Genomic DNA, 57671 nt, shown 5'->3' on the forward strand with positions numbered 1-57671 from the left:
CTCCTCTCTTTACGGATGATACAGAAGAGAGAAAACACCCCCCACCCAACGCCCCCCCCCCCCCCCCCCCCCCCCCCCCCCCCCCCCCCCCCCCCCCCCCCCCCCCCCCCCCGGCGGCGACGTCCAGTGGACGGGTTAATACGGCTTCGACAGATACATGTCCTTGAAACTGCCGGTTCCCTTGACGCTGTCCTTCCCGCCCGGAGCGACCAACCTGGACTTCGTCGTGTCGTGGTTGAACTCGACGTTGACCCACCAGGTTTCACTGCAGGTGTTGTGGAAGTAGACCGTGGTCGTGGTCCATCCGTCGGCCCAGGACCAGTTGACGCAACCAGCCGAGCCCGTGTGCTTGCTCATGGGCTGCATTTCAGCGGCGGATGCCGGAACCGCTGTCGCACCAACTGCGATCAGCGCTGCGGCGCTCGCCAGTGCCGCAGTACGAAGCGTCTTTCTCAATTCAGAAACCGAACCCTCCACTAGGGCGGAGTCGTGCAAGGGACTGACTCCGCGTTAGTCGTGAGGGGTTGGGGGCTCGTCGATGAGGCGATCTATCCGTAAACGGACACGACTGGTGTGAACCCGCCGTACCGCCCGTCAGACGCCCAGGTGTGACTCATCCCCCGCCCCGTTCTTCGGTGACCGGTCAGGCCGCGACGTATGGCGGTCAATCTCGAAGAGATAGACGCGGCTTTCGATCACCGGAGCGTAGTATCGGCATACGGTCGAGGGCATGTCAAATGGAGGGGTGTCACCGTACTCGCGGCGGCGCAGGCTCAGTCGGCCGTCGGCGTGGTGCTGGTTGCCGGGCGTGTTCACCGTCGAGTCGGCCGGGGAGGCGTCGCCGGTGGTCGGCGGTTCGAGATCCAGGGGCGCGGCGGTGCGCTCACTTCTTCTTCGGTTTTGCCGACTTCGCGCTGTAGCTGAAGTTTCCCAGTCGCTGCTTGAGTTTCTGCATCTCCTGGTCGAAGAGGGCCTTTCGGGCGTGGAGGTAGGGGCGTACCTCGAAGTGGGTCTGGTTGGTCAGAGTGGAGGTTTTCTTGATGGTTCCCATGGGGGTGTCGAGCGGGGTGCCCTTTTTCGCCGCGGCCGTCATCCGGTAGAGCAGGTGGGGCAGTTGCGTCTCCTCACCCGGACGGAAGATCTTCAGGTGGCTGTCGAGCATGAAGAACTGGAGGGTCTGCTTGTCCGCGGCCTCGGTGAGCGCGGTGGCGTTCGCCGTGGTGACGTCGGTGCTGTCGGTGGGGGCCACCGCGATGATGAGGTGGACGTTCGACGAGCCCGTCCCGGTGTCGCCGCCGGCCTGGAGATCGAACTGGTAGCCGTTCGCCTGCACGGTGTGGTTCGCCGCCGTCTTCACCGGGCGTGCCATGCCGAACTCCACGGCAGAGGACTGCGCGAACTGCTCGGTCCCCCTGAAGAACTCCGCGATGGGAATGTCGGTGAAGGGGGCGAGCATCCTGATCGCCTCGCTGATACTCGGTACCAGATACCTGCCGCGCGGAGCTCCCGGCCCCGCCGTCACCTCAAGGCGGCACGCATATCCGAACGCCGCTTCCTCACCGCCCCCGCGGGGCCCGGAGCCGGGCTGTTCCCCGACGTCGGCGGGGGAGAACTCGACCTCCTTCCTGGTGAACCTGGCGAACTCCTGCTCGACGATTCCCTTGTCGTCCCCCGCGAATCCGTGCACGGAGACCTTGCCCGGATTCCGTGCGGTGGTCAGGCCCCGGCCGCCCTTCTTCTCCATCGTCACGTAACCGAAGGTCGCGTGGAGCCGGCCGCTCCGCATCTCCTGGAACCACGCCTGCGAGGTGAGGTTCTCGCTGACGAATTGGTTCAGCGCCTCCAGCTGTATGGCGTCCACCTGCCCGAGGCACTGGTCGAATTCTCCTCTTATCCCGTGCAGATGCTGGAAGACCGTCTCCACTGCCTGATAGTGGTTCTGGCCCTCCTCGACGCTTCCGCCGATCACCACCCGGTCCCCGTCGACGTGCACCAGGGCCACGGGGTGGCTGTAACCGGGGGAGAGGGCCTTGAGCATGCCCTTGTTCTCGCGGGTGAGGTCGTCGAGTGACATCTTCAGGACGCGGAAGTTCTCGGCGAGAGCCGTGAGCTGGGCCACCGACTCGGCCGATTGCTGGGCCCGCACCAGGGACCTGTCCCAGATGTCCGGGAACTGCGTTTCGGGCTGGTCGAACACCTGGGATTTCCCGTGCTCCAGAGTTTCGAGGAGGCACGCGGTGAACCACCACTTCACGTTCTCGTCGAGGTCCGTGGCATTCTCGTATATGAACTGTTGCAGAGATGCCAGGTCGGCGTTCGCCTGGATCTGCCCGAAGCAATGAGAAACGCAGGCGGTCTTCTGCTCGTTCGACAGCGACATGTGATCCCCTCGTCAGTAAACGGCGCGTCGATTTTCTCCTTCGAGCCGCCGGGCAGGAGATGTCGGACAGGCAGGTGTCGGTGCATCCCGAGCTACCCGTTGAGGCACCGCGTCCGGCACCTCCCCGCCACGGGCCCTCTCGTCCAGGGTCGCCCGCATGGGTGAGCCCGGTTTTCTGAGTGCTGTTCGGGAGTCGTACGACACGGTTGCCGACGCGTACGCCGAACGCGTGCCGTCCCCGGCCGAGTTGGACCCGTTGTCGCGCGCGATGCTGGGAGTCTTCGCGGAGTTGGTGCGGGGGGACAAGGCCGTCGGGGATCTGGGGTGCGGGCCCGGACGCGTGACGGCGTACCTCGCCGGGCTCGGAGTGTCCGCCTTCGGCGTCGATCTGTCGCCCAAGATGATCGCGCCGGCCCGGCAGGCGTACCCGGAACTGCGGTTCACCGTCGGCTCGATGACCGCGCTGGAGGCGGGGGACGGCGAGCTGGGCGGCATCCTCACCTGGTACGCCACCCACCACACGCCCCCGCAATGGCTGCCCGCGCTGTTCGCCGAGTTCCACCGCGCGCTCGCCCCCGGCGGCCACCTCCTCTGGGGAGATTACGTCGGCGACGAGCGGCTGCGGCCGACCCAGGGCTACGGCCGCCCGGTCTCCTACGAGTCCCACCTCCTGCCCCTGGACCGCGTGGCCGGGCTGCTGGAGGAGGCCGGACTCGTCGTCGCCGCGCGGCTGGAGCAGGAGCCCGGCGGGCGGGCGAACAGGCCGCACGCCTGCCTGCTGGCCCGCAAGCCCCCCGCCGCCCCGCCCGGCACCGACGGCCACGACGCCGACGACCACGGCGCCGAGGGCCACGACGCCGACGGCCACGACGCCGACGGCAACGGCGCCGACGGCCACGACGCCGAGGACCGCCGCGGTCACCGCCCCCAAAACGGCGACCGGTAACCGCGGCGGCCCCATCTCAGCGGGGCGGGCCGGCGAGCGGGACCTCGGCCCACACCGTCTTGCCCACGACGCGTTCGCGCACGCCCCACGTCCGGGCCAGCGCGTCCACGACCACCAGGCCCCGGCCGTGCTCGTCCCCCGGCGCGGCCCGCAGGACGCGCAGCGGCCGGTCGCCCCGCGTATCGCTCACCTCGATGCGCAGCGTGTCCTCCTTGGGCAGCAGCGTCAGCCGCAGTTCGAAGTCCCGGCCGGGCACCCGGCCGTGGATGACGGCGTTGGTCGCCAGCTCCGAGGCGAGGAGCTGCGCGGTGGTGTTCAGCACGCCGTCGTAGGGATAACCCCAGTTGTCGAGCGCGGTGCCGGTGAGCCGTCGGGCCAGTCGCGCCCCGCGCGGGGTGGCGCTCAGCCGCTGGATCAACTCTTTCAGGGGGGTGGAGATTTCCAGATTCACATCACCGAGCGTGGCCGGTTCTCCCTACTCTGACCAGGAGAGGCCCGGCGACTCTGCGTAGTCGTACGGGCACGTGTCGGCGCGTGTACGGGATGAACGGAGGACGGAGTGGTAGACGAAAAAGAGCGGCGGCCGGACACTCCTGCGCAGGAGAACGGATCGGCCGGTGTCTTCACCGCGCTGGGCAGGCAGCTGAAGTTGCTGAGGGAGCGGGCAGGGCTCAGTCAGACGGAGTTCGGGAACCGGGTCGGCTACGGCCCCGACCACATCTCGGCCATGGAGCGGGGCGTACGCACCCCCAGGCCGGAGTTCCTGGTCAAGGCCGACGCCATCCTCAACGCCCACGGGATGCTGACCACGGTCATCCCCGACGTGGAGGATGCCATGCGCAGGGCGCGGACCCGGCACCCGGACTGGTATCGAGGCCAGGCCGAGATGGAGAGGGAGGCGGTGGAGCTGCACTTCTACGCCACCCACGCCGTACCAGGTCTCTTGCAGACCGAGGCTCACGCGCGGGCCCTGTTTGCCAAGCGACGGCCGTTCTTCAGCGAGGAAACCATCGAGAAGCGGGTGGCCGACCGACTCTCGCGTCAGCAGGTCTTCGAACGCTGGCCCGCGCCCGTGGTCAGCTACGTCCTCGAAGAGGCGATCCTCGACCGTCCGATCGGCGGGCCACGAGTCCACGCCGATCAACTGCGGCGCCTCCTGATCATCGGCGACAGGCAGAACGTCGAGATCCAGGTGATGCCGACCGGCATGGAGGAACACCCCGGCGTAGACGGTGCGTTCAACCTTCTAGTACCGAAGGGGCACGAGCAGGTGGCGTACCTGGAAGTGCAGGGTCACCCACAACTGATCATTCACCGAGACGACGTCCGGAAGATCGCCGACCGCTATGGGATCATGCGCGCGATGGCACTGACTCCCAAGGAATCCCGCACCCTGATCGCGGAGAAACTGGAGAAGCTATGAGCACCGAGAGCCTGGCCTGGTTCAAGTCCAGCTACAGCGGCGCCGAGGGCGGCGAGTGCGTCGAACTCTCCTACGCCTGGCGCAAGTCGAGCTACAGCAGTGGCGCGGGCGGCGAGTGCGTCGAGGTCGCCGAGCACCCCACCGCCATCCACGTCCGGGACTCCAAGCGCCCCACCGCCCCCCACCTCACCGTCACCCCCTCCGCCTGGGCAGCCTTCCTGGGCGCGGAGAAAGCGGAGTAGCCATGAGCACCACCGGCGGACCTGTCTGGTTCAAGTCGAGCTACAGCGGCGGCGAGGGCGGCGAATGCGTCGAACTCGCCTACAACTGGCGCAAGTCGAGCTACAGCAGCGGTGAGGGCGGCGAGTGCGTCGAGGTCGCCGAACACCCCACCGCCATCCACATCCGCGACTCCAAATCTCCCGCCGCTCACCTCACTGTCACCCCCGCAACCTGGGCATCCTTCCTGACAGTTGCCCGCGTACCGGCGAGGTGAGGCAATGACGGGTCGGCGAGGGGAGGGGACCGGTAGCGTACGGGGCGTCGTGCCCGCAACCAAATGCCGGGGAACCGTCCGGGACCGGATCGGTAACGCCCGCTCGTAGCCTGCCGTTCCACCCTCGCCGACTTCGTCATCCGAGCAGAGGTATGAAAGAAGACAACGACGTCAGCCGGATCTTCCTGCTGAACCCGGAAGCGCGTCTCCTGCGGGAGGCGCAGCGGGCCGGTGTTCAAGTGCGGTCGGCCTGGGCCGACACGCACGACGAGTCCGCGCTGCGGCCCCTCCTGAAGGAGGCCGCGGCGGCCGGGCTGTTCGTCAACCCCGCGCGCGCCCTGCGGCTGCTGGCGGACCAGGACGCCGTACAGCGGCTGGTCCGGGACAACCGGCTGTCGCCGGACGCCGGCGTGCTCTCCGGCGCGCCCCGGCTGACCGTGGAGACGCTGAGCGTGCACGGCATGCACCAGACCGTGGGAATCACGGCCCGGATGCCGTACGGCCTGCTCTCCCCGGCGCCGCTCACGGAGGACACCGCGGCGGAGGTACGGGCCGTGGTGACCGCCCTGCTCGACCTGACCGGGTACCAGTACGGGCCCGCGCACACCGGGGTCACACTGACCCGGCAGGGGCCGGTGATCACCGGCTGCCGGGCGGGGCTCGGGGACGATCCGATCCCCGAACTCCTCAGGGTCGCCGGGGGGTTCGACCTCGCCGCCGGAGCCGTCCGGGTACTGGCCGGAAAGCTCGTGGAGGCGGTACGGCCGGAACGATTCGCCGCGGCGGCGGAATCCAGCCGCCCGCCCGGCGGACGGCAGCCGCTGCCGGATGTCCGGTTCGTGCCGGTGCACGGCGGCTGCCTGCCCGGATACCTCGTGGTGCAGGCCGACTCCCCGGCGCGCGCCGCCCAGCGGGTGACCTCGCTGGGCGAGCTGGTCGCGGGCGGGGCGGGCTGATTCCAGCCGCGGGGACCGGATCGGTATCGAACCGGTAGAAGCGCGCCCCACTGTTGATACGTCGCCGGAAGAAGGACGACGACGCCAGCGACGTCAACAGGAGGCGGAGCAAAGGATGCTGAAGTTCTCGATCCTCGGGGCACTACAGGTCCGTACCGTGTCCGGCCCGGCGGAGATCAGCGGCGACCTCCAGCGCACCCTCGTACAGACGCTGCTGGTCAGCGAGGGGCAGCCGGTCTCCGGGGAGAGCCTGGTCGAAGAGATGTGGGGCGAGGCCGTACCCGACAACCAGGCCAACGCCCTCCAAGCGCACGTGAGCAGGCTCAGGCGCAAGCTGAAAGCCCTGGAACCAGGTCGTCCGGTATCCCGAGTGACGATTCATCCCTCCGGATACCGGCTGACCGTGGAGGAGGGAGAGGTGGACGCCGCCGAGTTCGTACGGACCGTACGGGAGGCGGAAACGGCGTCCGCGTACGACGCGGAGGGCACCGCCAGGATGCTCGGCCGGGCGCTCGCGCTGTGGCGGGGTCCGGTGTTCGGCGGGTTCCCCGGCGGACCCCTGTGCCAGCTCGCCGGGGCCCGGTACGAGGAGTACCGGATGCGGGCCATGGAGCTGCGTTTCGACGCGGAACTGCGGCTCGGAGGGCATGCGGCGGTCCTCGCGGAGCTGGCCGAGGCGCACACCCACCACCCGCTGCGCGAGCGGTTCTGCGAGCAGCTGATGATCGCCCTCTACTGCTCGGGCCGGCAGGCGGACGCGCTCGACGTGTTCCGCCGGATGCGCCACCAGCTGGACGAGGAACTCGGCATCCAGCCCTCGCCCGCGCTGCGCCGCGTTGAGAGCGCTATCTTGCGGCATGACCCCGCCCTCATGAGGGATGCGCGTTCGACCCTCCTCCAGATCGCCTGAGGTGGTTAGCCTGTTCGCCAGGGCCGAGAAAGACCCCAGGTAGCCGGAATCGCCTCCTCCGTGTTGCCCGTTCGGGTACAACCTAGGGTGGTCCCGAACAACTCGGGCCGGGCGGCGCGGCGGGGCGGAGGGGACGGGTTCGTGGAATCGGCGGCATCCGGTCGTCCTGTCGTGCGCTTCAACATCCTCGGCTCGCTCGAAGGCTGGTGCGGGCAGCGCCGGTTGAGGCTCGGCAGTCCGACCCAGGAACGGGTGCTGGTCACCCTGCTGCTCGAACCCGGCCGCATGGTGCCGATGTCCCGGCTGATCGCCGCGGCCTGGGACGACGAGCCGCCGCAGACGGCAAGTCATCAGATCCGCAAGTGTGTTGCCGCCCTGCGCACCCACATCCCGGACGGCGCGGCCCTGATCGTCACCGATGGCGCCGGGTACCGCGCCATGCTCGATGAAAACCAGCTCGACCTCTACGAGTTCACCGAGCGGTCCCGACAGGCCCGGCAGGCGGTGGCGGCCGGCCGGCCCGAGGACGCCGTCGGGCATCTGCGCTCCTGCCTGGAGCTGTGGCGGGGCCCGGTGATGGCGGGCTCGGGCGGCTCCGTGATCAGCGCGGCCTCCGCGGCGCTCGAAGAACGCCACATGGCGGTCGCCGAGCAGTACTTCGAACTCCAGCTTGAGCTGGGCCAGTCCGGCGAACTGATCGGCCCGCTGCGCGAGCTGGTCACCGCCCACCCGCTGCGGGAGACCCTGCGCGGGCGGCTGATGCTGGCCCTGTACCGGGCCGGACGGCAGGCCGAGGCGCTGGAGGAGTTCGGGCGGGTGCGCGACCTGCTGGTGGAGGAGCTGGGCATCGATCCCGGCGCCGAACTCACCCGGCTCTACGAGGCGATCCTGCGCGACAGCCCCGAAGTCGCCGCCCGCGTACCGCAGTCGGTGTCCGACCGCGCCGCCCTGCTGGTCCCCGCGCCCTACACCACCCAGAACTCCGGCACCGAGCCCGCGCCCTGCACCCTGCCCTACGACCTGCCGGACTTCACCGGGCGGGAGGAGGAACTGGCCCGGCTGGTCACCGTGGGCTGCGCCCCGGCCACCGGCGGCACCCGGATCGTCGGCGTGGACGGCATGGGCGGCAGCGGCAAGACCGCGCTCGCCGTGCACGCCGCCCACCTGCTGGCCCCCGAGTATCCCGACGGCCAGCTCTTCGTGGACCTGCGCGGCTTCAGCCCCGGCGAGAAGGCCCAGGAACCGGGCGCGGTCCTGCACTCCTTACTCCACACCCTGGGCATACCGGACGATCGGATACCGGACGATCTGGAGCGCCGTACCACCTTCTGGCGAACCGTTTCCGCCCAGCGGAAGCTGCTTCTCCTGCTGGACAACGCCGCCGACGCCGCACAGGTGCGGCCGCTGCTGCCGGCCTCCGAGGACTGCCTGGCCATCGTCACCAGCCGGGTGCGGATGCTCGACCTCGACGGCTCCGAGTGGCTGTCGCTGGGCCTGCTGTCGGCCGGCGACAGCGCCACCCTGCTCACCCGGATGCTGGGCGCCGACCGCACCGCCGCCGAGCCGCGGGCCGTGGACCGGCTGGCCCGGCTGTGCGGGGGGCTGCCGCTCGCCCTGCGGATCACCACCGCCCGGCTGCGCAACCGGCCCCGCTGGACCGTGCAGTACCTGGTCGACCGGCTCGCCGACGAGACCCGGCGGCTGCGCGAGCTGAGCGCCGGGGAACGCAGCGTGGAGGCCACGCTCAGACTGTCGTACCAGGCGATGGACGAGGACCAGCGCGGCGCCTTCCGGCTGCTCGGGCTGCACCCCGGCAGCGCCATCGACGTGCCCTCCGCCGCCGCCCTGCTCGGCACCGACGGCCACGACGCCGAGGACCTGCTGGAGTGCCTGCTCGACGCGCACCTGCTGGAGCAGCACGAGGCGGGGCTGTACGGCTTCCACGACCTGGTGCGCACGTACGCGCTCAGCGTGCGCGAGGTGGAGGACGACGAGGAGTCCGCCGTCGAGCGCCTGGTCGCGTACTACATCCAGAGCACCGACCGGGCCTGCGAGACCCTGTTCCCCGGCCGCAACCGCTACAGCGACGCGCCGGGCACGGGCGAGCCGGCCCTGCCCCGGCTGGACGACGGCGAGCAGGCGCTGCGCTGGTTCGACCGGGAGTACGAGGCGCTGCTCGCGGTGGTCGCCCAGGCCGGCACCCAGGGCCTGCACCGCCCGGCCGCGCTGCTCGCCCGCAACCTCCTCTTCTACCTGGACCTGCGGGGCCGGTACGAGGAGTTCCGGGTCGTCGGCCGGATCGGGGTGGCCGCCTGCCGCCAGCTGGAGGACCCCGGACTGCTCGGCATCAGCCTGTGCAACCTGGCCGTGGCGCACTGGTGGCTCGGCGACTTCCAGGACGGCATCACCACCGCCCAGGAGGGCCTGGAGCTGTCCCGCGGCAGCGATCCGCGCTCCGAGGCGATGTGCCTGGACGTGCTCGGGCTGCTGCACGGCTCCCTCGGCAACTTCGAGGAGGCCCGCGCCTATCTGGACGAGGGCATCGCGCTGCACCGCAAACTGGGGGTGGCGCGGATGGAGGCGGAGGCGCTGGTCAACCTCGCCACCGTGCAGATCTGGACCGGGCACCACGCCGAGGGCGCGCGCAACGCGGCCCGTGCCACCGAGCTGAACCGCCGCCTGGGCGAGCGCAGCAACGAGATCCACTCGCTGACCTTCCTCGCCCTCGCCCACCTCGGCAGCGGCGAGGACGAACGGGCCCGCGCCTGCCTCGCCCAGGCCCTGGAGCTGTGCGACGAGTCCCGCCAGCCCGCCAATGTCGCGGTGGTCCTCGCCCACTGGGCGCGGGTCTGCCAGCGGCTCGGCGATGTGCGCTCGGCCGCGGAGCACGCCGAGCGGGCGCTCGACCTGGTCTCCGCGGAGGGCACGGCGCTGCGGCAGGCGACGGTGTCCAACGTGGTCGGCCTGGTCCATCTGCGCAGCGGGGCCCCCGAGCGGGCCATGGAACTGCACGGCCAGGCCCATGAACTGGCCTCCCGGCACGGCTACCGGATCGAGATCGCGCACGCCCTGCACGGGATGGCGCAGGCCGCGCGGGCCCTGGACGACGAGAAGACGGCCGAGCGGCACCACGCCCAGGCGCGGGCGCTGTACGACGCGATGGGGGTCACGGAGCCGGGGCGGCGGCTGTAGGGCAGGCGTCCGGCGCCGCCCGGCCGGTGGGCTCGTCGTACCGGCGTACGGGATCGTCGTACCGGCCGGTGTGTCCGTCGTACCGGCCACTGTGCTCGTCGTACCTGCCGGTGGGCTCGTCGTACTGGCGTACACGGCGACGGCACCGGTGGGTGTGGTACCCGGCCGGTGCCGTCGTTGTTCGTGGGGGGATGCTCGCGTCGGTGAGGGAAGCGGTGGCGGGCCGGACGGTCAGGAGTGGACGAGACCCGGACCGCGGTCGTCGGCCAGAATCGAGCCGGAGTGGCTGCTGGTGCCATGCACGACAGCCTGGTGCAGCCCGGTGGCGGGCAGCGCCGCGGCGGCACCCAGAGCGAGGACCCCCGCGCCGGCCAGCGCCGCCAGAACCGTCTTCGTACGCAGTGCGATGGAACGCATGTGCAACCCCTTGTGAGAGACGGACCGTGTTCCGGTCGCCGGGCTCTCCCCGACGCCACGACCGATGTTTGGGGCAAGCGGTCCCCAAGCTGTCCCCGCCTGGTACCCGGTCCGGGGAGGCCGTCGGTAGTACCGCTCGGCCGCGCAGCTCAGGATGGGTGTCGGGCGGGTGTCAGCCGGGCCGGACGACTTCCAGGAAGGCCTGGGCGACATGGGCGACACCCTCGCCCAGCGTGTCGTCGGGCTCGCGGACGGCCCGGAAAGCGAGCGTGAACCCCGCGTCCGCGAGCAGCCGGATCATGTCCTCGGGCCGCCGGCGCCGGAAGTCCAGGGAGACCGGGTGGCCCCAGGGGTTCTCCAGCCGGCGCGGCTCCTCGCCGGTCTGGAAGGCCAGCAGCAGCCGCCCGCCGGGCGCCAGGACGCGGTACAGCTCGGCGAACAGGTCCGGGAGCCGCTCGTCGGGGGTGTGGATGGAGGAGTACCAGGAGACGGCACCGGCGAGGGCGCCGTCGGGCAGCGGGAGGTCCAGCATGGAGCCCTGCTCGAAGCGCAGACCGGGATGGTCGCGGCGGGCCACGGCGAGCATGGCGGCGGAGAGGTCCAGTCCGAAGACGTCCAGGCCCAGGGCGGCGAGGTGCCCGGTGACGGCGCCGGGACCGCAGCCGAGGTCCGCGACGGCGGCTTCGGGCCCCACCCGCTCCGCGAAGGCGGCGAGGAGGGCGCGCTCCAGCGGCTTGTCGGCGAGGGGATCCGCGAAGTGGGCGGCGTAGTCCTCGGCGACGGTGTCGTAGAAGGCGCGGGTGGCGGTGAGGAAGTCCGGGGAGTCCTGGGGGCGGTCCTGGGTTTCGGTCATGACGGGGAACGTAGTGGGCCATGAACGCATCGCGCACAGCGGAGGAATTCGTTCCGTATGCGCGGCCGGCATGGCGCGGCACGGTGGCGCGGCGGGGCCTCGGGAAAGGCAGGAGCCCCGTCGCCGAAGACGGCGCGGGGCTCCTTGGGTACTGCTCTCAGGTTCTGCGATCAGGCAGTGATCAGACGGGGGTGACGTTCTCCGCCTGCGGGCCCTTCGGACCCTGCGTCACGTCGAAGGACACCTGCTGGTTCTCCTCGAGGGAGCGGAAGCCGGTGGCGTTGATCGCGGAGTAGTGAACGAAGACGTCGGGGCCGCCGCCCTCCTGGGCGATGAAGCCAAAGCCCTTTTCGGCGTTGAACCACTTAACGGTTCCGGTAGCCATAAGCCCTCCTTGGGCTCAAAAGGGTTTGCCCTGCTCCAGAACCTGCAAGTGCGAAAACGTGCTGCACCACTGCATTCGTCTGAAAACGACGAGAGCCCGCGGTCACATGCTCCGCAGGCTCTGTACTGCAAGGGAAACCAAACTGCAACTTGCGGCGAGCCTAGCATGCAGGCAGCCGAAAGCAATAGAGGGCAAGATCACTTCACCCGGATGTTTGAAAGCCGGTAACCCGTTTGACGGTGGGGCCGGTCCGAGCACCGTACCAGCCGAGGGCTAGAGTCCCGCGATGTGGACATTTCTCGCACCCGGCCGCGCGTCGGCCACATCCAGTTCCTGAACTGCCTGCCCCTCTACTGGGGGCTCGCGAGAACCGGCACCCTCCTCGACTTCCAGCTGACCAAGGACACGCCGGAGAAGCTCAGCGAGCGGCTGATCAAGGGGGAGCTCGACGTCGCCCCGGTCACCCTGGTCGAGTACCTGAAGAACTCGGACGACCTGGTCGCCTTCCCGGACATCGCCGTGGGCTGCGACGGCCCCGTGATGTCCTGCGTGATCGTCTCCCAGGTCCCGCTGGAGCGGCTGGACGGCGCGAAGGTCGCCCTCGGCTCGACCTCCCGCACCTCCGTCCGGCTCGCCCAGCTCCTGCTGTCCGAGCGGTTCGGGGTCCAGCCGGAGTACTACACCTGCCCGCCCGACCTCGGCCTGATGATGCGGGAGGCCGACGCCGCCGTACTGATCGGGGACGCGGCCCTGCGCGCCAACCTGCACGACGGCCCGCGCTACGGCCTCGACGTGCACGACCTGGGCACGCTGTGGAAGGAGTGGACGGGTCTGCCGTTCGTCTTCGCGGTGTGGGCGGCCCGGAAGGACTACCTGGAGCGCGAGCCGCTCATCACCCGCCAGGTGCACCAGGCGTTCCTGGACTCCAAGAAGATCTCCCTGGAGGAGGTCGACAAGGTCGCCGAACAGGCCGCCCACTGGGAGGCGTTCGACGCGGAGACCCTCGCCAAGTACTTCACCACCCTGGACTTCAGCTTCGGCGAGCCGCAGCTGCACGCCGTCGCCGAGTTCGCCCGCCGGATCGGCCCCACGACGGGCTTCCCGGCCGACGTGAAGGTGGAACTGCTCCAGCCGTAATCACTACGCTTGCGGTGGTCTACGGGGGAGAGGTGGGACCGTGCAGCCGCTCGCGGGGGACGAGGAGTGACCGCGCTGCTCGCGCTCGGCGCCCTGCTGTGGGGCGCGCTCAGCGGCGCGCTGCTGCCCCGCGCCGCCCACCGTCTCGCCGTACCGGACGGCGAACCCCGGCGCGTCCGGTGCGAGGGCGGGCATGCGGTGCGGGGGTGGGTGGGGCGGACGCCGTGCGGGCAGTGTGCCGGGGGAGCAGGTCCGGGGCTTCCCTTCGTCACCGCCCTGGTCTGCGCCGCCCTCGCCGCCGCGACCGGCCCCCGGCCCGAGCTGGCGGTCTGGTCGCTGCTCGCCCCGGTGGGCGTGCTGCTGGGGGTGATCGACCTCCGGGTGCGGCGGCTGCCCGACGTGCTCACCCTGCCGCTCGCCGCCGCGGCCCTCGCGCTGCTGGGCATCGCCGCGCTCCTCCCCGGCCACGCCGGGCACTGGCCCACCGCGCTGTACGGGGCGCTCGCCCTCGGGGCGGCGTACACCGTGCTGCACCTGGTCAACCCGGCCGGAATGGGCTTCGGGGACGCGAAGCTCGCCCTGTCGGCGGGGGCCGCGCTCGGGTGGTACGGCTGGCCCGCGGTGCTGCTCGGCACCTTCACCGCGGTCCTGTCCGGCGCCCTGTACGGCGGCGCGCTCGTCGCCGTACGCGGGGCCTCCCGGAAGACGGGCGTCGCGTTCGGTCCCTTCCTGCTGGCCGGAACCCTCGCCGGGGTGCTGATCGGCGCGTATACGGCGCTGTCGTAGGCTGGCCCAGTCCGTCCATCCCCTTATGAAAGGGACGCCCCGGTGACCGAGAAGGCCGACCTCCAGTCCGTCCTCGACCGTGCCGCCGCCGGTGGGCGGATCACCCCGGAAGAGGCCGTCGCCCTCTACCGCGACGCCCCGCTGCACGCCCTGGGCGCCGCCGCCGACGCCGTACGCCGCCGTAAGTACGCCGGTATCGAGCACATCGCGACGTACATCATCGAGCGCAACATCAACTACACGAACGTGTGTGTCACGGCCTGCAAGTTCTGCGCCTTCTACGCGGCACCCAAGGACACCGCCAAGGGCTGGACCCGCGACCTCGACGACATCCTGCGCCGCTGCGCGGAGACCGTCGAGCTGGGCGGCACCCAGATCATGTTCCAGGGCGGCCACCACCCGGACTACGGCGTCGAGTACTACGAGAAGCACTTCAAGGCCATCAAGGACGCCTTCCCGCAGCTCGTGATCCACTCGCTGGGCGCGTCCGAGGTCGAGCACATGGCCCGGATCAGCGGGGTGTCGGTCGAGGAGGCCATCACCCGGATCCACGCGGCCGGTCTCGACTCCTTCGCCGGCGCCGGCGCGGAGCTGCTGCCCGAGCGGCCGCGCAAGGCCATCGCCCCGCTCAAGGAGAGCGGCGAGCGCTGGCTGGAGATCATGGAGACCGCGCACAACCTGGGCGTGGAGTCCACCTCCACCATGCTGATGGGCACCGGCGAGACCAACGCCGAGCGCATCGAGCACCTGCGGATGATCCGCGACGTACAGGACCGCACGGGCGGCTTCCGCGCGTTCATCCCGTACACGTACCAGCCCGAGAACAACCACCTCAAGGGCCGTACGCAGGCGACGATCTTCGAATACCTGCGGATGATCGCCATCGCCCGGCTGTTCCTCGACAACGTGCGGCACATCCAGGGCTCCTGGCTCACCACGGGCAAGGAGGTCGGCCAGCTGTCCCTGCACTACGGCGCGGACGACCTCGGCTCGATCATGCTGGAGGAGAACGTCGTCTCCTCGGCCGGGGCGAAGCACCGCTCCAACCGCCTCGAGATCATCGACCTCATCCGCAAGGCGGGGCGGGTGCCGGCGCAGCGCGCGACGACGTACGAGCACCTGGTCGTGCACGAGGACCCGGCGAACGACCCCGTGGACGACCGGGTGGTCTCGCACATCTCCTCCACGGCGATCGAGGGCGGCACCGCGCACCCCGAGCTGAAGCTGCTCTCCGCCAACTGAGCGCGCCGTGCTGACGATCCACGCCGACTCCAGGGGGCACGCGCTCGCCGTCGAGGGCGAACGGGTCGTGGGCATCGGGGAGTTGGGGCCGCTGGCCGACGACTATCCGCGGGCGCGGGTGCGGCGGTGGCCCGGCATCCTCACGCCCGGATTCGTCAACCTCCACGGCCCCGAGCTGCTGGAGGAGGCGTACCACCCGGACCCGCGGGAGGCCGGGGAGCTGGGCACCGAGCCGCTGACCGGCGACGCGCTCGCCCGTCTCGCGCTGGACGACGTCCGGTGGGGCGGGAGCGCGCGGCGGGGGGTGCAGCGGATGCTGGCGCACGGGACGGTGGCGGTGGCGGGCACGCTGCGGCGGCCGGCGGCGGTGGACGCGGTACGGCGCACCGGGCTCGACGTGCTGCCCCGGTCCGGGGCCGTCGGAGGGGTGCCGTCCCTGGACCCGCCGGCGTGCGGGGTTCCTCCGGAGGTCCGGCCGCGTCGGGAGCGGGGTTCCGTGGCGTCTTTCGCGGTGTTCGATGTCGCGGACGAGGGGGAGTTGATGGAGCGGGGGGCGTCGACGTGCGTGGCGACGGTGATTCGGGGCCGGCTGCTGTATCGCCGCCGGTAGCTGCGCAGCTTGGGCCGTCGTACATCTGCGGGTCCGCCGTGGCCGGTCGCGCAGTTCCCCGCGCCCCTCACGGGGCGCAACAGCGCCGTCGTAGCTGCGGGCAGTCGTGGCCGGTCGCGCAGTTCCCCGCGCCCCTTGCGGGGCACCGCACGCCCCACCCGGAGCCGTCCGCCGGGACCTTGCTGCGACAATGATGACGTGACCCGCGCATCCCTGGACAAGCAGCCGCACGAAGTCGCCTCGATGTTCGACAACGTGGCGGAACGGTACGACCTGACCAACGACGTGCTGTCCCTGGGGCAGGACCGCCGCTGGCGCAAGGAAGTCGCGCAGGCCGTCGACGCCCGCCCCGCGCAGAAGGTCCTGGACCTCGCCGCCGGCACCGCCACCTCCTCCCTCCCCTTCGCCCGCACCGGCGCCTACGTCGTGCCCTGCGACTTCTCGCTCGGCATGCTCCAGGTCGGCAAGAAGCGCCACACCTGGCTGCCGTTCACCGCGGGCGACGCGACGAAGCTGCCGTTCAAGGGCGACACCTTCGACGCCGTGACCATCTCCTTCGGCCTGCGCAACGTGCAGGACTTCGACGCCGCGCTGCGCGAGATGCACCGCGTCACCAAGCCCGGCGGCCGCGTCGTCATCTGCGAGTTCTCGCACCCGACCTGGGCGCCCTTCCGGACCGTCTACACCGAGTACCTGATGCGCGCCCTGCCCCCGGTCGCCCGCGCGGTCTCCTCGAACCCGGACGCGTACGTCTACCTCGCCGAGTCCATCCGCGCCTGGCCGAACCAGCCCGGTCTCGCCGGACGCCTCCGCGAGGCCGGCTGGTCCAGGGTCGCCTGGCGCAACCTCACCGGCGGTGTCGTCGCCCTGCACCGCGGCTTCAAGGACTGAGCCCCGGCGGGGGACTCACCGGCCGATCATCTCGAACGCGTCCCCCGCCTCCCGCAGTTCCCGCCGGAGCCCGCCCGCCGGTGGCCGCGGGGCGCGTGGTTCGCGCACGCCTCCGCCGCCCTCGCCGTCCGCGAAGTCGAACCACACGTAGACCACCGAGTCCGCCGGCACCTCCGCTCCGGGCGGTGGGTACTGGCGTACGACGTAGTCCACGACCGCCCGGTGGAAGTCCGGGCGGTCCGGCGCGGTCAGGAACAGCCCCCGGATCCGTGCGGTCTCGCGCGCGTCCACGGCCATCAGACCGACCAGCCGCGGCACACGCACATCGGGTGTTTTGGGTGTTGTGTGCACAGATGTCACCCCCAGCGGTACTGGAAGGGTAACCCCGGCGCCCTCCGGCCGGAAGGATTCGGTGTCGTACTGTGACAGATGGCTACGCTGCGTCACCAAGGCGGGAGTCGAGCTCCAGGCGGAAGCAGAGCGACTCCTCGTCCAGGTGCGGGCGCCGGTAGGTCTCCGCGGACCGCATGCCGAGCCGCCGGGCCACCGAGACGGAACGCTCGTTGCCCGGCCGTACGATCGCCACCACCTCCGGCACCCCCGCCGCCCGCACCCGCCGCAGGGCCTCGCGCGCGGCGGCGAGGACGTACCCCTTGCCCCAGTGCGCCCGGCCGAGCCGCCAGCCGATCTCCACCTCGCCCACCGGGCCCCAGTCGCGCGGCCAGGGCTGGGCGCCGGTGAACCCGAGGACCTCGCCGGACTCGTCCAGGACGGTCCACAGGCAGAAGCCGAGTTCCGCGTCGTGCCGCCGCTGGCGCGCGGTGAGTTCCTCGTACACCGACAGCGCGGCGGGCCCGCCGGGGAAGAACTCCATCACCTCGGGATCGGCGAAGAGGCGGTGCCAGCCGACCGCGTCCTCGTGGGTGGGGACGCGCAGCCGGATCGCGGGCAGAGGTCGGTTCACAGGACAGCCCTTCAGCCGGGTGATCTATTCCGCTGAATAGACTGCCCATGTCCAGTGCCGGTCGGCACGCAGATTTCGAACTTGGGGAGATCCCGCCGTGACCGAGCCCCTCTCCGACCACTCCGCCGATGTGATCGTCGTGGGCGCGGGCCCAGCCGGCTCCGCGACCGCGTACCACCTGGCCAAGGCCGGTCTCGACGTACTGCTCCTGGAGAAGACGGAGTTCCCGCGCGAGAAGGTGTGCGGCGACGGCCTCACCCCCCGCGCGGTCAAGCAGCTCGTCGCGATGGGCATCGACATCTCCGAGGAGGCCGGCTGGCTGCGCAACAAGGGCCTGCGGATCATCGGCGGTGGCTCCCGGCTCCAGCTCGACTGGCCGGACCTCGCGGCCTACCCGAACTACGGACTCGTGCGCAAACGCGACGACTTCGACGAGATCCTGGCCCGCAACGCGCAGAAGGCCGGTGCGCGGCTGTACGAACGCTGCAACGTCTCCGGGCCGATCGTGGACGAGCGCACCGGCCGCATCACCGGCGTGACGGCCAAGGTCGGCGAGGAGAAGCGCGAGGTCGGCTATCACGCGCCGCTCGTCGTCGCGGCCGACGGCAACTCCACGCGGCTGTCCCTGGCGATGGGCCTGCACCGTCGCGAGGACCGTCCGATGGGCGTCGCGGTGCGCACGTACTTCACCTCGCCGCGCCATGACGACGACTACCTGGAGTCCTGGCTGGAGTTGTGGGACCGGCGCGGCGCGCAGGAGCGGCTGCTGCCCGGCTACGGCTGGATCTTCGGCATGGGCGACGGCACGTCCAACGTCGGTCTCGGTGTCCTCAACACCTCCGCCGCCTTCAAGGAGCTGGACTGGCGGGAGATCCTCAAGGCCTGGTGCGCGTCCATGCCAAAGGACTGGGGCTACACCCCCGAGAACATGACCGGGCCGATCCGCGGCGCCGCGCTGCCGATGGCCTTCAACCGCCAGCCGCACTACACCAAGGGCCTGCTGCTGGTCGGCGACGCCGGCGGCCTGGTGAACCCCTTCAACGGCGAGGGCATCGCCTACGCCATGGAGTCCGGCCAGATCGCCGCCGACGTCATCGTCCAGGCGCACGCGCGGGCGACGCCGGCGCAGCGGGAGACCGCCCTCCAGCGCTACCCGCGCGTCCTCAAGGACACCTACGGCGGCTACTACACCCTCGGCCGCGCCTTCGTGAAGCTCATCGGCAACCCCAAGGTCATGCAGATCGCCGCCCAGCGCGGCCTGACCCACCCGGTCCTGATGAAGTTCACCCTCAAACTCCTGGCCAACCTGACCGACCCGACCGGCGGCGACGCGATGGACCGCATCATCAACGGCCTGACGAAGGTGACCCCGAAGGCGTGATCAGGCGCTGAACGCGGCCTCTTTGGCGGACCGGCGGGCGTACACCTCGTCGCGGCGGTCCGCCATCTGCCGCAGGGCGTCCTTTTTCTCCCGCTTGGTCAAGCGGTCGAGATAGATGTACCCGTTGGTGTGATCCGTCTCGTGTGCGAGGCAGCGCGCGAAGTAGCCCGTGCCCTCCACCGTGAGCGGGTGCCCGTCCCGGTCCCGGCCGCGTACGACCGCCCGGTCGGGCCGCGGCAGCGCCATCACCGCGCCCGGCACCGACAGGCAGCCCTCGCCCTCGTCCAGCAGCCGCCGCCCCTTGGAGGGCGTGTCCAGCACCGGGTTGACGATGTGTCCGACATGCCGGTTTCCGTCGTCGTCGGGGCAGTCGTACACGAAAAGGCGCAGATCGACCCCGACCTGGTTCGCCGCGAGCCCGGCACCCTCGGCGACGTACATCGTGCGGAACATGTCGTCGATGAGCGCGGCGAGGTCGGGCCCGAACTCCGTGACATCCCGGCACGGCTTGTGCAGCACCGCCTCGCCGACCTCGGTCACCCGGCGCACCGCGCCGCGCCCGGCCTCGGGGGCGTATCGGGGGAACTCGGCGACAGGGGCGCCCTGTACGAACACGCGTGGCATCGCGTCTTCTCCTTCACTCGTGGACGAAACCGCCGTCCGGCGGTCCGCCCCGAGCATGCCAGGAGACGCCGCAGGGCCGCTGCCCCCGAGCGGCTGCGGCCCTGCGTGAGGCGCGGAACGCGCCCCAAGTATGCGAAACGGTACGGGATGCCTCAGAGTACGCGCACGGCGCCCGTCGGTTCGTCGTACGACAGCGGGTGCTCCGAGACGCCGGAGGACGGGTTCTGCGCGCCGACGAACATGCCGTCGCCCACGTACACCGCGACGTGGTACGCGCTGCCCGCGCTGCCCCAGTACAGGATGTCGCCCGGCTGGAGGTCGCTCAGCGAGACCTGGGTGCCGGCGGTCGACTGGTCCTGGGAGACGCGCGGCAGGCTCACGCCGACCTGCTTGAAGGCGGTCTGCACCAGGCCCGAGCAGTCGTACGCGGAGGGGCCGGTGGCGCCGGAGACGTACGCCTTGCCCAGCTGCGACTTGACGAAGCTGACGACGGCGGCGGCGGAGCCGGTGGCCGTGGAGGAGCCAGTGCTGGTGCCGGTGCTCGCGGAGGTGGAACCGGAGGTGTCGTCGGCGGTGAGGGCGATCCGGGTGGTGCCGCGCGAGGCGCGGGCGGCGGCCTCCTTGCGGGCGGTCTCCTCGGCCTTCTTCTTGGCCTCGGCCGCCTTCTGCTTGGCCTCGGCGAGGTCCGCCTTGGCCTGCTTCGCGGCCTTCGCGGCGGCCGCGTCACGCTCGGCCTGGAGCTGGTAATTGGCCGCGGCCTGCTGGGTGGCGTCCGCGGACTGGGCGGCCTGGGTGGCCAGGTCGGCCGTCAGGGTGGGCAGTTCGAGAGTCTGCGTCACCGGCTCGGCGGCGCTGGCCGAACCGGCGGCCCCGGCGACGGCCAGGGTGCTGAGGACGCCACCGGCAACTCCGGTCCGCATCGCGAGGGACGACGCGCTGCGGCGGGGCTTCCGGTGGCTGCGTATGTGAGCGGTGTGGGACATGGGAACAACCGGTATCAGGGGCTCCTCCGTATCTTCAAGAAACGTGTGCTGCGCCACAGTTGCTCAATCGAGACCTCAAACGCCGGGCGTGTCGCCCTTTATTGACGCCGTAACGGACATTGCGGACGCCCGTGATCAAGGGCTTGATCACGGTCTTTGATCATTACGTCCGAATTGCCCCGCGCTTACCACCGGTTGATGTGGATGGCCAAGCCCGGTTCCTGAGAGGCGCCTGTGGCTGTGACGGAGGTCACGGAACGGTCGCCGGGAGACCGGCGTCCCGCGCGGGCGGAGCTCGTGAACGCGTGCACGCGCATCCACTCCCGTCCACACCGCGCCCCCCGTCTCCCTCCGAGGTGTGAACGCGGTCCTCTATCAAGATCGGGCGCCTAGCGCCAATTTGCATGCAGGCGAACTCTCTTGATATTGAGACGCCCCTCTTGGCCTGCGATGACGGGCGAAATTGTCACTTCTAGTGATCAACTGAACGCTTCATGTATGAAGATCAGCCATCATCCGACTTCATGATCCTTCGTCAGGTGGTGGAGATCACAAAGCTTGTGGAATACCCCGTGTCGCAGATCACAGATCGGCGGGCATAAGATGCGGAGCAGTTGGGCTTGTGACCTGCTTCACATGTTCTCGATCTTCATCGGCCCAGCGAACCGCCAGCAGTCAGTGCCGACTGAGAGGAGCGAGGAGCGGTGAACGCGTATGCGCCCATCCTCGTACTGGGAGCCCTCGGGGCAGGCTTTGCGATCTTCTCCGTGGTCATGGCCACGCTGATCGGTCCGAAGCGGTACAACCGCGCCAAACTCGAAGCCTACGAGTGCGGCATCGAGCCGACCCCCACGCCGGCCGGCGGCGGGCGCTTCCCCATCAAGTACTACCTGACGGCGATGTTGTTCATCGTCTTCGACATCGAGATCGTCTTCCTCTACCCCTGGGCCGTCACCTTCGACGCCCTGGGGCTTTTCGGGCTCGTGGAGATGCTCCTCTTCGTGCTCACCGTCTTCGTCGCGTACGCGTACGTATGGCGGCGCGGCGGCCTGGAATGGGACTGAGGGGCCAATACAGACATGGGACTCGAAGAAAAGCTGCCGAGCGGCTTCCTGCTGACCACCGTGGAACAGGCCGCGGGCTGGGTGCGCAAGGCATCCGTCTTCCCGGCCACCTTCGGCCTGGCCTGCTGCGCCATCGAGATGATGACCACCGGAGCCGGGCGCTACGACCTCGCGCGCTTCGGCATGGAGGTCTTCCGCGGCTCACCGCGGCAGGCGGACCTGATGATCGTGGCCGGCCGGGTCAGCCAGAAGATGGCGCCGGTCCTGCGGCAGGTCTACGACCAGATGCCCAACCCCAAGTGGGTGATCTCCATGGGCGTCTGCGCCTCCTCGGGCGGCATGTTCAACAACTACGCGATCGTCCAGGGCGTCGACCACATCGTCCCGGTCGACATCTATCTGCCCGGCTGCCCGCCCCGCCCCGAGATGCTGATGGACGCGATCCTCAAGCTCCACCAGAAGATCCAGTCCGGCAAGCTCGGCGTGAACGCCGAGGAAGCGGCCCGCGAGGCGGAAGAGGCGGCGCTCAAGGCCCTGCCCACCATCGAGATGAAGGGGCTGCTGCGGTGAGCGACGCGAACGGCACCCACGGCGACGGGGCGAACGGGGTGAACCCCGAGAAGGACCTCTCCGCCTCCAACCTCCCCGGCCAGCGCGGCCAGGGCGGCGAGGAGATCCGCGTCCAGCGCGGCATGTTCGGCGCGAACAACGGCGGCGACACCTCCGGCTACGGGGGCCTGGTCCGCTCGGTCCGGCTGCCCGGACCCGCGAGCCGGCCCTACGGCGGCTGGTTCGACGAGGTCGCGGACGAGCTGGAGGGCGCCCTGGAGGAACAGGGGCTGCTGCCGGACAACGCGATCGAGAAGACGGTCGTCGACCGCGGCGAACTCACCTTCCACATCGAGCGCGAGCACCTGCCGCGCGTCGCCCGCACCCTGCGCGACGACCCCGCCCTGCGCTTCGAGCTGTGCACCGGCGTGAGCGGGGTGCACTACCCCGGCGACAAGGGCCGCGAGCTGCACGCCGTCTACCACCTGCGCTCGATCACCCACAACCGGCTGATCCGGCTGGAGGTCAGCGCCCCCGACGCCGACCCGCGTATCCCGTCCCTGGTGTCCGTCTATCCCACCAACGACTGGCACGAACGCGAGGCGTACGACTTCTTCGGGATCGTCTTCGACGGCCACCCGGCCCTGACCCGGATCATGATGCCGGACGACTGGCAGGGCCACCCGCAGCGCAAGGACTACCCGCTCGGCGGCATCCCCGTCGAGTACAAGGGCGCCCAGATCCCGGCTCCGGACCAGCGGAGGTCGTACTCGTGAGCACTGAGTCAGCATCGGCCCACCCGTCTCCCGGCCACCACCCCTCATCGGGTCCCTTCGGGACGCAGAGTTCTTCGCGGGAAACCACCGAGGGCACCGTCTACACGGTCACCGGTGGCGACTGGGACGAGGTCGTCCAGTCCGCGGCCCGCTCCGACGACGAGCGCATCGTCGTCAACATGGGTCCCCAGCACCCCTCCACCCACGGGGTGCTCCGGCTGATCCTGGAGATCGACGGCGAGACGGTCACCGAGGCCCGCTGCGGCATCGGCTACCTGCACACCGGCATCGAGAAGAACCTCGAATTCCGCACGTGGACGCAGGGCACCACCTTCGTCACGCGCATGGACTACCTGACGTCCTTCTTCAACGAGACCGCCTACTGTCTCGCCGTCGAGAAACTCCTCGGCATCGAGGACGACATCACCGACCGCGCCAAGGTCATCCGGGTGCTCCTGATGGAGCTGAACCGGCTCTCCTCCCACCTGGTGTGCATCGCCACCGGCGGCATGGAGCTGGGCGCGACCACGATCATGATCTACGGCTTCCGTGATCGTGAAATGATTCTCGACCTCTACGAGCTGATCACCGGCCTGCGGATGAACCACGCGTACATCCGCCCCGGCGGACTCGCCCAGGACCTGCCGCCCGGCGCGGTCGACCAGATCCGCGAGTTCGTCAAGAAGATGCGCCGCAACCTTCCGGAGTACGACAAGCTCGCCACCGGGAACCCCATCTTCAAGGCCCGCATGGGCGACATCGGCTACCTCGACCTGGCCGGCTGCATGGCCCTCGGCGCCACCGGGCCCATCCTGCGCGCCACCGGCCTGCCGCACGACCTGCGCAAGGCCCAGCCGTACTGCGGCTACGAGACGTACGACTTCGAGGTCCCGACCGCCGACAGCTGCGACGCCTACGGCCGCTTCCTGATCCGCCTGGAGGAGATGCGCCAGTCGCTCGGGATCATCGAGCAGTGCCTGGACCGGCTGGCGCCCGGCCCCGTCATGGTCGCCGACAAGAAGATCGCCTGGCCCGCCCAGCTCGCCCTCGGCCCGGACGGACTCGGCAACTCCCTCGACCACATCAAGAAGATCATGGGCACCTCCATGGAGGCCCTGATCCACCACTTCAAGCTGGTCACCGAGGGCTTCCGGGTCCCGCCGGGCCAGGCGTACGCGGCCGTCGAGTCCCCCAAGGGCGAACTCGGCGTGCACGCCGTGTCCGACGGCGGCACCCGCCCCTACCGGGTCCACTTCCGCGACCCGTCCTTCACCAATCTTCAGGCCATGGCGGCGATGTGCGAGGGCGGCCAGGTCGCCGACGTGATCGTCGCCGTCGCGTCCATCGACCCCGTGATGGGAGGCGTCGACCGGTGACCACCTCTTCTTCGGAGCGCGGCGTCAGCCTGGGCATGCCCGAACCGCCCGCGCCCGCCTACCCGGACGACGTACGGGAGCGCCTGGCGGCCGACGCGCGCGAGATCGTCGCCCGCTACCCGGACTCCCGCTCCGCCCTGCTGCCGCTGCTCCACCTCGTGCAGTCCGAGGAGGGCCATGTCACGCGCACCGGAATGCGGTTCTGCGCGGAGACGCTGGGCCTGACCACGGCCGAGGTCACCGCGGTGGCCACCTTCTACACCATGTACCGGCGCCGCCCCTCCGGCGACTACCAGGTCGGGGTGTGCACCAACACGCTGTGCGCGGTGATGGGCGGCGACGCGATCTTCGAATCCCTCCAGGAACACCTGGGCGTGGGCAACGGGGAGACCACCGAGGACGGCAAGGTCACCCTGGAGCACATCGAGTGCAACGCGGCCTGCGACTTCGCGCCGGTCGTGATGGTCAACTGGGAGTTCTTCGACAACCAGACGCCCACCAGCGCCCGGAACCTGGTGGACGACCTGCGCGCCGGACGGGCCGTACAGCCCACCCGCGGGGCGCGGCTGTGCACCTTCAAGGAGACCGCCCGCATCCTGGCCGGCTTCCCGGACGAGCGGCCCGGAGCCGTCGAGGAGGGCGGCAGCGCCGGACCCGCCTCGCTGGTCGGACTGCGCCTGGCCAAGGGCGAGTCGGAGCCCGCGCGCGTGGTCCATCCACGGGACGGCGGTCCGCACGACGAGGCGGGGAGCGCGGTGCACGATCCGTCGCCGGCCGAACACCTCAGTTCCCATGACGCGCCGCACCAGACGTCGGCCTCCGACCCCGCCCACCCGGCAGGGCCCGCCGCCGAGGAGGGGGAGTGATGAGCGTGGCAGCCGAACTCAAGGACTCCAGCCCGGAGAAGCTGCTCGCACCGGTGCTGTCGGCCTTCTGGGACGAGGACCGCTCCTGGTCCCTGGACGTCTACCGGCGGCACGAGGGGTACGAGGGGCTGCGCAAGGCGCTCGCCATGTCGCCCGACGACCTGATCGCCTACGTCAAGGAATCCGGACTGCGCGGCCGCGGCGGCGCCGGCTTCCCGACCGGCATGAAGTGGCAGTTCATCCCGCAGGGCGACGGCAAACCGCACTATCTCGTCGTCAACGCCGACGAGTCGGAGCCGGGCACCTGCAAGGACATCCCGCTCCTGTACGCGAACCCGCACAGCCTCATCGAGGGGATCGTGATCGCGTGCTACGCCATCCGGTCGTCGCATGCCTTCATCTACCTCCGGGGTGAAGTGGTCCCGGTCCTGCGCCGCTTGCACGAAGCCGTGCGCGAGGCCTACGCGGCCGGCTACCTCGGCGAGGACATCCTCGGCAGCGGCCTGAACCTCGAACTCACCGTGCACGCCGGCGCCGGCGCGTACATCTGCGGCGAGGAGACCGCGCTGCTCGACTCGCTCGAAGGCCGCCGCGGCCAGCCGCGGCTGCGTCCCCCCTTCCCCGCCGTCGAGGGGCTCTACGCCTGCCCCACCGTGGTGAACAACGTCGAGTCCATCGCCTCGGTTCCCGCGATCCTGAAGAACGGGAAAGAGTGGTTCAGGGCGATGGGCAGCGAGAAGTCGCCGGGCTTCACGCTCTACTCGCTCAGCGGCCATGTCGCGAGCCCCGGCCAGTACGAGGCCCCGCTCGGCATCACCCTGCGCCAGCTCCTGGAGATGAGCGGCGGGATGCGGCCGGGACACCGGCTGAAGTTCTGGACGCCGGGCGGCTCCTCCACGCCGATGTTCACCGCCGAACACCTGGACGTGCCGCTCGACTACGAGGGCGTCGGCGCCGCCGGCTCCATGCTCGGCACCAAGGCCCTCCAGTGCTTCGACGAGACCACCTGCGTGGTCCGCGCGGTCACCCGCTGGACCGAGTTCTACGCCCACGAGTCCTGCGGCAAGTGCACGCCCTGCCGCGAAGGAACGTACTGGCTGGTGCAGTTGCTGCGGGACATCGAGGCGGGCAAGGGAGCCAGGTCCGACCTGGACAAGCTCGCGGACATCGCCGACAACATCAACGGCAAGTCCTTCTGCGCCCTCGGCGACGGCGCGGCCTCCCCGATCTTCTCCTCGCTGAAGTACTTCCGCGAGGAGTACGAGCAGCACATCACGGGCCGGGGCTGCCCCTTCGACCCGGCCAAGTCGACGGCCTGGGCGGACCGCCCGGAGGTGAACGCATGACCGTGACCACCAACGCTCCCGCGGGTGGCGGAGAGGCGGCCCTCCCGCCGGAAGACCTCGTCACGCTGACGATCGACGGCATCGAGATCAGCGTGCCCAAGGGCACCCTGGTGATCCGCGCCGCCGAACAGCTCGGCATCGAGATCCCCCGCTTCTGCGACCACCCGCTGCTGGACCCGGCCGGCGCCTGCCGGCAGTGCATCGTGGAGGTGGAGGGCCAGCGCAAGCCGATGGCCTCCTGCACCATCACCTGCACCGACGGCATGGTGGTGCGCACCCAGCTGACCTCCCCGGTCGCCGAGAAGGCCCAGCACGGAGTGATGGAGCTGCTGCTCATCAACCACCCGCTGGACTGCCCGGTCTGCGACAAGGGCGGCGAGTGCCCGCTCCAGAACCAGGCCATGTCGCACGGCAACGCCGAGTCCCGCTTCGAGGGCCGCAAGCGCACCTACGAGAAGCCGGTCCCGATCTCCACCCAGGTGCTCCTGGACCGCGAACGCTGCGTGCTGTGCGCCCGCTGCACCCGCTTCTCCAACCAGATCGCGGGCGACCCGATGATCGAGCTGATCGAGCGGGGCGCGCTCCAGCAGGTCGGCACCGGCGAGGGCGACCCCTTCGAGTCGTACTTCTCCGGGAACACCATCCAGATCTGCCCCGTGGGAGCGCTCACCTCGGCGGCGTACCGCTTCCGCTCCCGCCCCTTCGACCTGGTCTCCTCGCCCTCGGTGTGCGAGCACTGCGCGGGCGGCTGCGCCACCCGCACCGACCACCGGCGCGGCAAGGTCATGCGGCGGCTCGCGGGCAACGACCCCGAGGTCAACGAGGAGTGGATCTGCGACAAGGGGCGCTTCGGCTTCCGCTACGCCCAGCTCAGGGACCGCCTCGACACGCCGCTGGTGCGGGGCGCCGGGGGCGTCCTGGAGCCCGCGTCCTGGCCGGAGGCGCTGGAGGCCGCCGCGCGCGGTCTGACCGCCGCCCGCTCCCGTGCCGCCGTGCTGACCGGCGGCCGGCTGACCGTGGAGGACGCCTACGCGTACAGCAAGTTCGCGCGGGTCGCCCTCGACACCAACGACATCGATTTCCGCGCACGGGTGCACAGCGCCGAGGAGGCGGCCTTCCTCGCCGCCAGGGTGGCCGGCCGCGGCCGGGACCTGGACGGTACGGGGGTCACGTACTCCCTGCTGGAGAAGGCACCCGCCGTCCTGCTCGTCGGGTTCGAGTCGGAGGAGGAGGCGCCCGGCGTCTTCCTGCGGCTGCGCAAGGCCTGGCGCAAGCACAAGCAGCTGGTGTTCTCGCTGGCCACGCACGCGACCCGCGGCCTTCAGAAGGCGGGCGGCACCCTGCTGCCGGCCGCGCCCGGCACCGAGACCGAGTGGCTGGACGCGCTCGCGAGCGGCGTCGGCCTGGAGGCGCCCGGCACCCGCGCCGCCGAGGCGCTGCGCGGCGAGGGCGCCGTCATCGTCGTAGGGGAGCGGCTGGCCTCGGTCGCCGGCGGGTTCACCGCCGCCGTACGGGCCGCCGCCGCGACCGGTGCCCGGCTGGTGTGGATCCCGCGCCGGGCCGGGGAGCGCGGCGCCCTGGAGGTCGGCGCGCTGCCCGCGCTGCTGCCGGGCGGCCGTCCCGCGACCGACCCGCGCGCCCGCGACGAGGTGGCCGCCGCCTGGGGCCTGTCCGAACTGCCGCTGGGCTACGGCCGCGACACCGAGCGGATCGTCGAGGCCGCCGCGACCGGCGCGCTGGCGGCCCTGGTGGTCGCGGGCGTCGAGGTCGCCGACCTGCCCGACCCGGCCCGCGCCCGCGAGGCGCTGGACCAGGTCGGCTTCCTGGTCTCGCTGGAGCTGCGGCCCAGCGAGGTCACCGAGCGCGCCGACGTGGTGCTGCCGGTCGCCGCGGTCGCCGAGAAGGCCGGTTCCTTCCTCGACTGGGAGGGCAGGGTCCGCTCCTTCGAGGCCGCGCTCAAGCCGGACCAGATGACGCGCCGCCTCGCCCCGACCGACGCGCGGGTGCTGCACATGCTGGCCGACGCCATGGACGTCCACCTGGGGCTGCCGGATGTGCGCACCATCCGCGCGGAGATCGACCGGCTCGGCTCCTGGGACGGCCCGTACGCCAGCGAGCCGCGGGAACCGGCGGGCGCCGTGCCCCGCCCGGCCGCCGGGGAGGCCGTGCTCGCGGGCCACCGGCTGCTGCTCGACCAGGGCCTCCTCCAGGAGGGCGACGAGGCGCTGGCCGGCACCCGGCACGCCGCCCGCGCCCGCCTGTCGGCCGCCACGGCCGCCGAGGCCGGCGTCGGTGACGGCGATCGCCTCGCCGTCACCGGGCCCGCCGGGACCGTCGAACTCCCGCTCCAGATCAGCGAGATGCCGGACCGGGTGGTCTGGCTCCCGCTGAACTCCGCCGGCGGCGGCGTCGCCTCCGACACCGGGGCACAGCCCGGCAACCTCGTCCGCATCGGCCCGGCGGCCCCCGCCGCGACGGCCCCCAAGGAGGTGGAGGCATGAGCCCGTACCTCGCCGCTGAAGACCTCTCGATGTTCGGCCGCGACCCCTGGTGGCTGGTCGTCCTCAAGGCCGTCTTCTGCTTCGCCTTCCTGATGGTGACCGTGCTGTTCTCCATCGTCTGGGAGCGCAAGGTCGTCGCCTGGATGCAGCTGCGCATCGGGCCCAACCGGCACGGCCCCTGGGGCATGCTCCAGTCGCTCGCCGACGGCGTGAAACTGATGCTCAAGGAGGACCTGATCGTCCGCCGCGCGGACAAGGTGGTCTACGTCCTCGCGCCGATCGTGGCGGCCATCCCGGCCTTCATGGCGATCGCGGTGATCCCGTTCGGCCCCGCCGACCACGAGATCTCCATCTTCGGCACCCGTACGACGATGCAGCTCACCGACCTGCCGATCGCGATGCTCTACATCCTCGCGGTCGCCTCGGTCGGCATCTACGGCATCGTCCTGGCCGGCTGGAGCTCCGGCTCCACGTACCCGCTGCTCGGCGGTCTGCGCTCCTGCGCGCAGATGATCTCCTACGAGATCGCCATGGGCGCCGCGTTCGCCTCGGTGTTCCTCTACTCGGGCTCCATGTCGACGTCGACCATCGTGGCCCAGCAGCACGACCGCTGGTACATCCTGCTGCTGCCGGTCTCCTTCCTCCTGTACATCGTCACCATGGTCGGCGAGACCAACCGTGCCCCCTTCGACATGCCGGAGTCCGAGGGCGACCTGGTGGGCGGCTTCAACACCGAGTACTCGTCCATCAAGTTCGCGATGTTCATGCTCGCCGAGTACGTGAACATGGTGACGGTCTCCGCCGTCTCCACCACCCTCTTCCTCGGCGGCTGGCGCGCCCCCTGGCCGATCAGCACCTTCTGGGAGGGCGCGAACCACGGCTGGTGGCCGCTGCTCTGGTTCGTCGTCAAGGTGCAGCTGCTGCTGTTCTTCTTCATCTGGCTGCGCGGCACCCTGCCCCGCGTCCGCTACGACCAGCTGATGAAGCTCGGCTGGAAGGTCCTGATCCCGGTCTCGGTGACCTGGCTGATGCTGGTCGCGTCCGTGCGGGCGCTGCGCAACGAGCACTACGACTTCGCGGACATCGCCCTCTACGTGGGCGGCGGGGTGCTCGCCCTGCTGCTGATCTCCTTCGTCGTCGACATCTTCCGCGAGAAGGCCCAGACGGCCGAGCGGACCGCCGCCGGCCAGGGCGGGTTCGACCCGATGGCGGGCGGGTTCCCGGTGCCGCCGCTGCCCGGACAGGAGCTGCCGCCGGTGCCCAGGCGCCGCCCGCGCCGGGAGCGGGAGCTGATTGTCAGTGGTGGGGCGGACACTGTGAGTGACGGATCGTCCGGGCGTGCTTCGGACGGAACTTCGGATGGAAAGGAGGCGTCCGATGGCTGAGGAGCCCAAGGAGATCAAGCCCGGTTTCCAGAACCCCGTGGCCGGCTTCGGCGTGACCTTCAGGGCCATGTTCAAGAAGCGGCTGACCGAGCAGTACCCGGAGCAGAAGAAGACCACCGCTCCCCGCTTCCACGGACGGCACCAGCTCAACCGCCATCCGGACGGCCTGGAGAAGTGCGTCGGCTGCGAGCTGTGCGCCTGGGCCTGCCCCGCCGACGCCATCTATGTGGAGGGCGCCGACAACACCGACGAGGAACGCTACTCGCCGGGCGAGCGCTACGGCCGCGTCTACCAGATCAACTACGCCCGCTGCATCCTGTGCGGGCTGTGCATCGAGGCGTGCCCGACGCGCGCGCTGACGATGACCAACGAGTTCGAACTGGCCGACTCCAGCCGCGCGAACCTCATCTACACCAAGGAACAGCTGCTGGCCGGCCTCGACGAGGGCATGGTCGACACCCCGCACTCCATCTTCCCGGGCACCACCGAGGAGGACTACTACCGGGGCCTGGTCACCCAGGCCGCGCCCGGCACGGTCCGCCAGGTCGCCGTCTCCAAGGGGGAGACCGCCGCGGAAGAGGGCTCCGGGGCCGGGACGGAAGCGGACCAGGAGGTGGACGCATGAGCGCGCAGCTCGCCGCCTATACGACCTCCACCGGTGAGGCGTTCCAGTTCTGGGTGCTCGGCACCGTCGCGGTGCTCGGCGCCCTGTGCACCGTCTTCATGAAGAAGGCCGTGCACAGCGCGCTCAGCCTCGCCGGGACCATGATCGTCCTGGCGGTGTTCTACCTCGCCAACGGCGCCTACTTCCTGGGCGTCGTGCAGATCGTCGTCTACACGGGCGCGATCATGATGCTGTTCCTGTTCGTGGTGATGCTCGTCGGCGTCACCGCCGCGGACTCGCTGAAGGAGACGATCAAGGGGCAGCGCCGGCTGGCCCTGCTGTGCGGGGCCGGCTTCGGCGTGCTGCTGCTCGCCGGGATCGCCAACGCCTCCCTGAAGGACTTCGCCGGCACCGGCCAGGCGAACGCCAACGGCAATGTGGAGGGCCTGGCCGCCCTCATCTTCACCAAGTACGTCTTCGCCTTCGAGATCACCGGCGCCCTGCTGATCACGGCCGCCGTCGGCGCCATGGTGCTCACCCACCGCGAGCGCACCGAGCGCGCCAAGACCCAGCGGGAGCTGGCCGAACAGCGCGTCCGCGAGGGCAAGTACGTGCCGCCGCTGCCCGCGCCGGGTGTCTACGCCCGGCACAACGCGGTGGACATCGCGGGCCTGCTCCCCGACGGCACCCCCTCCGAGCTGACCGTCAGCAAGACGCTGCGCGAACGCGGCCAGATCCGGGACGTGTCCACGGAGGCCATCAACGATCTGCGGGCGCTGGAACAGCGTTCCGCGGACCGCCTGGAGCGGACGCCGATCGAACCGGAGACGTTCAAGCGGCCCGAGGAGGCGTCGAAGTGAACCCGGTCAACTACCTGTATCTGGCAGCCCTGTTGTTCACGATCGGCGCCACCGGCGTACTGATCCGGCGCAACGCCATCGTGGTCTTCATGTGCGTCGAGCTGATGCTGAACGCCTGCAACCTCGCGTTCGTCACCTTCTCCCGGCTGCACGGCAACCTGGACGGCCAGGTCATCGCCTTCTTCACGATGGTCGTCGCCGCCGCGGAGGTCGTGGTCGGCCTCGCGATCATCGTGTCGCTGTTCCGTGCCCGCCACTCGGCCTCGGTCGACGACGCCAGCCTGATGAAGCTGTAAGGGGTCGGGAGAATCGTGGAGAAACTGATCGCGCTGCTGATCGCGGCGCCCCTGCTCGGAGCGGCCGTCCTCCTGACCGGCGGCCGGCGCCTGGACCGCGTCGGCCACTGGATCGGCACCCTGCTGTCGACCGCGTCCTTCGCCGTCGGCCTGGTCCTCTTCGCCGACCTGCTCGGCAAGAACGCCGAACACCGCACCCTGATGCAGCACTTGTGGACCTGGGTCCCGGTCGAGGGCTTCCGGGCGGACGTCACCTTCCGCCTCGACCAGCTGTCGATGACCTTCGTCCTGCTGATCACCGGCGTCGGCTCGCTGATCCATCTGTACTCGGTCGGGTACATGGCGCACGACGAACGGCGCCGCCGCTTCTTCGGCTATCTGAACCTGTTCCTCGCGGCGATGCTGCTGCTCGTCCTCGCCGACAACTACCTGCTGCTGTACGTCGGCTGGGAGGGCGTGGGCCTCGCCTCCTACCTGCTGATCGGCTTCTGGCAGCACAAGCCCAGCGCCGCCACGGCCGCCAAGAAGGCGTTCCTGGTCAACCGCGTCGGCGACATGGGCCTGTCGATCGCGATCATGCTGATGTTCACCACCTTCGGCACCTTCGCCTTCGGCCCGGTCTTCGGCCATGCCGACGGCGCCTCCCAGGGCAAGCTCACCGCGATCGGGCTGATGCTGCTGCTCGCCGCGTGCGGCAAGTCCGCCCAGGTGCCGCTCCAGTCCTGGCTCGGGGACGCGATGGAGGGCCCGACCCCGGTGTCGGCCCTGATCCACGCGGCGACCATGGTGACCGCGGGCGTCTATCTGATCGTCCGCTCGGCGGCCGTCTTCAACGCGGCGCCGGACGCCCAGCTCGCCGTCACCGTGGTGGGCGCGGTCACCCTGCTGTTCGGTGCGATCGTCGGTTGCGCCAAGGACGACATCAAGAAGGCGCTGGCCGGTTCGACCATGTCGCAGATCGGCTACATGGTGCTGGCCGCGGGCCTCGGCCCCATCGGCTACGTCTTCGCGATCATGCACCTGGTGACCCACGGCTTCTTCAAGGCCGGACTGTTCCTCGGCGCCGGCTCCGTGATGCACGGCATGAACGACGAGGTCGACATGCGCAAGTACGGCGGCCTGCGCAAGTACATGCCGGTCACCTTCGTCACCTTCGGCCTCGGCTACCTCGCCATCATCGGCTTTCCGGGCCTGTCCGGCTTCTTCTCCAAGGACAAGATCATCGAGGCGGCCTTCGCCAAGGGCGGCACCGAGGGCTGGATCCTCGGCGGCGCGGCCCTGGTGGGCGCGGCCATCACCGCGTTCTACATGACGCGCGTGATGCTGATGACGTTCTTCGGCGAGGAGCGCTGGCGCGACCGGGCGACCCGGTCGCCCGAGGCCCCGAGCGCCGAGCCCGCCGCCGAGCACCGCGGCGAACACGCCGAGCCGCATCCGCACGAATCCCCGAAGGTCATGACGATCCCGATGATCGTGCTGGCCGTCGGCTCGGTCTTCGGCGGCGTCTTCTTCAGCGTCGGCGACCGCTTCCTGAAGTGGCTGGAGCCGGTCACCGGACACAGCGAGGGTCACTCCCCGGTCAGCGCCGGGGAGGTCACCATCGCCACCATGGTCTGCCTGGTGATCGGCGTGGGCATCGCCTGGGTGCAGTACGGCCGCAAGCCCGTCCCGGCACTCGCCCCGCGCGGCTCCCTGCTCACCCGCGCGGCCCGCCGCGACCTCCTCCAGGACGACTTCAACCACGTGGTCCTGGTGCGCGGCGGCGAACACCTCACGCGCTCCCTGGTCTACGTCGACCACAGCCTGGTCGACGGGGTCGTCAACGGCGCGGCGGCCGGCTTCGGCGGCCTGTCCGGGCGGCTGCGCCGGCTCCAGAACGGCTTCGCCCGCTCCTACGCGGTCTCGATGTTCGGCGGCGCGGCCCTCCTGGTCGCCGCGACCCTGCTGATGAGGGCGGTCTGATACCGATGTCCTTTCCCCTGCTGACAGCGACGGCGGCGCTCCCCGCCGTGGGAGCCGTCGCCACGGCCGCCGTACCGGCCGCCCGGCGGGCCGCCGCCAAGTGGCTGGCCCTGCTCGTCTCGCTCGGCACGCTCGCGCTGGCGATCACCGTCCTGGTCCGCTTCGATCCGGGCGGCGCCCGCTACCAGCTCACCGAATCCCACTCCTGGATCCGCGACTTCGGGGTGCGGTACGAACTGGGGGTCGACGGCATCGGGGTGGCGCTGATCGCGCTGACCGCCGTACTGATCCCGTTCGTCATCCTGGCCGGCTGGCACGACGCCGACCCGCTGGAGACCGGCAGCCGCCGCTGGCGCCCCACCCAGGGCTTCTTCGCGCTGATCCTGGCGGTCGAGGCGATGGTCCTCATCTCCTTCGAGGCCACCGACGTCTTCCTGTTCTACATCTTCTTCGAAGCCATGCTGATCCCGATGTACTTCCTCATCGGCGGCTTCGGGGACCGCGCCCACGCCCAGGGCGAGGAGGCGGCGGCCACCCAGCGCTCGTACGCGGCGGTGAAGTTCCTCCTCTACAACCTGGTCGGCGGACTGATCATGCTGGCCGCGGTGATCGGCCTCTACGTGGTCGCCGGGAACTTCTCCCTCCAGCAGATCGCCGAGGCGCGCGCCAGCGGCTCGCTGCACATGGCGACGAGCACCGAACGCTGGCTGTTCCTCGGCTTCTTCTTCGCCTTCGCGGTGAAGGCGCCGCTGTGGCCGCTGCACACCTGGCTGCCCAACGCCATGCAGGAGTCCACCGCCCCGGTCGCCGTCCTCATCACGGCGGTGGTCGACAAGGTGGGCACCTTCGCGATGCTCCGCTTCTGCCTCGGGCTGTTCCCGGACGCCAGCAGGTGGGCGACGCCGGTGATCCTGGTGCTGGCACTGATCAGCATCGTCTACGGGGCGCTGCTCGCGGTCGGCCAGCGGGACATCAAGCGCCTGGTGGCGTACGCCTCGATCTCCCACTTCGGCTTCATCATCATGGGCATCTTCGCGATGACCAGCCAGGGCCAGTCCGGCGCCACCCTCTACATGGTCAACCACGGCATCTCCACGGCCGCGTTGATGCTGGTCGCCGGATTCCTGATCTCCCGCCGCGGCTCGCGGCTCATCGCCGACTACGGCGGGGTGCAGAAGGTCGCCCCGGTGCTCGCCGGCACCTTCCTGATCGGCGGCCTGGCCACCCTGTCGCTGCCCGGCCTCGCGCCGTTCGTGAGCGAATTCCTCGTCCTGGTGGGCACGTTCACGCGCTACCCGGTGATCGGGATCATCGCCACCTTCGGCATCGTGCTCGCCGCGCTCTACACGCTGGTGCTCTACCAGCGCACCATGACGGGCCCGGTGAAGCCCGAGGTCTCGGCCATGCCCGACCTGCGGGTGCGTGAGGTCCTGGTGGTCGCCCCGCTGATCGTGCTGCTGATCTTCCTGGGCGTCTATCCGAAGCCCGTGACGGACATCGTCAATCCGGCGGTCAGGCACACCATGTCCGACGTCCAGAAGAAGGACCCCAAGCCCGAGGTGGAGGCGGTCAAGTGAGCACCCCAGCCGTCCACAGCCTGTGGACAAACGCGGCCGACCGCATCCCCCAGATCGGCGCGCCGAAGATCGAATACGGGCAATTGTCGCCCACGCTGATCATCCTCGGCGCCGCGCTGGTCGGGGTCCTGGTGGAGGCGTTCGTCCCGCGCAGGTCCCGCTATTACGCGCAGGTGTTCGTGTCGGTCGTCGCCCTGTGCGCCGCGTTCGCCGCGGTCATCGGGCTCGCCGCCGACGGGTACGGCACCACGAAGGCGCACATCGCCGCCATGGGCGCCATCGCGGTCGACGGCCCCTCGCTGTTCCTCCAGGGCACCATCCTGCTGGCCGGTCTGGTGGGCCTGTTCACCTTCGCCGAGCGGCGGCTCGACCCGGCGGCACACGGCAACCGGGTGGACTCCTTCGCCGCGCAGGCCGCCGCCGTGCCGGGCAGCGACACCGAGAAGGCCGCGGTCAGGGCCGGGTTCACCACCACCGAGGTCTTCCCGCTGCTGCTGTTCGCGGTCTCCGGCATGCTGGTCTTCACCTCGGCGAACGACCTGCTGACGCTGTTCGTCGCCCTGGAGGTCTTCTCCCTGCCGCTGTACCTGCTGTGCGCGCTGGCCCGCCGCAAGCGGCTGATGTCGCAGGAGGCCGCGGTCAAGTACTTCCTGCTGGGCGCGTTCGCCTCCGCGTTCACCCTGTTCGGCATCGCGCTGCTGTACGGCTACGCGGGCTCGGTGTCGTACGCCCGCATCGCCCAGGTCGTGGACGGCTCGGTCACCGATGTGAACCCGGCGCTGGCCAACACCATGGGCAATGACGCGCTGCTGCTCATCGGGGCCGCCCTGCTGGTGATGGGCCTGCTGTTCAAGGTGGGCGCGGTGCCCTTCCACATGTGGACGCCCGACGTCTACCAGGGCGCGCCCACCCCGGTGACCGGCTTCATGGCGGCGGCGACGAAGGTGGCCGCGTTCGGCGCGCTGCTGCGGCTGCTGTACGTGGTGCTGCCGGGGATGCGCTGGGACTGGCGGCCGGTGATGTGGGCGGTGGCGATCATCACCATGCTGGGCGGCGCGATCGTGGCGATCACCCAGACCGACATCAAGCGGCTGCTGGCGTACTCGTCCATCGCGCACGCCGGGTTCATCCTCGCGGGTGTCATCGCGACCTCGAAGAACGGCGTGTCGTCGGTCCTGTTCTATCTGGCCGGCTACTCGTTCGTGACGATCGGCGCCTTCGCGGTGGTCACGCTGGTGCGGGACGCGGGCGGCGAGGCGACCCACCTGTCCAAGTGGGCCGGGCTCGGCCGGCGCTCCCCGCTGGTGGCGGCGGTCTTCGCGGTGTTCCTGCTGGCCTTCGCCGGTATCCCGCTGACCTCCGGCTTCGCGGGAAAGTTCGCCGTCTTCAAGGCGGCGGCGGCCGGGGGCGCGGTCCCGCTGGTGGTCATCGGTGTGATCTCCTCGGCGATCGCCGCGTTCTTCTACATCCGCGTGATCGTGCTGATGTTCTTCAGCGAGCCCAAGCCGGAGGGGCCGACGGTGGCGGTGCCGTCACCGCTGACGACGCTGGCGATCGGGCTCGGCGTGGCGGTGACGCTGGTGCTGGGTGTGGCGCCGCAGTACTTCCTGAACCTGGCGAGTCAGGCGAGCGTGTTCGTGCGCTGAGTCCGCCCAGCGCGCCGAGTGTGCTGAGTGCGCGTGTTGCTCATGGCGAGGCCCCGGTTCCGTCCGCGGAACCGGGGCCTGCGCGCTGCCGCGGGGTCAGCCCGGCGCGCCCGGATAGGGGCACTTCACGTCGGGGTTCCACTCGTAGAACAGGCCGCTGGGGTTCTTCTTGTAGAGCCAGGCGTGCAGGGAGTAGTGGGTCGGGATGGTCGAGTTGTGGTGCGCGGTGACCGGGCCCTCGAACTTCCGGCCGAACATCGTGGGCCGCGCGGTGTTCTTGCCGGCCTTCACGATCCACTCCACCCCGGTGAGCCTGCGCCCGCCCTTGCCGTCGTCCTCGTAGAGCAGGGCGGCGGGCCTGGCCGGGTCGAGAGAGCCGTAGAGCTTGGGGTTGATGTAGTGGTAGCCCATGGCGCCCATGCCGTCGTTCATGTCCATGGTGCAGGGGTTGGGCCGGTAACCGGCGGCCACGGCGAGCTGGACGGACCGGTACTTCGCGGTGGCCGACACCGTCGGCGCGAGCTGCTTCCAGACGGAGGGATCGACGGGCCCCCGGTCGGCCCGTGCGGGCGCGGTGGCGAGGCCGAGGGCGACGGCGGAGGCCACGAGGGCGAGGGCGGGTCGGGTCAGATGAGCGGGCATCGTGCGGGGCTCCTTGCTCCTGGGGGAGGAGACGGGGGTCGCATCGAGCAGGATGTGCCGGGGGCCGGCTCGGGGGCCATCGGAAGCGGCTGTTCGGGTGACGAACGGCCCACTTTATTCGCACTGATGTTCCCAGTCTGTGGATAACTCCGGGGCTGTCGGTGCGGACCCCTATCGTTGAGGCAGTGGTGGGCGGAGGGCGCACGACGGCACACGGGGGACCGACGGGGGACAGGACGATGGATTTGACGGGCGGGATCAGCGAGATGCCAGTGGTGACCGAGGGACCCGGCGCGGACGCGAGCGAGGCGCTGACCACGCTGCACCGGGTCTTCGGGTACAACGCCTTCCGGGGCGAACAGGAAGCGATCATCGAGCATGTGGTGGCGGGCGGCGACGCCCTGGTCCTCATGCCCACCGGCGGCGGCAAGTCGCTGTGCTACCAGATCCCGGCCCTGGTCAGACCCGGCACCGGCGTGGTCGTCTCGCCGCTGATCGCGCTCATGCAGGACCAGGTGGACGCCCTGCGCGCGCTCGGTGTGCGGGCCGGCTTCGTCAACTCCACGCAGGACTTCGACGAGCGGCGGACGGTCGAGGCCGAGTTCCTGGCCGGCGAGCTGGACCTGCTGTATCTGGCGCCGGAGCGGCTGCGCCTGGACAGCACCCTGGACCTGCTCTCGCGCGGCAAGATCTCCGTCTTCGCGATCGACGAGGCGCACTGCGTCGCCCAGTGGGGCCATGACTTCCGCCCCGACTACCTCGCGCTGAGCCTGCTCGGCGAGCGCTGGCCGGACGTCCCGCGCATCGCCCTGACGGCCACCGCGACGCGGGCCACCCACCAGGAGATCACCCAGCGGCTGAACCTGCCTGAGGCCCGGCACTTCGTCGCCAGCTTCGACCGGCCGAACATCCAGTACCGGATCGTGCCCAAGGCCGACCCGCGCAAGCAGCTGCTCGCCTTCCTGCGCGAGGAGCATCCCGGCGACGCGGGCATCGTGTACTGCCTCTCGCGCAACTCGGTGGAGCGGACCGCGGAGTTCCTTCGTGCCAACGGCATCGAGGCGGTGCCGTACCACGCGGGCCTGGACGCGGGCACCCGCGCGGCGCACCAGTCCCGGTTCCTGCGCGAGGACGGCCTGGTCGTGGTGGCGACCATCGCCTTCGGCATGGGCATCGACAAGCCCGATGTGCGCTTCGTGGCCCACCTGGACCTGCCCAAGTCCATCGAGGGCTACTACCAGGAGACCGGCCGCGCGGGCCGCGACGGACTGCCCTCCACCGCCTGGATGGCATACGGCCTGAACGACGTGGTGCAGCAGCGCAAGCTGATCCAGTCCGGCGAGGGCGACGAGGCGTTCCGCCGCCGGGCCGCCGCCCATCTGGACGCGATGCTCGCGCTGTGCGAGACCGCCGGGTGCCGGCGCGGCCAGCTGCTCGCCTACTTCGGCCAGGAGCCCGGCGCCGCGGGCTGCGGCAACTGCGACACCTGCCTGACCCCGCCGGAGACCTGGGACGGCACGGTCGCCGCGCAGAAGGTGCTGTCCACCGTGGTGCGGTTGCAGCGCGAGCGCGGACAGAAGTTCGGCGCCCTCCAGATCGTGGACATCCTGCTCGGCAAGCGCACCGCCAAGGTGATCCAGTTCGACCACGACCAGTTGTCCGTGTTCGGCATCGGCCAGGACCTCTCCGAGGGGGAGTGGCGCGGCGCCATCCGGCAACTGCTGGCACAGGGCCTGCTCGCGGTCGAGGGGGAGTACGGCACGCTGGTGCTCACCGAGGCGAGCGGCACCGTGCTGCGGGGCGAGCGGGAGGTGCCGCTGCGCAAGGAGCCGAAGCGGGCGGCCGTCTCCCGGTCGGGTTCCGGTTCCGGTTCCGGCCGGGGCGGCAGCAAGGCCAAGGCGGCCGTGGCCGAGCTGCCGGAGGAGCTCCAGCCCGCCTTCGAGGCGCTGCGCGCCTGGCGCACCGGGCAGGCCAAGGAGCAGGGCGTGCCGCCGTACATCATCTTCAACGACGCCACCCTGCGCGCCATCGTCTCCCGTATGCCGGGTTCGCTGCGGGAGCTGGCCGGCATCAGTGGGGTCGGCGAGAAGAAGCTGGCGACGTACGGCGAGGAGGTGCTCGCCGTGCTGGCCTCCCTGGACGGATCCGGCCAGGTCCGGACCGCCGCCGAGCCACCCGCGCCGGGCGAGGCCCCGGAGGACGACTGGCCGGGCCCGGAGGACGAACCGGAGCCGGACGACTGGATATAGCCGCACCGGCGGACCGCCGTCGCCCCGGCGGATCGCCGTCGCCCCAGCAGGCCGCCGTCGCCCGGCAGGCCGTCGCCCGGCAGGCCGCCGTCGCCTTGGCAGGCCGCCGTCGTCCCGGCAGGCCGTCGCTCCGGTAGGCCGCCGTCGCCCGGCAGGCCGTCGTTGCTCCGGCAGGCCGTCGTCGCCCTGGCAGGCCGCCGTCGCTCCGGCGGACCGCCGTCGGCCCGGCGTTCCGCCGGTTCAGGACAGCGCCCGCAGCCCCGGTGCGAAGGTGATCAGCAGCGGGAGGAGCGGCACCAGCGCGGCGACCGTCGTGGTCAGGGCGCGCTGGCGGCGCAGCAGTCGCGGGGGCGGTTCCAGCAGGCGGTCCACCCGCTCGCCCAGCAGGCGGCGGCTGGAGGCGCAGGACAGGACGCCCCGGTGCTGGTTCAGCTCGATCAGCGCGAGGGCGGTGGTCAGATGGCCGCAGCGGCGGGAGGCGGCGTCGTCCGCGGCCAGCTCCACCAGACGGTGCGTCTGGTCGCGGAAGTGGGCGAACAGCGGCACCCGCGGGACGCCGGTGGCGAGCGCGGCCGACAGGTGCAGCAGCCAGTCGTGGTGGGCGCGCGCGTGGCCCCGCTCATGGGTGAGGACGGCGTCCAGCTGGTGGCCGGTCAGCCGGTGCAGCGCACCGGTGGTGACCACCAGTTGCGGGGGATGGCCCGGCATCCACCAGGCGTCCGGGTACTCGTCCTCCAGCACCAGCATCGGGCCCCGCGCCATCGGCAGTCCGGCGGGCAGATCGGGGGCGCGTTCGCGCAGCTGGGCGCGGGCCTGGCCGCGGCTGCGGCGGGCCTCGACCAGTTCCCGGCCGAGCATCGCGGTGGTCCAGGCGGCCCCGCTGGCGAGCAGGACGGTGAGGGCGGCGGCCCACACCGGCGCGGCGGAGAGATCGTAGGCGGCGGTGACGGCGGGCGGCGCGGGGGCGAACACATGGTCGCGCACGGTGTGGAAGACCGCCGCGGTGCCCAGCGTCAGCGCGGCCAGACAGCACAGCAGGACGGTGGCGACCAGGCACTGCCACACCCAGAGGGCGACCACGGGTTCCCGTTCGGGCCAGTCGGCGCGGGTCAGCGCGCGCGGTGCCGGGCCGGCCGCGGTCAGGGCGACGACGCTGAGCAGGAGCAGGCAGACGGTCATGCCGGGGCTCCGGTTCCTGATCGGAGAGGGGTTCGCGGAGGGGCGGTGCGCAAGGGGGCGGCGCGCTGGGGCGGCCGCCGTGGGTGGTGCGTGCTGCCGCCAGTATGACGAAGAGGGGCGCCGCGAGTCAGGTGTCGGGGCCGAACCGTCCGCTCCCGGCCCGCCGCGCGGCGCCCGCCGGATCAGGCCGAGGGCACGATCCGGCCGGTCACCTCGCCGAGGCCCACGCGGGTTCCGTCCGGGCCGGGCGCCCACGCGGTCAGGGTCACCACGTCGCCGTCCTCCAGGAAGGCGCGCTTGCCGCCGGGGAGTTCGAGGGGGTCGCGGCCGTTCCAGGTCAGCTCCAGCAGGGAGCCGCGCTGGTGCTGCTCGGGCCCGCTCACGGTGCCGGAGCCGTACAGATCGCCGGTGCGCAGGCTGGCGCCGTTGACGGTCATCTGGGCGAGCTGCTGGGCGGCGGTCCAGTACATGGCGGAGAAGGGCGGCTCGGCGATCACCTCGCCGTTGAGGACGACCGAGATGCGCAGGTCGTAGCCGCCGGGCTCGATGCCGGGGGCGGCGTCGTCCAGGTAGGGCAGCAGCGGGTGGGTGCGCTCGGGCGGGGCCACCCGCGCGTGCTCCAGGGCGTCCAGCGGGGTGATCCAGGCCGATACGGAGGTCGAGAAGGACTTGCCGAGGAACGGTCCGAGGGGGACGTACTCCCAGGCCTGGATGTCGCGCGCGGACCAGTCGTTGAGCAGGCACAGCCCGAAGACGTGCTTACGGTAGTCGCCGAGTGCGACCGGGGTCCCCTGCTCGCTGGGCACGCCGACGACGAAGCCGACCTCGGCCTCGATGTCCAGCCTGATCGAGGGCCCGAACACGGGCGCCGGGTCGGCGGGGCCCTTGCGCTGCCCGGAGGGCCGTACGACATCCGTGCCCGAGACCACCACGGTGCCGGAGCGGCCGTGGTACCCGATCGGCAGGTGCTTCCAGTTCGGGGTGAGGGAGTCCTCGGCGTCCGGGCGGAAGACCTTGCCGACGTTGCGGGCGTGGTGCTCGGAGGCGTAGAAGTCGACGTAGTCCGCGACCTCGAAGGGCAGGTGCAGGTTCACCTCGGACAGCGGGTGGAACAGGGGCGCGAGCGTCTCGCGGTACGCCGGGTCGGTGACCCACGAGGTGAGCGCGGCGCGCACCTCGCTCCACGCGGCACGCCCGGCCGCCAGCAGCGGGTTGAGGGTGGGGCGGGCGAGCAGCGCGTGGTGCGGCGAGCCGAGGGCCGCGGCCGCGGCGCCCGCGTCGAGGACCTGGTCCCCGAGCCGGACACCGACCCTGCGCTCCCGGCTGCCGGAGGGCGAGAACACGCCATAGGGGAGGTTGTGCGGGCCGAAGGGGTCGCCCTCGGGGACGTCGAAGGGGGGCATCGGGGTACTGCCTCGCTCTCATCCAGGCCATGCATGGCGATGCGTTGCACGTGATCGAGCCACACGTTACGGCCGGGACACCGGTCTTGGGCAGTGGCTGGGGGGTTGCCCCCGTAGTGCCTCAAGAGTTCGCAATGTCCGAAAGACCCTTGTCGGATGCGGTAGTTCCGGCTTAGCGTCCTCCGGGGGAGACGGACGGGGTGGATCCGTTCCCCCGGAGGACACGTGGGGGGACCCGTGGCCGAAGACACCGCCGGTGTGCCCGTGCAGGTCGACCGCGGGGTGCCGGGACTGATCGTCAAGTTCGGCGCCTACCCGCTGCACCACGGCGGGGTGGGCGCGATCCGCAGCCTGGGCCGGCTCGGCGTGCCCATGTACGCGATCACCGAGGACCCGTACACACCGGCGGCCGCCTCCCGCTATCTGCGCCGGGCGTTCGTCTGGCCGACGACCGGCGCGGAGGACCCCGGTCGTCTGGTCGAGGGGCTGCTGCGCATCGGCCGCCGGATCGGCCGGCCCGCCGTGCTGATCCCGACCGACGAGGAGGCGGCCGTCCTGATCGCCGAGCACCGCGACGCGCTGGCCGGATCCTTTCTCTGCCCGCGGGTGGACCCCGCGCTGCCCCGCCGGGTGGCCAGCAAGCAGGGGCTGCACGAACTGTGCACGGCGCACGGGCACGGGCTCGCCTCCCCGGCGGCGGCCTTCCCGAGGTCGTACGAGGAGGTCGTGGCCTTCGCCGACACCGCGAGCTTCCCGGTGGTGGCGAAGAACCGGGAGGCGTTCCTGCGGCGCAGCCGGCCCGCGGTGGGCGGCACCACACGGATCGCCACCCGCGCGGGCCTGCTCGCCCTGGCCCGCGGGTGGGGGCCGGATCCGGGGGTGATCCTCCAGGAGTACCTGCCGCGCGAGCAGGCCGAGGACTGGATCGTGCACGCCTGCTTCGACCGGCACGCGAACCCGCTCGCGCTGTTCACCGGGGTGAAGGTGCGTTCCTGGCCGCCGCACGCGGGCATGACCGCGCACGCGTACGTGGTCGACAACCCGGAACTCGCGGGCCTGGCGGCGCGGTTCGCGCGGCGGATCGGGTTCAGCGGGGTGGCCGACCTGGACGTGCGCTTCGACCGGCGCGACGGGCGGTACAAACTGCTGGACTTCAATCCGCGGATGGGCGCGCAGTTCCGGCTGTTCGAGAGCGCGGCGGGCGTGGACGTCGTACGGGCGCTGCACCTCGACCTGACCGGGCGGCCCGTGCCCGAGGGGGAGCAGCGGGCCGGGCGGCGCTATGTGGTGGAGAACATCGACCTGCCGGCCCTGCTCGCCTACCGCCGTGGCGGCTATACGACCCCGCACGCGCCGGCGCGGGCGAGCGGGACGGAGCTGGCGTGGTTCGCGGGCGACGATCCGCTGCCGTTCCTCACGATGCTCGCCCGGTTCGCGCGTCCGGGCGCGCGGCATCTGCGTCAGCTGTGGCGGGTCCACCGCCGCGGCGGCACCACGGAGTAGGCCACCGAAGTGGCGGTGGCCCCGAAGGAACGCGTCCTGGGGAGGGACTTCGTGATCCGACCGGTTGCAGTCATCGGGGCGGGGCCATTCGGCCTGTCCACCGCCGCCCATCTGCGGGCGCGCGGCCTGCCCGTACGGGTCTTCGGCGACCCCATGGTCAGCTGGCGCGCCCATATGCCCGCGGGCATGCTCCTGAAATCGACCCCCGCTGCCTCCAGCCTGGACTGCCCGCAGCCCGGCCACACCCTCGCCGACTACTGCGACGCGGCCGGGATCCGCCGGCTCGCCGCTGACGAGGACGTCATCCCGGTCGGGACCTTCGTCGGGTACGGCGAGTGGTTCCAGCGGCGGCTCGTGCCGGATCTCGAACGGGTGCGGGTGGTCTCCGTCGAGCCGGCCGGGCGGGAGGCGGGCGGGGGGTTCGAACTCAAGCTGGACTCGGGGGAGTCGTTCGCCGCGCGGGCGGTGGTCGTGGCCACCGGGCTGTCCGGGCTGGCCCATCTCCCGGCGGAGCTGCGGACGGCGGCCGGTGCGGGGCCGGAAAGCTGCGTCTCGCACAGCTCCCAGCACCACGACCTCGGGCGCTTTCGCGGCAAGGAGCTGATCGTGGTCGGCGCCGGGCAGTCCGCGCTGGAGACGGCCGTGCTGGCGGCGGAGGCCGGGGCGCGGGTGCGGGTGGTGGCGCGGGGGCGCGGGCGGGTCGCCTTCGGGGCGCCGCCCTGGGAGCAGCCGAGGCTGCGTCCCGAGTCGCCGTTCGGGCGGGCCTGGTCGCTGTGGGCGTTCAGCTACTGCCCGCACCCCTACCGCTTCCTGCCCGAGGCCACCCGGCACTTCCTGGTGCGCCGGGTGCTCGGGCCGCTCGGCGCGTGGTGGCTGCGGGAACGGTTCGAGGGCGCGGTGCGGGTATCGGACGTCGAACGGGTGCTGGGCGCGGCGGCGCAGGACGGGGGCCCGGTGCTGACGGTGCGCACGCACGGCGGCCGCGTGGATCACCTGACCGCCGACCATGTCATCGCGGCGACCGGCTACCGGGTGGACGTCTCCGCGATGGACTTCCTCGGCCCCACCCTGCGCACCCGCCTCGCGACGAGCCGCGGCGCCCCGCGCCTCGGCACCGGCTACGTCTCCTCGGTTCCCGGCCTCTACTTCACCGGCCTCCCGGCCGCCTCCTCCTACGGCCCGGTGATGCGCTTCGTGTGCGGCACGGAATTCGCCTCCCCGAGACTGGCGGGGCATGTGGCGCGGGAACACGGGTGAGTGGTGGGGGGCGGTCGCGGAGAGCGGGAGCGGCGGCTGGTCCCACCCCCACCTCGCCTCCCCGCACCCCCACTTGAAGTCGGCAAAGCTGCAAGTCCGGGGAATGACACGGGAGTCGGGGGATGACGCGGGGCTCGGTGGAGGGGATCGGTCCGTATTCTCTGATCATGGTTGCCTCCCCCGCGTACGCACTGATCGCCACCGACCTGGACGGGACGCTGCTGCGCGGCGACGACACCGTCTCCGAGCGCTCGCTGGCCGTGCTCGCGCGGGCGGCGCGGGCCGGGGCCCGGCACCTGGTGGTCACCGGCCGCCCGGCCCCCAGAGTGCGCCCCCTGCTGACCGCCCTCGGCGCCACCGGGCTCGCGGTGTGCGGGCAGGGCGCGCAGCTGTACGACGCCGCGTCCGGCCGCATGCTGTGGTCGGTCCGGCTGGACCGGGAGCTGGCCGAGACCGCGCTCGGCAAGATCGAGGCCGAGACGGGCCCGGTGTTCGCCGCCGTCGACCAGGACGGCACCGACGGGCTCACCCTGATCGAACCCGGATACCGGATGCCCCACCCGACCCTGCCCGCGGTCCGGGTGGCCCGGCGCGACGACCTGTGGCGGGCGCCGATCAGCAAGGTCCTGCTGCGCCACGCCACCTTGTCCGACGACGAGTTGGCGGCGGTGGCCCGCTCGGTCGTGGGCTCGCTGGCCACGGTCACCATGTCGGGGCCCGGCACCGTGGAGCTCCAGCCGTGCGGGGTGACCAAGGCCACCGGGCTCGCGCTGGCCGCCGAGCGGCTCGGGGTCCCCGCGGAAGGCGCCGTGGCCTTCGGCGACATGCCCAACGACATCCCGATGTTCCGCTGGGCGGCGCACGGCGTCGCGATGGCGAACGCCCACCCCGAGCTGAAGGCGGTCGCCGACGAGGTCACGGCGTCGAACGAGGACGACGGCATCGCCGTCGTCCTCGAAAGGCTGTTCCCGGCCGGGTGACCGGGAGCAGCGGTGGTGCCACGGCCCTCAGGGGCCCGGCGACGGTCAGTAGGCGCCGTTGACGTTGTCGATCGAGCCGTAGCGCGCGGCCGCGTAGTTGCAGGCGGCGGTGATGTTGGCGACCGGGTCGTAGATGTTGAACGACGTCCCGGCCACGTGGTACGCGTTGAAGGTCGGGTCGATCACCTGGAGCAGACCCTTGGACGGTATGCCCTTGGCCGCGTTGGAGTCCCACAGGTTGATGGCGTTCGGGTTGCCCGAGGACTCGCGCATGACATTGCGGTAGATGCCGTTGTAGGAGCCCGGAATGCCCTTCTGGGCCATGATCGCGAGGGACTCGCGGATCCAGCCGTCGAGGTTGTTCGGGTACCCGGCGGGCGTGGTGGCGGCCGACGTCGTGCCGGTGGTGGCGGACGCCGTGGCGGCGCCCACCAGGGGCATGGCGAGCACGGCCGCGCCGGTGCCGGCGACGGCGATCAGGCGGACGAGACGGTTGGCACGGGTGCGGCGCGGCTGAACGGCAGCAGACATGGGGACGTTCCTCTCCTACGCCTGCGAGGTGAGCTGTCGGGTTCGGGCGGGGAGGTGCCCGGCCGTGCCTGGTGAGAGGCGTGGCTTGACCCCAAGCCGTCCCGGTGCGAACACGCGGTGCGGCGCGCTGTGTCACGCGCTGCGCCATGTGAGTCGTCCGGTCCGGCGACTTACCTGGGTCCCCCGCTCCTGCCGTACGAATGAGTTCGTCGATGGGTGTACGGGCGGCGGCAGGATTCGGCGTCCGCCCGATGGCTCGGGAAGGTATGCGAGAGCGCATGCCGGGAACAAGCGCGGAATTGTTATATCGAGGCATTTGACCTTGATCAGCAGCCTATGGGGTACTTGATCCTTTGCGAATGCCAACGCTCAACTCGCTTGCGCGACAAGGCGTGCGGAGGTGTCGGCGGGCCGCCCGCGGGAACGCGGTCGGGTGACCCAATTCACGAAATGGCAAACTGTGGAAAATCGGGCATGGGGGATTCGTCCCCCGGCGGGGTGGAGTCGGTGCTCCGCCCCTCTCGGGATCGCGAAGAAGTTCCCGAAGGTCCCGATTACCTGTTAAATCGATAAATGTCCGTTGTGATGATTCGACCGGGGGTATGCCAGTCATGACCCGATACGTCCCGGACTGGACGGGTGGGCGCAGGGTGGGCGCTCTCGGTGATCGAAACCGGACCGGATACGCTGACTTGAGTGATGGCAGCGACCTATCGACAAACCGCGTAATCGCCAGCAGACACCAGCAGACAGGAGACCCCTCGTGACCGTCGTCGGGCCGTTCGGGCTGAGCGTGCGGGACCAGGCTCTCGAAGCCGATGTCCAGGCCGGATTGGCGGCTGTCGAGGAGGGCCTGCTAGAGGCCACCAAGAGCGAGGTCCCCTTCATCACGGGGGCCGCGCAGCACCTCGTACGGGCCGGTGGGAAGCGCTTCCGACCACTGCTCGTGATGCTCGCGGCGCAGTTCGGCGACCCCTACGCGCCCGGCGTGGTGCCCTCCGCCGTGGTCGTGGAGCTGACCCACCTGGCCACGCTCTACCACGACGACGTCATGGACGAGGCGGCCGTGCGCCGGGGCGTGGACAGCGCCAACACCCGCTGGGGCAACTCCGTCGCGGTCCTCACCGGCGACTTCCTCTTCGCCCGTGCCTCCCAGATCCTCGCCGACCTCGGCCCCGAGGCGGTCCGGGTCCAGGCCCTCGCGTTCGAACGGCTGGTCACCGGCCAGATCCTGGAGACCGCCGGACCCGCCGACGGCCGCGACCCGGTCGAGCACTACCTCGACGTGCTCGGCGGCAAGACCGGCTCGCTGGTCGCGGTGGCCTGCCGGTTCGGCGCGATGATGTCCGGCGCCGACGAGACGGTCGTGGACGTGCTCACCCAGTACGGCGAGCGGCTCGGCGTGGCCTTCCAGCTCGCCGACGACGTCCTGGACGTCGCCTCCGACTCCCACGAGTCCGGCAAGACCCCCGGCACCGACCTGCGCGAGGGCATCCCGACCCTGCCCGTGCTGCGGCTGCGCGAGCGGGCCGCCCGGCTCGGCCTGCCCGAGGACCTCGCCCTGTGCGAGCTGCTGGACTCCGACCTCAGCGACGACGCCCGGCACGCCGAGGCACTGGCCGCGCTGCGCGCCCACCCGGCCCTGGAGCAGGCCCGCCGGGACACCGTGCGGTACGCGGAGGAGGCGCGCGCCGCGCTCGCCCCGCTGCGGGAGTGCGACGCCAAGGTGGCGCTGACGGAGCTGTGCGACGCGGTGGTGCACCGGGCGGGCTGACCGTCCGCTCCGAGCCGTCCGGCGAGTGACCGTCCGCTTCGGCTCGTCCGGTGTGCGTCGGTCGGCGAGTGACCGTCGGCTTCGGCTTGTCCGGTGTGCGTGGGCCGGGGAGTGACCGTCGGCTTCGGCTTGTCCGGTGTGCGTGGGCCGGGGAGTGACCGTCGGCTTCGGCTCGTCCGGTGTGCGTCGGTCGGCGAGGGATTGCCCGCTTCGGCCCGTCCGGTGTCCGTCGGCCGACCACCCGTTCGGCGTCCGCCGGGTGGCCGTACCCCGGACGCCTGCCGCATCCTGCCCTGGGGGACCGTGTTCGAGCCCCTAGGGGTGCCCCCTACGTGTCATACCGCAGTCGTACGCCGAGTTGGCCCCGAGGGCTGACGATTCCGCAGCGCGGATTTGGTCGTATGGACACCACGGACATCACCACTCCTCACCGATTCGGGTGAGAATGGCGGCTCGGGTGGACCAGCGTGAGGGCAGCCGCCGCCGACGACGGAGGTAAGGCACACATGGCACCGTACGAATCCGACGACGCAGTGAGCGCCGCGCGGGACGAGGAGACGCGCTCGGGCCGCCGCAGGGCCGCGCGGTACGCCGTCCCGGTCGCGGTGGTCGGCGTGGCCGCGGCCACCATCGGACTGGTCCCGGCGCTCGCCGACTCCGGCGACCCGGACCTGCCCAGGGTCACCGCGCAGCAGCTCATCAACAAGATCGCCAAGTCGGACGTGCAGCAGCTGTCCGGCACCGTGAAGATCAGCACCGACCTGGGCCTGCCCGACCTGGGCGGCCTGGAGAGCGGCCTCGCCTCCGGCCTGGCCCAGGGTTCCGGCTCCGCCGCCGACCCGAGCGCCCGGCTGACCGAACTGCTCTCCGGCACCCACACTCTGCGCGTCGCGGCCGACGGCCCGGACCGGCAGAAGCTCTCGCTCGTGGAGCAGGGCGCCGAGTACAGCGTCATCCACGACGGCAAGGACGTCTGGGGCTACGACAGCAAGAGCGACCAGGTCACCCACGGCACCGCGCCCGCCGCCGGCAAGGACCGGACCGAGCCCCCGGCCACCCCCAAGGACTTCGCCGACCAGGCGCTGAAGGCGGTGGACGACACCACCTCGGTGACCGTCGACGGCACCGCGCGGGTCGCCGGGCGCGACGCCTACAAGCTCCAGATCAAGCCCCGCCAGTCCGGCACCACGGTCGGCGCGATCAACATCGCCGTGGACGCGAAGACCGGCATGCCGCTGAAGTTCACCCTGACCCCCAGGAGCGGCGGCGCCGCCGTGCTCGACGCGGGCTTCACCCAGGTCTCCTTCGCCCGGCCCGCCGCCTCCACGTTCGCCTTCACGCCGCCGAAGGGCGCGAAGGTCACGGAGCGGACGGACGGCGCGGGCAAGGGGGCCGGGAAGACGGGTCCCGGCAAGGGTCTGGAGGGCGTGGACGGCGCCAAGGGTCTCGAAGGGAAGGGCGGCGCGTCCGGCGGCAAGGTGATCGGCAAGGGCTGGACCTCCATCGCCACCTTCGACACCGGCGCCAAGGGCGGCCTGCCCACCGATGCCAAGGGCGGCGACCTCGGCGGCTTCCTCGGCTCGCTGGGCGACAAGGTCTCCGGAAAGTTCGGCAAGGGCATGGTGTTCTCCACCCGCCTGGTCAACGTCCTGATGACCGACGACGGCAAGGTCTACGCCGGCGCGGTCACCAAGGACGCGCTGGTGAAGGCGGCAGACGCGGCGAAGTAACCGCCCCTTCGCCGCCGCCGGCACCCGAGCCCGCCCGACGCCGTCCGCCTCGCCCACCGGCGGCCGGCATCGGCGCGTTCAGCGGGCTGCCCGTACCGAGATGCGCAGGCCACCCCCGTCCACCCGCTGGACGAACAGCGCGCCGCCGGTCAGCGTCGCGATGGGAGCCATCGTGCCGCCGGGCAGGGCCTGCGGTGCGCCGCCGGCCACCTTCAGCCGGACGGCGGGCTCGCCGGAGACCTCGGCCGTTTCGTCGATGGTGTCCTCGTCGGTGATGCCGTAGGCGGTGCCGTCGTCGGCGACGGAGACGATCTCGACGGCGCGGCGGGAGCCGTCACCGGCCAGGCACCGCCCGGTGCCCGTCCGCACGTCGAAGACGACCGGACCGAAGGCCACGTAGCCGCCGTCCGGGGAAACGATCACGGGTCCGGGCGAGGGGTCGTCGTCCCTGTCGCACGCCGTGCTGGCCAGCGGCCGACCGCTCTCCAGGTCGTGTGCGGACCAGATGCGGTCCTCCGAGTCGTCGCTGTCGCCGGCCTGCCGCCAGTAGGCGATGAACATGCCGTCGCGCACCCCGGCCACCGTGCCGGTCCCGCCGCCGTCGACGCCCTTGGGTGCGATGTCCTTGCCGCTCCAGCCGCCGGGCACGCTCAGCCCGCCCGGCCGCGCGCTCACGACGGGGCCCTTCGCGGTGACGCCCACCACCGTGTCGTTCACGCAGTCACGGCAGTCGGGAAACGCCTTGCTCATGTCGTCGTACCGCTTGACGGCCCCGGTCGCCGGGTCGACGGCCACACTGCGCTCGCCGGCCGATTCCCATGTGACCAGCAGCCCGGCCCCGCCGTCCGCGACCTGGACCCAGCCCGACCGCAGTGCGTCGTCGGGGACGGTGACCCGGTGCAGCGGCCGGACCGAACCGCCCGAGGCGTCCGCCGGGTAGACGCCGATCTGGGTGATCTCCTTGCTCCTGGCGAGGGCGTCACCGGGCTGGTCGCCGACCGCCCAGGCGGCGAAGTAGGTACGGCCGCCCTCCCGGACCGCGGTCAGCCGGGGCGTGGGCATGGCCCAGGTCGCGTCGGGGTCGTGCACCGGCGGGGTCCGGTACGGCGCGCTCGTCCAGCGCACCCTGCCCGTCGCCCCGTCCCGCGCCTGGACCGCGTACCCGTCGCCGGAACGGATGATGTAGGCCACCGTCCTGCCGTCCGTCGCCACCGGATCGGCATCGGCGGCGGTGTCTTTCGGGAGCCAGCCGATCTCCTGGTCCCAGCCCTTGGCGCCGTCATAGGCGGCGGGCACGGCGAGCTTCGCGGGCGCGCCGCTCACGCTCCCCCCGGAGCCCTGCCCGCCCCCCGCCCCGCCGCTGCCCCCGCAACCGGTGAGCAACGCCGCGACGAGGACCGCCGCGACGAGGGCCGTGTGCTTGGTGCGCATGTGGGTGTTCCTCTTCCTGCGGTGCGGCGTCATCGCGAGGGGCCGGACGGCTTGGGCGGTTGCTGTGGCAGACGGGCGGCGCCGGCGGGCCCCTGACCCGGCACGATGCCTTTGGTCCCCTGCGCGGTGGCACCGGTGGTGCCCCGGCCACGCGAGGTGAGAGCCGCCGCCTTGGCGATGGGGGACTGGGGGACGGTCGACTGCGTGGTTCGAGCCGCCTGGGCGTTCGTGGCGGCCGTCGCCTGCTGCGGTGACGACGAACCAGGAGAGGAGCTTGGCACCAGGACGGTGCCTTCGGGGCCCTGCACCGTGGACCGCGCCCGCTCCGCGGCTCCCGGCCCGGTGGCCGGGACGGGAGAAGTGGTCGAAGCCTGTACGAGGGAGTCCGCCGCGTGCTCCCAGGAGTACGACTTCAGGATCTCTCGCAGCCGGGCCGCGTCCTCGGTGCGCTGCGGGAGTTCATTCTTGAGACGCCGGATCTCCGTGGTCCATGCCTTGACTCGCTCGGCTGGAGCGGCGGGCTCGGGGACGATGCAGGCAGTTCCTATCTCCGGGGGAACCCGGTTCGCATCGCCCAGGAAACGGGCGGCTCCGCTGTCCTCGTTGACGAGTACCGGGACACCGTGGCCCAGTGCCTCCGTGGCGACGAGGCCGAAGCCCTCGTGCTTGGACGGCATGATGAGGGCATCGGCCTGCCGGATGTCGTTCCTGAGCGCGTCGGGCTCGGTGGAGAAGGGCAATACGGTCGCGTTATCGCCGCTGAGATCGCTGAGGATCTCCTGCCGAGCTGCGACCTCGGAATCCGGAACGCCGCGAACCGTGAAGTGCACATCGATACCGCGACTGTTCAGCGCCCGGACGGCTCTGGCCGCGTCCTGGAACCCCTTGAGGTCATCGTCTGCTCGTCCCAGGCCCAGAAGACGGAGGGGACCCTCCTGCCGCTGTGCGCGTTGGACGAGGGGCTCGATCTTCGTACCGGGTAAGAGTTCATGCGTACTCGGGACCCGCTGGTTCGTCGCGGCCAGCCTCTTGGCCTCTTCCGTCAGCAGCGGTCCCACGCCCACCACGACATCGGCACGGGCCATCACCACACGCTCGATGGTGGAGTCCCGGTCCGCCTTCTCCATCGCCTTCGCTGAATTGTCAGGATATTTGAAGTGAGGCAGCCGTTCAGGGCTGGTGTGCAAGAAGTGGACCATCCGCGCGTTCGTGTACCAGTTGTCGCGGATGGCGGCCGCGGCCGGCCCCGAAAAACGTGAATGGCCGATGATCAGATCGAAGGGCTGTTCCTTCGGGTCAGGCAGGTCGAACCGCGTCGGATGCATTTCGGCGCACTGCCGCTCCAGCCAATCGCGCCCTTCGACCTCTCCGTCGGGGACACCCACGGTGCGGAGTCTGACCCCTTCGTGGCCGTCCTGCACCGGTGTGACCGTCAGGAGGGTGACATCGTGTCCGCGGGCGGCGAGGGCCATGCTGATCTGTTCGTTGAAGACGGGCACACCGCCCTTCCCCATGCCGCTGTCATCGCACAGCACAAGGACTCTCTGGCGTCGTTCTTCTGGCACGTGTCGTCCCTCACAGTCCCACGTGAGCGCCGAGCTCAAGCTGGAACTGGCTGATGAAGTAGCTCAGGTCATAGGCGCTGTAGCGGATGAGGCCCGTGTGCATCCCAGGGCGGAGGCGGGCCGCCAACTCGTCGAGCACCTCGGCGAAGACGACTGCCCGGGTCGCCGACAGGACCACCTCCATCGTGCCCAGGTGACGCTTGGGCGGGTCCCTGCGCTCGGTGACCGCCCACGGTGCGGGCCCCTTGGAGAATGCCTGAGCCCACGCGTCGGCTTCCTGATCGAAGCTCTTCGGCAGTCGGCGCCTGTCACCCTTGGTTCCCCGCCAGGCCATATGGTGTGCCGGGTCGATCCCGTCGAGATGCTCGCGCCAGGCAGGTGCCGGACGGTCCTGGAGGAGGGCGAGAACGTCGGCGGCGGCGACGCAGGCCTCCAGCGTCACGGTGAAGTCGTCGCTTGCCTTCAGCTCCTCGGGAGTCGGAACCGCTTCGGCCGCCCGCCATGCCGCTGCCCGCAGCTTCTCCAATCGGCCGGGCAGATCCGGCACATCACTCACCGGCCGGGAGTCGGAAGCGATCCACGGTTCGGTCCCCGGAGTGTGCGGGCTGGCCGTGGCCGCTCCCAGCGGAGCACGCAAGGCGGCGGCGGCTTCGTGGATGAGCGCGCTCAGCCGTGCGGCCTCGGGGCCGATGGTCACCGCAGGACGTCCGGGCGCCAGCCGGAAAGCCAGTTCCTTGAGCGCGAATGCGGTCTCCAGGTGTCGGCTGGCGGTGGTCATGATGCAGGCACCGGGCCGGAGTCGATCGCCATCCAGATAGCCGGGGTCGTCGTTCAGCCGGGCCATCCAGTCCTGGCGGGCCTCCTGGAAGCCGAGAGGCCGGTCCTGGCCGTCCGGTGTGCGACGGGTGATCAGGTGACGTGCGGGATCGGAGAGTTCTCGGCCGTGTGGCTCAGCCGTCTCCCCTGCCAGCAGACAGTTCTCCAGCTCCTGCCACGCGGCGCACCGCTCCGCTGGCCAGCCGTACCTCGAATCCTGATCTTCCCAGCGCCAGTCCGGGTTCTCCTGCGACCACAACATGCGAGCCGCAGCCGAGTACAACTGCTCGTAGATGACGCTCGCCTGTGACTGATGGATTGTCATATTCCTCTCCTGGGGCTGTACCGGCAGTGTCGTGATCATTTCCTGCCGTGTCACATGCTTACTTCTGCCGGCACGTGAGTCCATCAAGTGAGCTGCCGGCCCGGCAGGCGACGGACAGCAGCGTTTCTTCCCGGCCGTGTGCGGTGACGAGTTGCAGTCCTACGGGGACCTGGTCGGAACCGATTCCCGCGGGCAGACTGAGCGCCGGGTGCCCGCTGAGATTGAACGCCCAGGTCAGCGCGGTCGAATAGCGGGCTCCAGGGCCGTCGTGACCGTGTGCGGGGTGGGGTGTCGTGGGGGTGAGCAGCACATCGGTCCGGGCGAAGAGTGCGGCGAGCCGCCGGTTGTTCACCCCACGGACGCCCTCCGCCTCGCCGGCATCGCCGCCGCCGCGGAGGGCGAGCCACGCGGGGCCCGGATCCGCGAGACGGACCGGCGGCCCTGCCGGCAGGAGTCGTACGGCTCCCACCTCGGCGAGCCGCAGGGCGGCGGCGTGGGCGAGCGCGACGGGCTCGGGGTCCGGGTCGGCGAAGCCGAGGTCGGGCGACCAGACGGCGGTGGGCGGGCGGTCCGTCCCCGGCTCAAGGGCGCGTCCCGTCATCACCCGCCAGTACGCCGCCACGTCCGACGCACACCGGGCCAGGACGCCGGATGCCGCGAGCCCCGTGCGGTCGGTGGAGGGGAGCAGGCCGTTGGTCACCTTCAGCCCGGCCACTCCGCACCACGCCGCCGGGATCCGCACCGACCCCGCCCCGTCGGTGCCGGTCGCCAGCGGCACCAGCCCGGCGGCCACGGCGACGGCGGAACCCGCCGAGGAACCGCCGGGCGTACGGTCGTACCGCCAGGGGTTGACCGTACGGCCGTACCGTCCAAGTCCCCATGTCTGCCAGGGGGTTCCAGGCCCCGGCACGGCGGTGGCCCCCACCGGGACGCACCCGGCGGCGATCAGCGGCGCAGCCCCGCGCAGCCCGTGCCGTCCCTTCACCCCGATCGGCACCCCGGCCAGCGGCGGCCGTTCCCCCGCCGCGATCCGCTCGTCCACCTCCCGCGCGCCGCGCAGCGCCGCCTCCGCCCACACCTCCGCGAAGGCGCACAGCACCGGGTCGGCGCGCTCGATCCGCGCCAGGGCCGCCCCGGCCATGCCGACGGCGGTCGTCGTGCCGGAGCGAACGGCCGCCGCGATCTCTTGCGCGGTGCCGGCGAGGCCGGTCCCGGACGCCGGGAGGCCGGGAGCACAGGCGTCCTCCGGCCGCGTGCGGTAGCTGCGTGCGGTCATGCGTCTCCTCCCTCCGCTCCCCGCTGTCCGGGACTTCGGGGCCGGGCGGGCCGGCTCAGCCGTCGTACGCTTCCACCGGCGGCACCGCCTTCGCCCGGTGGCTGCTCTCCTTGCACCCCGCGAACGGGCCTGTGGGGGACCGGAGTTCGGCGAGTGTGGGTCCCAGGTGGTCGCGGTGCCAGAGGGCGGGGCCCGTGGCGCCCGCGGCCGGGTCGGTGTACTCCTGCCAGGCGAGCCACAGGGCGTGGAGCCGGGCCACGGCCTCCAGATGTTCCCACCAGCGGGCACACCACGGCTGCTGGGAGGTGACCTCACGCCCGTAGACGGGGAGGAGCAGGTCGGAGACCCACAGGGCCAGGTTGCGCAGTTCCTCGGCGTACGCGGCGCCGTCGAGGTACAGGATGAAGTCGGGCGTCGCGGGCTGTTCCTGTGCGGTGCTCATCTGACGGCTTTCTCTGCGGCGCGGGCGGTGATGGCCTTCACCTCGGCCTGGGCCGCGGCCTGGATCCGGTCGGCTCCCGGTTCGGCGTACCAGGGGCGCAGCCTGATGAGGGCCGGTTTGATGCCGGTGGCCAGGAGGAGAGCGGTGCCCTTGGGCAGGGCGCGGATGCGGTCGGCGGGCAGGATGCGCTCCAGGCGGTAGGAGGTGGAGCGGGAGCGGCCGTCCCTGCTCTTGGAGTAGCTGACCGTCGAGACATCGTGTTCGCCGACCAGCCGGGAGACCTTCTCCACGAAGTCGGCGTCGTCGAGGCCGGCGCCCAGCAGCTTGATGGTGGCCGCACCCCACAGGGCATCCATTCCGGCCTCGCCCCAGACGCGTACGCCCTGCCGGTAACTCTGAAGCAGAGTCACGATGTTGATGCCGCGTGAGCCCAGGTGGGAGTAGAGATCGGGCAGGTCGGAGATACGGCAGACGTTGGCGGCCTCGTCCAGGACCGCTGTCATGGGCGGGTCGAGGCGGCCACCGAGCCGCTCGGCGGCGACCACCCCCGCGCGCAGCACGGAGTCCGCGGCCGCCGCGATGACGCCCGCGGCCGAGCCGCCGCCGTCCTTGGAGAGCAGATACAGGGTGTCCTTGGACAGCGCGTGCTGTTCCGGCCGGAACTGCGGTGTCCGCGGGTCGGGCGTGACCCAGGCGGCGATGGCCGGATCGAGGAGGCAGGCCACACACTGGCGGGCCGTCTCGTATATGCCGTCCCGAGTCTCTACGGCGCCCTGGACGGTGCCCTGCAACTGGTCGGCGAGAGCGGGCATGGCCGCGTCGCGCAGCAGGTCGACGGGGGTGCGATCGGCCGGGTCGGCGAGCCACGCCAGCACCTCGCCGATCCCGCGCTCGCCACGGCTGGCGGCGTGGAAGAGGGCGGTGAGCGTGTTCTGCGCCGCCGAGATCCAGAAGTCCCGCTTCGAGGCGTCGTCGTTGACCGCGCCCACGAAGTGGCCGGCGAGGCGCCGGGCGCCCTCGATGGTGGCGGCGTCGGCGAGCATGTCCCACCACATCACGCGGGGGGCGTGTGCGATGCCCTGCGGGTCGAACACCCAGACGCGGCCCGCCTTTTCGCGTTCGGCGCGGGTGACACTGTAGACGTCCGCCTTGTTGGAGGTCAGCAGCACACTGCCCTGGGCACG

At 71.1% G+C, this 57671-nt stretch carries 52 protein-coding genes, 1 pseudogene and 1 riboswitch (1 of these 54 running past the window's edge); of the genes and pseudogenes, 33 read left to right on the top strand and 20 right to left on the bottom strand.

Annotated elements, in window-relative coordinates:
• Positions 1-135 precede the first annotated feature (135 nt).
• Both AC069R_RS27820 and AC069R_RS27825 read right to left on the bottom strand, forming a co-directional pair.
• On the bottom strand, positions 136-495 hold the full coding sequence (locus AC069R_RS27820; RefSeq protein WP_478769534.1) for a hypothetical protein: 360 nt from the start codon (positions 493-495) through the stop codon (positions 136-138).
• 388 nt (positions 496-883) lie between these two features.
• On the bottom strand, positions 884-2380 hold the full coding sequence (locus tag AC069R_RS27825) for a hypothetical protein (RefSeq protein WP_478769535.1): 1497 nt from the start codon (positions 2378-2380) through the stop codon (positions 884-886).
• A gap of 157 nt (positions 2381-2537) precedes the next feature.
• Between AC069R_RS27825 and AC069R_RS27830 the strand changes: the two are divergent.
• Positions 2538-3173 (top strand): annotated as a pseudogene (locus tag AC069R_RS27830) (class I SAM-dependent methyltransferase); the annotation flags it as partial.
• Between the two features lie 169 nt (positions 3174-3342).
• Here the strand turns inward: AC069R_RS27830 and AC069R_RS27835 are convergent.
• Complete coding sequence (locus AC069R_RS27835) at positions 3343-3777, bottom strand: ATP-binding protein (RefSeq protein ID WP_478769536.1); 435 nt, start codon at positions 3775-3777, stop codon at positions 3343-3345.
• A gap of 108 nt (positions 3778-3885) precedes the next feature.
• Between AC069R_RS27835 and AC069R_RS27840 the strand changes: the two genes are divergently transcribed.
• The 6 genes from AC069R_RS27840 to AC069R_RS27865 all read left to right on the top strand — a co-directional run bounded on the left by AC069R_RS27840 (position 3886) and on the right by AC069R_RS27865 (position 10303).
• Positions 3886-4749 carry a helix-turn-helix domain-containing protein gene (locus tag AC069R_RS27840; protein ID WP_478769537.1) on the top strand — a complete coding sequence of 288 codons (864 nt, stop codon included), beginning with the start codon at positions 3886-3888 and terminating at the stop codon, positions 4747-4749.
• Positions 4746-4991, top strand: a complete 246-nt coding sequence (locus tag AC069R_RS27845) for a DUF397 domain-containing protein (protein WP_478769538.1) — start codon at positions 4746-4748, stop codon at positions 4989-4991. The genes AC069R_RS27840 and AC069R_RS27845 overlap by 4 nt, the downstream gene beginning before the upstream one ends.
• 2 nt (positions 4992-4993) lie before the next feature.
• Positions 4994-5245: a DUF397 domain-containing protein gene (locus tag AC069R_RS27850; RefSeq protein ID WP_478769539.1), complete on the top strand. Its 252-nt coding sequence runs from the start codon at positions 4994-4996 to the stop codon at positions 5243-5245.
• Positions 5246-5397: 152 nt separating this feature from the next.
• Positions 5398-6201 (top strand): ATP-grasp domain-containing protein, encoded by an 804-nt coding sequence (locus AC069R_RS27855; protein WP_478769540.1) that lies wholly within the window; start codon positions 5398-5400, stop codon positions 6199-6201.
• Positions 6202-6316: 115 nt separating this feature from the next.
• Positions 6317-7111 (top strand): AfsR/SARP family transcriptional regulator, encoded by a 795-nt coding sequence (locus AC069R_RS27860; protein ID WP_478769541.1) that lies wholly within the window; start codon positions 6317-6319, stop codon positions 7109-7111.
• Between the two features lie 171 nt (positions 7112-7282).
• Positions 7283-10303 (top strand): AfsR/SARP family transcriptional regulator, encoded by a 3021-nt coding sequence (locus AC069R_RS27865; protein ID WP_478769542.1) that lies wholly within the window; start codon positions 7283-7285, stop codon positions 10301-10303.
• Between the two features lie 231 nt (positions 10304-10534).
• Here the strand turns inward: AC069R_RS27865 and AC069R_RS27870 are convergent, their stop codons facing one another.
• The 3 genes from AC069R_RS27870 to AC069R_RS27880 form a co-directional block, all read right to left on the bottom strand.
• Complete coding sequence (locus tag AC069R_RS27870) at positions 10535-10720, bottom strand: hypothetical protein (RefSeq protein WP_478769543.1); 186 nt, start codon at positions 10718-10720, stop codon at positions 10535-10537.
• A 172-nt stretch (positions 10721-10892) separates the two neighbouring features.
• Positions 10893-11573, bottom strand: coding sequence for a class I SAM-dependent DNA methyltransferase (locus AC069R_RS27875; protein ID WP_478769544.1), 681 nt, complete (start codon positions 11571-11573; stop codon positions 10893-10895).
• Between the two features lie 181 nt (positions 11574-11754).
• Positions 11755-11958, bottom strand: coding sequence for a cold-shock protein (locus AC069R_RS27880; RefSeq protein ID WP_004984723.1), 204 nt, complete (start codon positions 11956-11958; stop codon positions 11755-11757).
• A 288-nt stretch (positions 11959-12246) separates the two neighbouring features.
• On the opposite strand from AC069R_RS27880, the gene AC069R_RS27885 reads away from it, so the two are divergent.
• From AC069R_RS27885 to AC069R_RS27905, 5 genes are all read left to right on the top strand, one after another.
• Positions 12247-13095 carry a menaquinone biosynthetic enzyme MqnA/MqnD family protein gene (locus AC069R_RS27885; protein WP_478769545.1) on the top strand — a complete coding sequence of 283 codons (849 nt, stop codon included), beginning with the start codon at positions 12247-12249 and terminating at the stop codon, positions 13093-13095.
• A gap of 66 nt (positions 13096-13161) precedes the next feature.
• Positions 13162-13881, top strand: coding sequence for a prepilin peptidase (locus AC069R_RS27890; RefSeq protein WP_478769546.1), 720 nt, complete (start codon positions 13162-13164; stop codon positions 13879-13881).
• Positions 13882-13923: 42 nt separating this feature from the next.
• Positions 13924-15123 (top strand): cyclic dehypoxanthinyl futalosine synthase, encoded by a 1200-nt coding sequence (mqnC, locus tag AC069R_RS27895; RefSeq protein ID WP_397984604.1) that lies wholly within the window; start codon positions 13924-13926, stop codon positions 15121-15123.
• Between the two features lie 7 nt (positions 15124-15130).
• Positions 15131-15733 carry a hypothetical protein gene (locus AC069R_RS27900; RefSeq protein ID WP_478769547.1) on the top strand — a complete coding sequence of 201 codons (603 nt, stop codon included), beginning with the start codon at positions 15131-15133 and terminating at the stop codon, positions 15731-15733.
• A 198-nt stretch (positions 15734-15931) separates the two neighbouring features.
• Positions 15932-16624, top strand: a complete 693-nt coding sequence (locus tag AC069R_RS27905; protein WP_478769548.1) for a demethylmenaquinone methyltransferase — start codon at positions 15932-15934, stop codon at positions 16622-16624.
• 15 nt (positions 16625-16639) lie between these two features.
• Here AC069R_RS27905 and AC069R_RS27910 read toward each other — a convergent pair whose 3' ends face one another.
• Both AC069R_RS27910 and AC069R_RS27915 read right to left on the bottom strand, forming a co-directional pair.
• The gene (locus AC069R_RS27910; RefSeq protein WP_478769549.1) at positions 16640-16948 is read right to left on the bottom strand and encodes a PASTA domain-containing protein; all 309 of its coding nucleotides are present in this window, start codon (positions 16946-16948) and stop codon (positions 16640-16642) included.
• A gap of 109 nt (positions 16949-17057) precedes the next feature.
• Positions 17058-17588 carry a GNAT family N-acetyltransferase gene (locus AC069R_RS27915; RefSeq protein WP_478769550.1) on the bottom strand — a complete coding sequence of 177 codons (531 nt, stop codon included), beginning with the start codon at positions 17586-17588 and terminating at the stop codon, positions 17058-17060.
• A 97-nt stretch (positions 17589-17685) separates the two neighbouring features.
• On the opposite strand from AC069R_RS27915, the gene AC069R_RS27920 reads away from it, so the two are divergent.
• Positions 17686-18969 carry a geranylgeranyl reductase family protein gene (locus tag AC069R_RS27920; protein WP_478769551.1) on the top strand — a complete coding sequence of 428 codons (1284 nt, stop codon included), beginning with the start codon at positions 17686-17688 and terminating at the stop codon, positions 18967-18969.
• On the opposite strand, the gene def is transcribed toward AC069R_RS27920, so the two are convergent.
• Together def and AC069R_RS27930 are read right to left on the bottom strand one after the other, a co-directional pair.
• Positions 18970-19593, bottom strand: a complete 624-nt coding sequence (gene def, locus AC069R_RS27925; RefSeq protein ID WP_478769552.1) for a peptide deformylase — start codon at positions 19591-19593, stop codon at positions 18970-18972.
• A 152-nt stretch (positions 19594-19745) separates the two neighbouring features.
• Positions 19746-20576: a C40 family peptidase gene (locus AC069R_RS27930; protein WP_478769553.1), complete on the bottom strand. Its 831-nt coding sequence runs from the start codon at positions 20574-20576 to the stop codon at positions 19746-19748.
• 704 nt (positions 20577-21280) lie between these two features.
• Here AC069R_RS27930 and AC069R_RS27935 point away from each other — a divergent pair.
• Genes AC069R_RS27935 through nuoN form a run of 14 tightly spaced genes read left to right on the top strand, consistent with a single transcriptional unit; the run spans position 21281 to position 37384 of the window.
• Positions 21281-21640, top strand: coding sequence for an NADH-quinone oxidoreductase subunit A (locus AC069R_RS27935; RefSeq protein WP_030494815.1), 360 nt, complete (start codon positions 21281-21283; stop codon positions 21638-21640).
• A gap of 15 nt (positions 21641-21655) precedes the next feature.
• A complete protein-coding gene (locus AC069R_RS27940; protein WP_397984596.1) occupies positions 21656-22210 on the top strand; it encodes a NuoB/complex I 20 kDa subunit family protein in 555 nt (184 codons plus the stop codon).
• Positions 22207-22965 (top strand): NADH-quinone oxidoreductase subunit C, encoded by a 759-nt coding sequence (locus tag AC069R_RS27945; RefSeq protein WP_478769554.1) that lies wholly within the window; start codon positions 22207-22209, stop codon positions 22963-22965. The genes AC069R_RS27940 and AC069R_RS27945 overlap by 4 nt, the downstream gene beginning before the upstream one ends.
• Entirely contained in the window at positions 22962-24341 is a 1380-nt protein-coding gene (locus AC069R_RS27950; RefSeq protein ID WP_478769555.1) for an NADH-quinone oxidoreductase subunit D, read from the top strand. Before AC069R_RS27945 ends, AC069R_RS27950 begins: the two co-directional genes overlap by 4 nt.
• Positions 24338-25207 (top strand): NADH-quinone oxidoreductase subunit NuoE, encoded by an 870-nt coding sequence (nuoE, locus tag AC069R_RS27955; protein WP_478769556.1) that lies wholly within the window; start codon positions 24338-24340, stop codon positions 25205-25207. The genes AC069R_RS27950 and nuoE overlap by 4 nt, the downstream gene beginning before the upstream one ends.
• The gene (gene nuoF, locus AC069R_RS27960) at positions 25204-26553 is read left to right on the top strand and encodes an NADH-quinone oxidoreductase subunit NuoF (RefSeq protein ID WP_397984592.1); all 1350 of its coding nucleotides are present in this window, start codon (positions 25204-25206) and stop codon (positions 26551-26553) included. Before nuoE ends, nuoF begins: the two co-directional genes overlap by 4 nt.
• Positions 26550-29054: an NADH-quinone oxidoreductase subunit G gene (locus tag AC069R_RS27965; RefSeq protein ID WP_478769557.1), complete on the top strand. Its 2505-nt coding sequence runs from the start codon at positions 26550-26552 to the stop codon at positions 29052-29054. The genes nuoF and AC069R_RS27965 overlap by 4 nt, the downstream gene beginning before the upstream one ends.
• Positions 29051-30439: an NADH-quinone oxidoreductase subunit NuoH gene (nuoH, locus tag AC069R_RS27970; protein ID WP_478769558.1), complete on the top strand. Its 1389-nt coding sequence runs from the start codon at positions 29051-29053 to the stop codon at positions 30437-30439. Before AC069R_RS27965 ends, nuoH begins: the two co-directional genes overlap by 4 nt.
• Positions 30432-31064 (top strand): NADH-quinone oxidoreductase subunit NuoI, encoded by a 633-nt coding sequence (gene nuoI, locus AC069R_RS27975; RefSeq protein ID WP_478769559.1) that lies wholly within the window; start codon positions 30432-30434, stop codon positions 31062-31064. Before nuoH ends, nuoI begins: the two co-directional genes overlap by 8 nt.
• Positions 31061-31903, top strand: a complete 843-nt coding sequence (locus AC069R_RS27980) for an NADH-quinone oxidoreductase subunit J (protein ID WP_478769560.1) — start codon at positions 31061-31063, stop codon at positions 31901-31903. Before nuoI ends, AC069R_RS27980 begins: the two co-directional genes overlap by 4 nt.
• Positions 31900-32199: an NADH-quinone oxidoreductase subunit NuoK gene (gene nuoK, locus AC069R_RS27985; RefSeq protein ID WP_145482596.1), complete on the top strand. Its 300-nt coding sequence runs from the start codon at positions 31900-31902 to the stop codon at positions 32197-32199. The genes AC069R_RS27980 and nuoK overlap by 4 nt, the downstream gene beginning before the upstream one ends.
• A 15-nt stretch (positions 32200-32214) precedes the next feature.
• Positions 32215-34161, top strand: a complete 1947-nt coding sequence (gene nuoL, locus AC069R_RS27990) for an NADH-quinone oxidoreductase subunit L (protein ID WP_478769561.1) — start codon at positions 32215-32217, stop codon at positions 34159-34161.
• A 5-nt stretch (positions 34162-34166) separates the two neighbouring features.
• Positions 34167-35738, top strand: a complete 1572-nt coding sequence (locus AC069R_RS27995) for an NADH-quinone oxidoreductase subunit M (RefSeq protein WP_478769562.1) — start codon at positions 34167-34169, stop codon at positions 35736-35738.
• Positions 35735-37384, top strand: coding sequence for an NADH-quinone oxidoreductase subunit NuoN (gene nuoN, locus AC069R_RS28000; RefSeq protein ID WP_478769563.1), 1650 nt, complete (start codon positions 35735-35737; stop codon positions 37382-37384). The genes AC069R_RS27995 and nuoN overlap by 4 nt, the downstream gene beginning before the upstream one ends.
• 96 nt (positions 37385-37480) lie before the next feature.
• On the opposite strand, the gene AC069R_RS28005 is transcribed toward nuoN, so the two are convergent.
• Positions 37481-38026: a hypothetical protein gene (locus AC069R_RS28005; RefSeq protein ID WP_478769564.1), complete on the bottom strand. Its 546-nt coding sequence runs from the start codon at positions 38024-38026 to the stop codon at positions 37481-37483.
• Positions 38027-38265: 239 nt separating this feature from the next.
• Between AC069R_RS28005 and recQ the strand changes: the two genes are divergently transcribed.
• Positions 38266-40275: a DNA helicase RecQ gene (gene recQ, locus AC069R_RS28010; protein ID WP_478769565.1), complete on the top strand. Its 2010-nt coding sequence runs from the start codon at positions 38266-38268 to the stop codon at positions 40273-40275.
• Between the two features lie 240 nt (positions 40276-40515).
• Here the strand turns inward: recQ and AC069R_RS28015 are convergent, their stop codons facing one another.
• Together AC069R_RS28015 and fahA are read right to left on the bottom strand one after the other, a co-directional pair.
• Positions 40516-41454 carry a M56 family metallopeptidase gene (locus tag AC069R_RS28015; RefSeq protein WP_478769566.1) on the bottom strand — a complete coding sequence of 313 codons (939 nt, stop codon included), beginning with the start codon at positions 41452-41454 and terminating at the stop codon, positions 40516-40518.
• A gap of 182 nt (positions 41455-41636) precedes the next feature.
• Positions 41637-42857, bottom strand: coding sequence for a fumarylacetoacetase (gene fahA / locus AC069R_RS28020; RefSeq protein ID WP_478769567.1), 1221 nt, complete (start codon positions 42855-42857; stop codon positions 41637-41639).
• Between the two features lie 237 nt (positions 42858-43094).
• Here fahA and AC069R_RS28025 point away from each other — a divergent pair, with 237 nt between their 5' ends.
• The 3 genes from AC069R_RS28025 to AC069R_RS28035 all read left to right on the top strand — a co-directional run bounded on the left by AC069R_RS28025 (position 43095) and on the right by AC069R_RS28035 (position 46597).
• A complete protein-coding gene (locus AC069R_RS28025; protein ID WP_478769568.1) occupies positions 43095-44360 on the top strand; it encodes a carboxylate--amine ligase in 1266 nt (421 codons plus the stop codon).
• 51 nt (positions 44361-44411) lie between these two features.
• Positions 44412-45617: an NAD(P)-binding domain-containing protein gene (locus AC069R_RS28030; RefSeq protein ID WP_478769569.1), complete on the top strand. Its 1206-nt coding sequence runs from the start codon at positions 44412-44414 to the stop codon at positions 45615-45617.
• 167 nt (positions 45618-45784) lie between these two features.
• On the top strand, positions 45785-46597 hold the full coding sequence (locus tag AC069R_RS28035) for an HAD family hydrolase (protein WP_478769570.1): 813 nt from the start codon (positions 45785-45787) through the stop codon (positions 46595-46597).
• Between the two features lie 45 nt (positions 46598-46642).
• Here AC069R_RS28035 and AC069R_RS28040 read toward each other — a convergent pair whose 3' ends face one another.
• A complete protein-coding gene (locus AC069R_RS28040) occupies positions 46643-47128 on the bottom strand; it encodes a transglycosylase SLT domain-containing protein (RefSeq protein WP_478769571.1) in 486 nt (161 codons plus the stop codon).
• Positions 47129-47131: 3 nt separating this feature from the next.
• A riboswitch (cyclic di-AMP (ydaO/yuaA leader) is annotated at positions 47132-47350 on the bottom strand.
• 541 nt (positions 47351-47891) lie between these two features.
• Between AC069R_RS28040 and AC069R_RS28045 the strand changes: the two genes are divergently transcribed.
• Both AC069R_RS28045 and AC069R_RS28050 read left to right on the top strand, forming a co-directional pair.
• A complete protein-coding gene (locus tag AC069R_RS28045) occupies positions 47892-48902 on the top strand; it encodes a polyprenyl synthetase family protein (protein WP_478769572.1) in 1011 nt (336 codons plus the stop codon).
• 506 nt (positions 48903-49408) lie between these two features.
• Positions 49409-50632, top strand: a complete 1224-nt coding sequence (locus AC069R_RS28050; protein ID WP_478769573.1) for a LolA family protein — start codon at positions 49409-49411, stop codon at positions 50630-50632.
• Positions 50633-50710: 78 nt separating this feature from the next.
• Here the strand turns inward: AC069R_RS28050 and AC069R_RS28055 are convergent, their stop codons facing one another.
• From AC069R_RS28055 to AC069R_RS28080, 6 genes are all read right to left on the bottom strand, one after another.
• Complete coding sequence (locus tag AC069R_RS28055; RefSeq protein ID WP_478769574.1) at positions 50711-52063, bottom strand: hypothetical protein; 1353 nt, start codon at positions 52061-52063, stop codon at positions 50711-50713.
• A gap of 29 nt (positions 52064-52092) precedes the next feature.
• Positions 52093-53628, bottom strand: a complete 1536-nt coding sequence (locus tag AC069R_RS28060) for a glycosyltransferase family 4 protein (RefSeq protein WP_478769575.1) — start codon at positions 53626-53628, stop codon at positions 52093-52095.
• A gap of 10 nt (positions 53629-53638) precedes the next feature.
• Positions 53639-54769, bottom strand: a complete 1131-nt coding sequence (locus AC069R_RS28065) for a hypothetical protein (RefSeq protein WP_478769576.1) — start codon at positions 54767-54769, stop codon at positions 53639-53641.
• A gap of 58 nt (positions 54770-54827) precedes the next feature.
• The gene (locus AC069R_RS28070; RefSeq protein ID WP_478769592.1) at positions 54828-55910 is read right to left on the bottom strand and encodes an amidase family protein; all 1083 of its coding nucleotides are present in this window, start codon (positions 55908-55910) and stop codon (positions 54828-54830) included.
• Between the two features lie 190 nt (positions 55911-56100).
• A complete protein-coding gene (locus tag AC069R_RS28075) occupies positions 56101-56487 on the bottom strand; it encodes a DUF4913 domain-containing protein (RefSeq protein WP_478769577.1) in 387 nt (128 codons plus the stop codon).
• Positions 56484-57671 carry the 3' portion of a type IV secretory system conjugative DNA transfer family protein gene (locus AC069R_RS28080; RefSeq protein ID WP_478769578.1) on the bottom strand. It continues 573 nt past the right edge of the window, so only the last 1188 of its 1761 coding nucleotides appear in the window; the start codon falls outside the window, past its right edge; the stop codon is at positions 56484-56486. Before AC069R_RS28080 ends, AC069R_RS28075 begins: the two co-directional genes overlap by 4 nt.

Source organism: Streptomyces sp. NPDC043952 (assembly GCF_056435325.1).

Coding starts and splice junctions, on each gene's coding strand:
- nuoI (WP_478769559.1), top strand. CDS start 30,432: ATGGCTGAGGAGCCCAAGGAGATCAAGCCCGGTTTCCAGAACCCCGTG.
- fahA (WP_478769567.1), bottom strand. CDS start 42,857: ATGCCCCCCTTCGACGTCCCCGAGGGCGACCCCTTCGGCCCGCACAAC.
- def (WP_478769552.1), bottom strand. CDS start 19,593: ATGCCACGCGTGTTCGTACAGGGCGCCCCTGTCGCCGAGTTCCCCCGA.
- AC069R_RS28015 (WP_478769566.1), bottom strand. CDS start 41,454: ATGACCGTCTGCCTGCTCCTGCTCAGCGTCGTCGCCCTGACCGCGGCC.
- AC069R_RS28055 (WP_478769574.1), bottom strand. CDS start 52,063: ATGCGCACCAAGCACACGGCCCTCGTCGCGGCGGTCCTCGTCGCGGCG.
- AC069R_RS28040 (WP_478769571.1), bottom strand. CDS start 47,128: ATGTCTGCTGCCGTTCAGCCGCGCCGCACCCGTGCCAACCGTCTCGTC.
- AC069R_RS27825 (WP_478769535.1), bottom strand. CDS start 2,380: ATGTCGCTGTCGAACGAGCAGAAGACCGCCTGCGTTTCTCATTGCTTC.
- AC069R_RS27995 (WP_478769562.1), top strand. CDS start 34,167: ATGTCCTTTCCCCTGCTGACAGCGACGGCGGCGCTCCCCGCCGTGGGA.
- AC069R_RS27855 (WP_478769540.1), top strand. CDS start 5,398: ATGAAAGAAGACAACGACGTCAGCCGGATCTTCCTGCTGAACCCGGAA.
- recQ (WP_478769565.1), top strand. CDS start 38,266: ATGGATTTGACGGGCGGGATCAGCGAGATGCCAGTGGTGACCGAGGGA.
- AC069R_RS27845 (WP_478769538.1), top strand. CDS start 4,746: ATGAGCACCGAGAGCCTGGCCTGGTTCAAGTCCAGCTACAGCGGCGCC.
- AC069R_RS28065 (WP_478769576.1), bottom strand. CDS start 54,769: ATGACAATCCATCAGTCACAGGCGAGCGTCATCTACGAGCAGTTGTAC.
- AC069R_RS27860 (WP_478769541.1), top strand. CDS start 6,317: ATGCTGAAGTTCTCGATCCTCGGGGCACTACAGGTCCGTACCGTGTCC.
- AC069R_RS28035 (WP_478769570.1), top strand. CDS start 45,785: ATGGTTGCCTCCCCCGCGTACGCACTGATCGCCACCGACCTGGACGGG.
- nuoH (WP_478769558.1), top strand. CDS start 29,051: ATGAGCCCGTACCTCGCCGCTGAAGACCTCTCGATGTTCGGCCGCGAC.
- AC069R_RS27870 (WP_478769543.1), bottom strand. CDS start 10,720: ATGCGTTCCATCGCACTGCGTACGAAGACGGTTCTGGCGGCGCTGGCC.
- AC069R_RS27880 (WP_004984723.1), bottom strand. CDS start 11,958: ATGGCTACCGGAACCGTTAAGTGGTTCAACGCCGAAAAGGGCTTTGGC.
- AC069R_RS27940 (WP_397984596.1), top strand. CDS start 21,656: ATGGGACTCGAAGAAAAGCTGCCGAGCGGCTTCCTGCTGACCACCGTG.
- AC069R_RS27875 (WP_478769544.1), bottom strand. CDS start 11,573: ATGACCGAAACCCAGGACCGCCCCCAGGACTCCCCGGACTTCCTCACC.
- AC069R_RS27965 (WP_478769557.1), top strand. CDS start 26,550: ATGACCGTGACCACCAACGCTCCCGCGGGTGGCGGAGAGGCGGCCCTC.
- AC069R_RS28075 (WP_478769577.1), bottom strand. CDS start 56,487: ATGAGCACCGCACAGGAACAGCCCGCGACGCCCGACTTCATCCTGTAC.
- AC069R_RS27850 (WP_478769539.1), top strand. CDS start 4,994: ATGAGCACCACCGGCGGACCTGTCTGGTTCAAGTCGAGCTACAGCGGC.
- AC069R_RS28005 (WP_478769564.1), bottom strand. CDS start 38,026: ATGCCCGCTCATCTGACCCGACCCGCCCTCGCCCTCGTGGCCTCCGCC.
- AC069R_RS27980 (WP_478769560.1), top strand. CDS start 31,061: ATGAGCGCGCAGCTCGCCGCCTATACGACCTCCACCGGTGAGGCGTTC.
- AC069R_RS28050 (WP_478769573.1), top strand. CDS start 49,409: ATGGCACCGTACGAATCCGACGACGCAGTGAGCGCCGCGCGGGACGAG.
- AC069R_RS28070 (WP_478769592.1), bottom strand. CDS start 55,910: ATGGCCGGGGCGGCCCTGGCGCGGATCGAGCGCGCCGACCCGGTGCTG.
- AC069R_RS27930 (WP_478769553.1), bottom strand. CDS start 20,576: ATGTCCCACACCGCTCACATACGCAGCCACCGGAAGCCCCGCCGCAGC.